The following is a 57671-nucleotide window of genomic DNA, read 5'->3' on the forward strand; positions in this document are numbered from 1 at the left end:
CTTTTTGTAATCAATATAGTTGTTGATGGCCGTCGTCGCCATGTCAAAGGACAATAGGGAGACGAACATAAGTAGGAAATGAACCGGCCGGAATTCATGGAATCGAAACAACGCGTACAATGTCCCAATAAAGAACGGAATCATGCTTGCGACCTTCGTTTGAATTTCGACCAGCTTCAGAAATTGTCCGACTTTCACGTTATGACATCCTTTACATGTCCCAATGGGTTGGTCTATGTACCGACAGAGTTCCCGATACTTCGTAAAATATATCAAAATCCTGCTTATTCGGGTAGTAGGGGAAATTGTAATTCCGCCAAATCCGGCGCAATTAAGAGGAAATGCAAGCAAGAAGGTCAATATTTCACTTAAAACTAGAATTATTTCCTAACAATCGATATGATTGGTTATTCTCCGCCTTCGAAATGCGGTTTATACAAAATGGAGTGAGCGTGCGCTAGAGCGAGAAATCGGGACCTGATTGTTACTGCAAGGCAAAATGCAGCGCTTGTTCAATTATGTACGATCGATCGCTTCCACTGTACACAAACCCTTAAAAATTGAGGAATAATGTGGGTTTTCAGGCTGTAATCGGCCTCTCAATTGTGACAGTATTGGTACACTTGATGGTCTTAGGGGCAATTATGAACAAATTTCAAAAACGGCGATTTTGGCGGAAATTCAATGATATTTATCACTTTTTCGGATTTTGGGCACATTTCAGGCAGGAAAACTAAACCCTAATTTGGATATCAATGTAAACAAAGGAGCACTATGTCATTTGTAATTCTGAGAGCTTCCTAATAAGATATAGCATGATTACAATATCCCGATTTCCTTCCATATATAAAGCCAACCAACAGAGAAAGGGGTACCTTGATGAAAAAGAAAGGGTTGTTATTCACCTTATTCGCAGCTCTTCTTGTCCTCTTGACCGGTTGTGATTCATTAGATGTTATGAATCCGAAAGGTCCGATGGCCAAGACGCAATCCGACGTCATTATTTTCTCCATGATTGTCATGGCGGGAATCTTGTTCGTCGTGTATGCACTTTATATTTTCATGTTAACGAAGTATCGCGCTTCCAAAGCAGCACCTGATTATGAGCCTCCTCACGAGGAAGGAAGCAAGTGGCTGGAGATTACATGGACGTTAATCCCGGTTATCATCGTAACTGTGCTGTCTGTCGTGACGATTCGCTCTACTGTAGCAGTTGAATCGCCGCCAGAAGGATATGACAATCAGAAGCCGCTCGTTATCTATGCCGCATCTTCCAACTTTAAATGGCATTTCAGCTATCCAGAAGAGGGCATTGAAACCGTAAACTATTTGAATATTCCGACGAATCGCCCAATCGAGTTCCGTCTCTATTCTTACGGACCGATTACAAGCTTCTGGGTACCGCAGCTTGGCGGTCAGAAGTACGCGATGAGCGACATGGTGACGACGCTTCACCTTGCAGCTGATCATGAGGGTTCATTCGATGGTAAAAACTCTAACTTCAGCGGTAAAGGCTTCGCGCACATGCAGTTCGAAGTGCTTGCCATGTCACCTGCCAAATACACAGAGTGGGTAAAAGAAGTGAAAGGTTCTGCTTCTGAATTGACGGAAGAGGAATTCAACTCCTTGCTGAAAACTGAATTTGTGGGACGGAAAACATATTCCTCCACACACCTGACATTTAGACCAGCACCAGAGGGTGAACACGGCGGCCACCACCATGGCGGATCGTCAAATGGCGACTCTCATAAGGAATCGGATAAAGAAATGGATCATTCGAAGATGGATCACTCCAATATGGATCACTCGAACATGAACCATTCCAACAATGAACACCAAGAGATGGAACATGCTCAACATGGCAACTAGAACGAACAAGAAAGGAGTAATTTGAGACTATGAAATGGGACGAATTTTTCGTTACCGGCGAACCGATGATTTATGGCGCTATGGCCAGCATCGTGCTCGTGACGATAGCCATCATCTTCTGCTTGACCTATTTCAAAAAGTGGGGCTATCTGTGGCGGGAATGGCTGACAACCGTTGACCATAAGAAAATCGGGATCATGTACATCTTGAGTGCCTTGATCATGCTGTTCCGCGGCGGTATGGATGCTCTGATGATGCGTACGCAGCTGGCTGCGCCTGATATGAAGTTCCTGGATGCCCAGCACTATAATGAAGTATTTACAACGCACGGCGTTATTATGATTCTCTTTATGGCAATGCCATTTATTATCGGCTTGATGAACGTAGTCGTTCCGCTCCAAATCGGGGCACGCGACGTTGCATTCCCTCGCCTGAACGCAGTCAGCTTCTGGCTGTTCTTCTGGGGAGCAATGCTGTTCAACATCTCGTTCGTTATCGGGGGCTCCCCGGACGCAGGCTGGACTTCTTACTTCCCGCTTGCAGGTCCTGAGCTCGCACCGAAGATCGGGAACAACTTCTATGCGATCGCTTTGCAGATTGCAGGTCTTGGTACTTTGATGACAGGTGTCAACTTCATCGTTACGATCTTGAGAATGCGCGCACCAGGCATGACTTTGATGAAAATGCCAATGTTCACGTGGTCGGTTCTGATCACGAACGTTATCATTTTGTTCGCATTCCCTGTACTGACTGTAGCGCTTGCGCTTATGACATTCGACCGCATGTTCGGCTCTCAGTTCTTCTCGATGGCCAACGGCGGTATGGATATGCTCTGGGCCAACCTGTTCTGGGTATGGGGACATCCTGAGGTATATATCGTTATCTTGCCGGCCTTCGGTATATATAGTGAAATTATCTCAACGTTCTCTCGCAAGAACTTGTACGGTTACAAATCGATGGTTGTCAGTATGGTTGCCATCTCGCTCTTGTCCTTCCTCGTGTGGGCGCATCACTTCTACACGATGGGTCATGGCGCAATGGTTAACGGATTCTTCTCCGTTAGTACGATGGCGATCTCGATTCCAACCGGGGTTAAGATATTTAACTGGCTGTTCACCCTCCATAAGGGTAAGATCCAGTTCACAACACCGATGCTGTACTCCTTAGCCTTCATTCCAATCTTCACGATTGGTGGCGTAACGGGCGTTATGCTGGCGATGGCAAGTGCTGACTATCAGTATCACAATACGATGTTCTTGGTTGCTCACTTCCACTACGTGTTGATTCCAGGTACCGTATTTGCGGTTATCGCAGGTATGTACTATTGGTTCCCTAAATTGTTCGGCTTCCGCCTGAACGAGCGTCTTGGTAAGATCAGCTTCTGGTTCATCGCTATCTTCTTCAACGTGACATTCCTTCCATTGTTCTTCTTGGGACTGAAAGGTATGACACGCCGTATGTACACGTACTCTGCAGAGACAGGCTTCGGCCCGCTCAACTTGCTTGCAACAATCGGCTCTGTCGGTTTGGCTATCGGTTTCGCGATTCTCGTGTACAACATTTACTGGAGCTTCCGCTACCAGCCAAGAGATACAACGAGCGATCCGTGGGATGCACGCTCGCTTGAATGGGCAACGCACAGTCCGGTGCCTGAATACAACTTTGCTATCGTTCCAAACGTGAAGAGCCTTGATGCCTTCTGGTTCTGGAAAAAGAACAAGCAACCATTGTTCGAAGGTGAGCTTGAAGAGATTCATATGCCGAACAATAACGGCCAGCCGTTCATTCTCGGTGTTATCTTCTTCTTCTGGGGATTCTTTATGGTATTTATGTGGTGGACACCTGCCATTATTACAAGCTTCCTCATTCTGATTATGCTTGCAGTGCGTTCCTTTGAACGGGATCATGGCCGCCATATCTCGGTGAAGGAAATCAGCAAGACGGAACAACAATTGCGGGGTGATAGAGCATGAAGATCGATAACACGCTGCCGCTAGAATATCAGACAGAGGAGAACCGCAACCGAATCTTCGGCTTCTGGTTGTTCCTCGGCGCGGAGATTGTACTCTTCGCGACCTTGTTCGCCGTTTACTTTACGTTGTGGACTCGCACGGGCAACGGCCCGTCTGCCAAGGAAATCTTTGAGATTAAGCCTGTATTGCTGGAGACATTCCTGCTCTTAACGAGTAGCTTCACTTGCGGACTTGCAATACACAGTATGCGCCTGAAACTGAAGAAGCCAGCCATGGTCTTCTTCGGAATCACGTTGCTGCTCGGCCTAGGCTTCCTGGGTGTTGAGATTTTTGAATTCGTCACTTACGTGCATGAAGGTGCAACGTTGCAAACTTCTGCCTTCCTGTCCAGCTTGTTCGTCTTGCTTGGAACACACGGTGCGCACGTAACAATGGGTCTCCTGTGGGGATCCGGATTGATGATGCAAATCAAGCGTGAAGGATTTACACATGATACAGCGAACAAGTCGTTCATCTTCTCGCTGTACTGGCACTTCCTTGATGTGGTATGGATCTTTATCTTCAGCTTCGTATACTTGAAAGGAATGATGTGATATGAAACAACTATTCCCGATACGTCATGTAATGGGTTATGTCTTCTCTCTCGTCCTTTCTGTTGTTGCGTTAGCCGTCATTGTATGGGATATGTCATTCACAACAGGACTTACAATCTTGATCATCTGCGCAGCTATCCAGGCTGCCGTGCAATTGTTCCTGTTCATGCATATCGATGAAGATAAGACAACGAAAACAGCCAACTATACGAATATTCTGTACGCGTTATTCGTAGCTCTCGTGACATTGTTCGGTACACTGTTCACGATGATCTGGGGCTACTTGTAAGAAGAACGAAGAGGCTATCCTTGAAGTCGCAAGACTTGGGATAGCCTCTTTTTTATTAAGCAACTCATTTCACCGATTTGATGTCGGTTTGGTCTTTTCCTATAAACTTCCCCTTTCCAGATTCGTCCTGTAATATAGGATATACATACATATTTGGAGGGAGATTTTTGAAGATTCTAAAGTGGTTGAACTATGTTTTAGCCGCAGCCGTATTGTTGACAGCCGCCGTCTTCCTCTTTCGTCCCACAATTGGCCCAGATCCAGATACCGATATCACCATCCGGATTAACTATGCAAAGGCAGAATTCAACGGTAAACCGATGCTTCAATCGGGACGGATATACGTGCCTATGTATTCACTTGGAGAACGTCTGTCCTTTTTTACCTGGATAGATAGCTCCAATGATACGATTCGGGTACTCGTTCCCGGTCAAGAGGCCATTATGAAGGTAGGGGAAACGCAAGTCTACACCTACGGAAAAACTGTAGAGCTCGAAGGATCCCCGATTTTGCATAACGGCGCGCTGTATGTTCCGCTTCAGCTATTCTCTTCCGTCTTACATGTACCGATGTCTTGGGAAAGCAGGACGGACACCGTGGATATTACGTATAACACGCCTTTTATATTCGCAAAAGAGAAAGGTGCCGCATTTTGGTTCCGCAAAAATACGGGTGAGCTGTATATGAGTACAGGGAATAAGCCCTTCCTACTCGAACATATAAACATGAAAACCTCAGATACCAGCAGATTAACTGCGTCCAGACTCAGTAATGACAGTTATATGCTGCAAATCGAAGATGACTCTGTTGCAGGCTATGTTATCTATAAAGCGATCATTCAACATCATAAAGTGGCGATTTCGTCCTTAGCCCAGTACAAGAGAAGCCGAAATAATCTTAGAAGTATTGATAGAGTCGGAGACTTATGGGTTATGATCGATGACAGCACCTTGAAGCTCGTTGCGTCGGACGGGACAGTCGAGGCTTCCTATCAGGCACAGGAGATATTCGGCGAAAAGGATACGTTTACTGTAGTAGGAGCCTTCGACAATTACTTGCTTATAACGTCTAGACAAAACATTTTGTATCTCTTCAATAGGAAGACGAAAGAATTAATAGCTCTATATAACCAGCTTCTGACTGACAAAGAAAAAGCATCGATCGACTCAGCAATAGCCAATGGGTTATACCATCTCGGCGACGGTCTTTACTTTGATAGGAAAGAGGGAGATGCGCTCTATTTTACTCGTCGAATCCCCGGCGTGAATCCGACCACCTATACGTACCGTTTGCAATGATATCAGTTACTAGTTGTACAAATCAGAGAGGATATTGAGGTCATACGACATCGATGTCCTCTCTTTACTTGGAGTCTCCTGAAACCATTTCCGTGCTAGTAGCATCTAAGGATTAAGCATACTCATAATTGGGAGGAGAAATACATGAAAAACACGAAGTCATTTAAGTTTTTCCTTGCTTTCACGCTTATGCTGTCGGCTACCGGCACTATACTTCAGCCCCAGGCAAACGCTAGCTCAAGCCCCCGCATTTCAATCACCATTAATAATATCGATGCAACGTTAAGTCATGATCCTATGAAACGTTCAGGAAGAGTTTACGTTCCCTTACGAGATCTTGGAGCGCTTCTCTCTCTGCACACAAGCTGGAATCCTAACACCAAATCGATCCAAGTGCTTGGCGTGGGACAAGAGATTTTACTGCGGTCTAATGATTCCAAGGCGATGGTGAACGGGAAGAGCATCAAGATCGACGCTCCACCTATCGTCAAGCAAGGCGTTACCTATGTGCCGCTTCAACTGTTCGCGTCCGTGCTAAAGGTGCCGCTGACTTGGAACGCCAAGACGAACACGGTTAGTGCCAATTACACTTCGCCATACCTATATACGAGTGTACAGGGCACTCCATTCTGGTTCCATAAGAAAGACGGCACACTGTACATGAGTACGGGCAGCAAGCCTTTAACAGTCGGGAAGACAAGTATGGACATTAAAGAAATCAGTACGTTTACCGCGGCCAAACTAGATGCCAAAAGTTATCTCCTGCAAATTCACGACAATTATGGCGAGCCTCACATCAACGATGTTGTATTTAGAGCCATCGTCCATAAGGAGAAACTGGCATTATCCTCCAAGGTTAGTTACTGGGGGCATCATAACCACGAAAGTATCGAGAAAGCTGGCGATCTTATCGTCATGATTGATGGAAAAACCCTGAAGCTCGCCGATGCAAAGGGAACCGTAAAGGCTTCCTATCAGGCCAAGGATCTATTTGGCGAAGAAGATAATTTCACCGTTGAAGGAGCTATTGACGGGTATCTCCTTGTTCGACCATACCAAAAGGGTACATTACAGTTGTTAAATACGAAAACGAAAGAATCCGTGCTTCTTTACAAAGAACTTTTGAGCGAACAAGATAAAGAGATAATCGACACGATGATCAAAGACGGGGCCACCGGAGATTCAGACTACGCTGGGGATAGATTATCTTTCGTGAAAAAAGAGGGCAAAACACTCTATTTCAATAGAAATGAAAACTCCCACACTTATCAGTTGAAGTAATGCGGCAAAGAGCCTTCGGGACTGCCCACATCCGGGTCGACCTGAAGGCTCTGCTATGCTGTCGCTGAATCTCGGTCATCAATTGACTTCAGTCGCACTGGGAAACCCCTGCTTTCAATATTTCAACTGCCTCACGAAAACGAAGAGAATGTACGATTTCCCGCTCCCGAAGGAAATTTAACGCATCCTTAAGATCCTCATCGTCCGTTAAATCGATAAGGGATTGATACATAGCGCGCCCCCTCTCTTCCAATGCAATATCCTCATTTAAGTTGGCAATTGGATCGCCGACTGCCTGAATATAGGACGCTGTCCACAGTACTCCCTGCGCATTTTGATAAAAAAGATCCCGCCCGTGTTCAGCGTAGTAACCGCCCAGTCCCGCCTCCACGAGCTGCTCAACGGTCGCATCTTTAGTTAACTTATATATCATCGTCGCTATCATCTCCAAATGTGCCAGCTCTTCTGTACCGATATCATTCAAAATGGCAATTACTTGCGGAGGCATTGTATATCGTTGATTCAAATAACAGAGCGCCTGTGACAGCGGCCCGTTCGGCCCCCCATAGGCTTCAAACAGAAATTTGGCCATTCTCACGTCACACTTGCTAACCCGTACGGGAAATTGCAAGGCTTTTTCATAGAACCACATCTATATCCCCCTTACACTTGCCACGGCCATGGCTGATCAACCCACTGCCAATGGCATCGCGGTGATTTGCTTAGCCCAAAGTTAAATAGGGGCCCGAATCTGCATTCGAACTTCCTTGCCACTTCCCTGCGCTGCTTCACGAGTTGATTGAATTGGTTGATTGCTGCCGCATCGTCAGGGTGATTGTCCAAATATAAGTTCAGTTCTACCAATGCAAATTGGATTTCCTGCAGCTGCGTGAGCAATTTATCAAAATCCGACTGATCCATTCGAGAGCTCCCTTCTATATCGATCTTCTGTGATAAGGACTGTAAAGATCCCGCCACAGCGTTCCCAACCTCATTGCTCGAGAAAGGGGAAACATAGGCAATCCGGATGGTTGAAATGGGATAAGGACGCTTGGAGGCAAGACATATGTTTTAACTCTTACAGGCATGCAGGGATCATGTGGAGAAATATGCGGGAAATAACGTCTTATTTGCGAGCGCATGAACGGTACCTCCTCTCTCATGTCGTTCACTCTATTCTATTAAGCCGCATACGAGAAGGAATCGTATACGCACACATTTTGAACCTTTATTTCGTACGTAATACACGATGGGTTTGACAAGAAAAACATTCCATCTTATAATTCACTTAAATACGTAATTACGTATTTCAATAATTTGTTTGGAGTGATGCATGATGGTATCTTCACGCAACGTGGAAGCTGAGTTGGATGTACTGAAAGCTCAATTAGAAGAAGTGCATCAGCTAGTCAGACGACTCGCATCAGACGGCGCTGTGCCGGGTCAGAGAGCATTCGAAATGCCCCTTACACAGTCCGTGCATCAAAGCTATGACAGAGAAGACCTCGGGGAATTGAATTACTCAGGTTCTTATTACAACAGCACGAATGAACTCTACCATTTGCCTCCTTGTCAACGACGAGTAAGCCAATTGCTTACCTTAGACAGTGATAAGGCCGCCAAGGTACTCGGCGCGCTCGGGCATAAACAGCGTCTTGAGATTCTGATCTCCCTACTGCAAGGGCCGCAAACTGGACCGCAGCTTGTAGAACGGCTTCATATGGGGACAACTGGTCAATTGTATCACCACACGAAGGCTTTGCTTGGTGCTGATCTGCTCGTTCAGGAAGAACGGGGCGGAGCCTATTCCGTTCCCAAGCACCGTATCATGCCGCTTCTGCTGCTCCTATCAGCCGCTGCCGACTTGAACGACGCCAGCGACTACATGGAGATGGCAGAGGCACGGAGCAATGCCGGTACGTACTTGGGGGCACCTGAAGATGAATATGACCCGCATCTATTGATACAGGCTATCCTAGAGAACTGTATCCAAGAACACCAGGCGGGGTATTGTACAGAAGTGAACCTGTTTGTACATCAGGATAGAAGCGTTACCGTTGCGGACAACGGCCGAGGCATCCCAGTGAACGTGCTTCCCGGTCACGATGTTACACAGGCACAATCCGTTCTAACGGATATGGGAAGGTTCTCAAGAAGCGCTTCGTTCACAGCTCCTGGAGGAGAACAGGGGATTAGCATGGCGGTCGTCAATGCGCTCTCATCCACGCTTTCCGTGGAGATTCGCCGTGAAGGAAGAGTATTCCGCCAAGATTATAAGCAGGGTATTCCGCAGGGAGGATTACGGACAATCGGTATTACTCGAGATACAGGTACGAGCATCACATTCCTGCCGGACAATAAGCTTTTCCGCTTGGCAATCGAAACCGACATACTAGCTGCACAAGTTACCATAATTAACGAAGCTCATCCCGAATTAAACATTCGAATTCATCGTGAATAGCTGCACGCTTTAGGCACGAGGCTGGCCAAGAATCCAATCACACATCTTATGTTGTCGCGGTCTATAAAGGGATCTTGGCCCCCTGTCAGGCTGCTTGTCAGCGATCCGGTTAATCGATCAGCTTCAAGCCGACCACGCAGCCAATGATCCCCAATATACATAACAGGCGAAATGGGCGCTTCGACTCCTGGTATATCAACATCCCCACCAATGCAGAACCAACCGTCCCGACACCTGTCCATACGGCATAAGCGGTGGACAACGGTATTGTCTGCATTGCACCAATAAGCAATTTAAAGCTAAGGAAGAAGGCGGCAATCATCATAATGTTATTCGGCCAATTGTTCTTCTCAGCAACCCGTTTAATTCCGATGACACCAATGACTTCAAGCAGTCCAGCCGCGATTAATGTTATCCACGCCATCTCAATGCCCCTCCTTCCCGCTCGTCAGCTTCAATCCGATAATAAAGAGCAGCAGCAGCAGAATGATTCCGATTTTGATCGGATTAAACTCATGAGACATAACCGCTTCTACCACGACCGTTCCAACTGTCCCAATACCTGCAAATACAGCATACGTTGTCCCGATCGGTATGACCTTAGCAGCACGGATAATGAGATCGAAACTGAGCAACAGCGCTACAAGAACGACAAGCGGTGGAATTTGCTCGTATTTGAAGCCGCTGGCCCACACGATCTCTAAGGATCCTCCTAACACGATGTACAGCCAAGCACGATTGACAGATATTCGCTTGCTTTTTTTAGCAGCAGCTTCCGACCCTGGAGGCTGCATTGGAGGTCTCTCATTCATTTCCACCTTCTCCCCTCTTAGTTATGGTATTTCACACCTTTGTACCTAATCATTGTAATGTCAGTTCCTAATTTTTACTATCCTATTTATAGTTCTCTACTACGATTATCTTGAATTTTAGTAACTAAATTTTCAATAAATACAGTGAAATATAGCCCGATCGAGTCTTGTCCGTTTTTTTGCATCCACATACAATGACTTAGTATCGCAACCTAGCCCCTGTTTTTAGAGGAGGAACATCATAGTATGAAAGCAAACAATAGACTCAGCCATATGTTTTGGCGGTGGCATTTCTATGCGGGGTTGTTCATTGCCCCCTTGCTAATTATGTTATCGCTTAGCGGAATTGGATACCTGTTCAAGTCGGAAATTGAGGATGTCGCATACAAATCACTCTACTTTGGACAGAGCAGCAACACCCACACGTTAACAACGAGTCAAGCGATTACGGCTGCAGAGCAAGCGTACCCAGGAGAACGCGTGACGAAAATCAGTTATTTCGATGATGAATCGCGCAACACAAGATTCTCCATGCGTGATGAAGCAGGTCGAGAAAGATATGTATTTGTAGATCGCAACAAGCAGATCGTCGGGAGCATGCTTGCCGATGACAGCTTCGGAAATATAATGCGAAATTTGCATAGTTCATTGCTCGTAGGTGGAACCGTCGTCAACTATACGGTGGAGCTTGCGGCATGTTGGGCAGTATTTCTGATCATCTCTGGCCTCTATATGAGTTGGAAAAAGAGGGCGTCGGCAGCTGGAACGAAGCGTGAGAAGGTGAAATCGAGGCATACCGTCATCGGTATCATATTCACCATACCGTTGCTAATTCTTATCGTTACAGGGCTGCCTTGGTCTGGTTTCATGGGCAACCAGATCTATCAACTGGCAGCAAGCAACGAATCACTCGGGTATCCGCAGCTTTATGTGAGCCCGCCGCAATCCGAAGCGAAGGAGCTGCCATGGGCTACTAGAAAGGAGAAGTCTCCGCAATCTTCATCCGGCTACCTGCCACTCTCTGCAGACGATATCGAGCATATGCTCCATCATTACGGTATGACCAAGCCTTTCGTCTTGAGCCTGCCAGCAGATGAAAAAGACGTCTACACGGCATCTAAATCCGCAGGATCAGGCATTACCGGAATGGATGTCATCAAGCCTAGCGAGGAAATAACAGCTTACTTCGATCAATATAGCGGCACACAGATTCATAAGATTGACTACCGCGATTACGGGCTTCTCGCCCAGTGGTTCACCTACGGAATTCCTTTGCATGAAGGGCATCTATTCGGTTGGCCGAACCAGATTCTATGCCTGCTGACGGTGGTTGCACTGCTTGCCATTGTATACTGGGGAGTTAAAATGTGGTGGATGCGCAGACCTCGCGGAAGACTTGCAGCACCACCAAGACAACCGCACACGAAATCGATGATCGGCTTCTATGCCATTTTAGTCATTCTCGGACTGCTCATGCCGCTGCTCGGTATGTCGCTGATTGTCATTGCAGTCGTTGAACTGATACGTTTCCTAGTGTTCCGAGGGAAATCAGCGAAGTCCGTAACTGGTTAATTATAAGGGTATTGAAATAGAAAAGGGGACAGGCCTCGGCCCTCCCCTTTTTTTGCTATCCCTTTATGGACAGCAAATCTAATTACGATATTTTATAAATCTCCTTAGCTGCCTCTTGTACTACACAATTCAGAAAGAAAATTTAAGGGAGTGCGCAGATCATCATCGCCTTATCCCTTCACACGCTTCCGCATCACCTGATGCAGCACTTCCGAGAAGATCAAGCCAATTGCAATTGCGCCGGAAATCATCGATGCCTTGAATGCAAGCTGAATCGCCTGATCATACTGATCTTCTACAATATTTCGCATTGCGTCGTATGCCATTCCGCCAGGTACGAGGGGAATAACCCCCGCGACATTGAATACAATTATCGGAGTGCGATACAGCTTGGCAAATAGATGACTCATCATGGCAATAACGAATGAAGCAGCCAAGCTCGCTGGAATTGGACCGATCTGATTATCTATGCAAATCATATATACGAACCAGCCTGCCATACCGACAAACCCACATTGAAGCATCAGCTTCGGCGGACTGTTGAACAATATTCCGAATGCAGCGGATGCTATGAAGCTTACAATGAGCTGCTCGATCATAACAAAATGCCTCCCTCATGCTCTACATCCAAAGTGGTCAACGAATTCGGAATCTGCTCCATTACCGTCCTAGGCGAAGGACAATACACAAGCAACCCCTGCTCCAATCGCGAAGGCAGTTAAAAATGCTTCCGCCCCCTTCGATATGCCGGATACTAAGTGACCCGCCATCAAATCCCGCACAGCATTGGTAATAAGCAGCCCCGGAACAAGCGGCATCACCGACCCGATAATGACCTTATCCAGATCACGACCCAGACCGTACCGAACACAGAAATAGGACACGGTTCCGACTACAATGGAAGCGAGGAATTCAGAAAAAAACTTAATGCGCGATAAACGATGGAAATACAGGAAGAGTGAAAATCCTAGTCCTCCTGCCAACAACGAAGGTACGAATTCCGGCCATCCGCCACGAAACATAATCGTAAAACAGCCGCTCGAGAGCATCGCTGCTGCAATCTGCAGCCATACCGGATAAGCCAAATTAGACACTTCGATTTTTTTCAGCAAGCGATAGGCCTCTGCATAAGACAAGGTTCCGCTGCTTATTTTGCGCGAAATGTCATTCACGAGCGTTACCTTCTTCAAATCCGTCGATCGCTCGGATATTCGGTACAACCGGGTAATTGGCGCTGACCCGTCGATCGCAAAAATAATGCCTGTCGGCGTCACGAAGCTGTGGCAGTTCTCGAACCCATACGAAGCGGCGATACGGATCATCGTATCCTCTACCCGATTCGTTTCCCCTCCGCTTTGCAGCATGATTTTTCCTGCCAATAGGCATAGCTGCGTAATTTCATAGCTTTCATTCGACTGTTCGCTCATCCGATGTCTCTCCTGTGAATGGCATGAATTTCCCATATTGTAACCGACAGAACAATCTTTAGTCTATGCCTGCTGATCATGCAAATATTCGCTAAACTCCTTACCCATGAACAGCATCTTAAAAAGGCTCACTGAGTCTTCAATGAGCCTTGCCATACAGTTGAGCCTAAGCAGTGTACTCAAGCCCCAACGCCCACCCTGTAAACGTTCCCGCATCTACTTGAAGTTGAATCTGGACAGAAGGCAATGAAGGAATTGCCCCGTCGCTCGATTGATCTTTCTAAACAGCAGGCAGTATCGTTTCGAATGTCGTTTGATACGGATTGCTGTATGCCGCGATTTGCCCTCCATGAACCTCGATAATACTTTTCGTAATCGCCAGTCCTAACCCTGTTCCGCCTGTCTCCTTGGAACGGGATTGCTCCACGCGATAGAATCGGTCGAAGATGAATGGTAAATCCCGCTCCGGTATCGGGTCGCCGTAATTGATAATGCGAATGACCGCCTGTTCGTCCAGCGACTGGATCTCGATGTCGATATATCGCCCCTTGCGACCATACTGAATCGCATTTGACAATAAATTTTCGTAAGCCCGAACGAGCCTGTCGCCGTCTGCTAGAACCTTGAGCGTTTCCTTTTCTACATTCAGTCTGCACTCCAAGCCTGCCTTTTCCAGAATCGGTACGAATTCTTCCACTAATTGACGGATAAAGCTCGTAATATGCAGTTCCTGTACTTGAAGCGGAAGTCCATTATTAATGCGTGTATACTCGAACAGATCGTCGATCAATTTTTTCAAGTCGAGCGCTTTTTCATAGGCTATGTTGACATAATAGCGAATCTCCACCTCGTCATGATAACGATCCTTCTCAATAAGCTCGAGGAAACCGAGTATAGATGTTAGCGGTGTGCGCAAATCATGCGATACCCCCGTAATGAGATCGCTCTTTGTTTTCTCCGCCTTCCGTTCTTCCTCAATCGATTGGCTTAACTGCCGACTCATTCGGTTAATGCTCTCCGCTACTTTGCCCAGCATTTGAACTGATCTTACCGGTATTTCATGCTGCAGCTCACCCGTGGCGATTTCGCCCAGCCCATGAGTGATCTCTTGCAGGTAGCTGTCTAATTCAGTCGCTACATCATTAATTCGATGTGCAATATCTCCTAGCTCGTCCGACGAATCGATCTGAATCTCCACATCGAAATTTCCGTTCGCCATCTCCTGAAGCCCATTTGAGATCTGTGTTATCTGACTCAATATAGGACGACTCAGTTGATAGTAGCTAAAAATAAATAATAGGCATCCTGATATGACATAGACGGGCCTTGAGCCGATATTGTTGATCACCCATGTCAATGCTATATTATACGGCTTGTGCTGCATCAAATAAGAAACCAGCAGCTGCCCAAGCAGCAAAATAATACCCGTAGCACCGATACTGGCAATAAACGTAATCAGGAATTTCCACCGAATCGAATTCAGCCATTTTGATGTCATGAATCGTCTCTTCATATCCGCTCCTATCCCAGTTTATAGCCGATTCCCCACACCGTCTTAATATATTGCGGGTTTTGGCGATCCTTCTCGATTTTTTCCCTTATCTTACGAATATGTACCATTACTGTGTTTTTAGATTCCATGAAGGGCTCGTTCCACACTTCCTCGTAAATCTTTTCCATGCTCAGCACGATCCCGCGATTCACCGCAAGCAGCTTTAATATGGCGAACTCCCGTGGTGTCAGCTTTACCGGAATATCATCTACCATCACCGTATAGTTCGCCGTATTGATCACCATATCGTCAATGAAGATTTCATGTTCATTGTGCTGAATTCCCTCTTGCCGGAATTGTTTCGTTCTCCGTAGCAGAGACTTAATCCGCGCCATCAGCACAAGCGGGTTAAACGGCTTCGTCTCATAGTCATCGGCGCCAATGCTAAGCCCTGTAATTTTATCTATATCCTGATCCTTCGCGGACAACATAATAATAGGGGTGTTGCGTTCCTCCCGAATCTTCATGCATGCTTGTATGCCATCCATATGAGGCATCATCACATCCAAAATAATCAGCTGCACATCATGCTTCTCCAGCAGCTCCAAAGCCTCTAATCCATTGGATGCCTGAAGCAAATCGTAACCTTCATTCTTCAAATAAATTTGCAAAAGTTCAATAATTTCCTTCTCATCATCAACGACAAGAACGGTTTCCTTGCCCATGTGACTATCTCCCTTTCCATGTATGCTAACAAAACGCTTCTGCTTGAAGGAGCGTCTTCCTTTGGTACATACTAATTCGACTTCCAGCTAATTACTCCTTTTCTTACAGCGGAATGAATACAACCCCCTTATGCCATTCCAGTTCTGCAGCTTACGTAAAAAGCGATATATATTATGACGTCCTGCTAGGGAAATTGTTCCTTACGTTAAGTGAATATTAAGGAATTCAGAATTTGATAAGGATTTGGCTCGAAGCCAGAGACAGCTAAATTGGCCATAAGGCCGCTTTGCTGCACCGTCCCGATAAGTCAGCAGGAAATATCATACCAGGAGCAACTTATCCCGCTACACTGGAACAAGAGATGACATTAGTGAAGGGAGATTTATTTATGCAGCAAATACAAGGCTATTTTTCTTCTATCGAGGGAACGCGTTATGAGGCGGGGTACCAGCAAGGGGAGTTTGCGAAGAAGCATCCTCACTTTTTACAAGGCATTTTATTGAACGAGCCGTTACCTGTTGATCAATGGAAAGAAGCAGTCGCACTGCTCGAACAATATTGTCCGGGAATAACGGAGGAAATTGACGGTTTCTGTGCGGCATTAGAAGTGCCGCCATCACTGATTTCTTATTACGCTAACTCTGCTCTTCATTCAGGATGCAGCCATTGTGCCATCCTGCCGGCTAAAACGGCGAATGGGCACACGTACATGCTCCGCAATTACGATCTTTCACCTAATGTTGATGATATGAGGTTATGTTCTACGTCGATCGAGAAGGCATATAAGCATACTGGATTTTCTGTATTTTTGTTCGGTAGAACGGAGGGCATGAATGAGTATGGATTATGTGTTACCTTCTCCGCCTGCGGGATGCCTGTAGGCAACGCGCCCGGTATGAGACTTCCTAGAGCTAGCGGCTTGCAATTCTGGGCCGTGGTACGAGCCGTCTTAGAGCAATGCCGCAATGTCAGTGAAGCGGTGCGACTTGTGAAAGAAATGCCGATTGCATCCAACATGAACCTCATCGTGTGCGATCCGCATGGCCATGCAGCGCTAATCGAAACCTTTGACGGGCACAAAGCAATTCGCGAGGTAGAAGAGGCGAGCCAAGCTCCTTATGTCGCAGCCACGAATCATCCGTTGTTTGCAGATATTGAGCGGCTTGAACCCGGCAAGCTGAACCATTCGGTCATCCGCCAACACATCCTGCAGCAATTCTTGGAGAAGCCTGCTTCTGTAACGATGGAGGATCTGCAGTCCTTGGTCTCAACCGAATACCCGCAAGGCTTGGCCGTTCATAATTACAATCAGTGGTTCGGCACATTGCGATCCATGCTGTTCGATTTGGATGACCGAATCATCAATATATGCTTTGGTTCTCCAATTGATAATCCATGGTATACTGTGCCCGTAGGCGGGAAAATGCCGGTAGATCGTGTACAGGTAACGATGCAGCACCATGATTATGCACCTGATTTTTGGCAAATGAAATAAGTGGTGATTAGTTATGCAAACATATAAGAAACAAATTGAACAAGCGACTCGATTCATCGAATCACATTTGACAGAGCGGCTGGATGCAGAGCGTGTAGCAGCCTCTGTCCATTTATCATACTATCATTTTCATCGTATCTTTGCTGCAATGACAGGGGAAACACTCGGCGACTACATTCGCAAGCGTAGATTAACCGAAGCAGCCGTAGCCTTACTTTCGAGCGAGCGTTCTATATTGGACATTGCCTTAGAATATCAATTCGAATCCCAAGAGGCCTTCTCCCGTTCCTTCAAGCAAGTATTCGGCGCAACGCCTGGCAGCTTCCGCAAGCGCAGCATGCGCCCTATATTCCTGGAGAAGGGCACATTGTTGGGCGATCGTCTGCAGCATCGGCTGGATACCATTAGCCTTGTCCCCAACATCGCAGAAATAGAGGATGATATTCATGTCGTAGGGGTTAGCGGAGCTGTCTCTCCCGATCACAATACGATACCGGAACTGTGGGAGGAACTACTCCAACGACGTCACGAGATTCAAGCTTTGACGCCGGAACTCACTGGCTACGGAATATGTCCGCCGCAGCACGATGTCGAGTTCAGGGACATCACAGAGCACTCGCCGTTTGGACACATGGCTGGATTCTCCGTGGAGCGTATTGCTGACATTCCCCATGGCATGCGTGCGTATACGATATTTGCGGGTGCCTATGCCGTCTTCAAGCATATAGGGACTACCCAGCAGCTTCGAAGCACGTATGATTACATCTGGGGAACATGGCTGAGCAACACATCGCTTCGCCTCGCCGATCGGGCAGACTTCGAGATATATGGATGTGACTTCTATGGTCCGCATCATCCACAGTCGACGATATGGATTTACATCCCCATTCAAAAATAGAAAAGGTTCATGAAGAAGGGGATGGCTCACTCCCTCGAATAACGTTCCAAAGAGACATTGCCACAAATAGGGTAAAGTCCTGCCATTCGTGGTAAGATGAAGAAAGTTTGATACGCTACTATTCAGAGGTGAATGTCGTGAAACAAGAACTAATTGAACGCTTTACATCCTATGTCAAAGTGAATACCCAATCCAACGACGACAGCGAAACTTGCCCTTCCACACCTGGACAGCTCGATTTGGCACGCCTGCTCGTTGATGAGCTGAAAGCGCTCGGCATGGAAGAAGTGACAATGGACGAGAACGGCTACGTCATGGCTGCGCTTCCTGCTAATACAGACAAGGACATTCCTACGATCGGATTTTTGTCCCATATAGACACCGCTACCGAGCTTTCTGGGGAGGGCGTGAACCCTCAACTGGTTGAAAATTACGATGGCAAGGACATTGTGCTCAATGAAGCTCAAGGCGTTGTTCTCTCGCCAAAAGACTTCCCTGAATTACATAATTACATCGGACATACGCTCGTTACGACTGATGGCACAACATTGCTTGGCGCAGACGACAAAGCCGGCATTGCCGAGATTATGACAGCGATGGCGTACTTGATCCGCAACCCAGAAATCAAGCACGGGAAGGTTCGCGTTGCCTTCACACCGGACGAGGAAATCGGCAGAGGCCCTCATCGCTTCGATGTAGAAGCATTAAATGCTCGATATGCTTACACCGTAGACGGAGGCCCGCTTGGCGAGCTGGAATATGAGAGCTTCAATGCTGCACAAGCTACACTAACCTTTAAGGGCAAGAACGTTCACCCAGGTACGGCTAAAAATAAAATGGTCAATGCAGCGAAAATCGCCATGGAATTCAACAGCCAGCTTCCCGTTGAGGAAGCGCCTGAATCGACAGAAGGCTATGAGGGCTTCTACCATCTATCTTCCATTAGCGGCGATGTAGAGCTGACAAAGCTCCGCTACATTATTCGTGATTTCGATAGAGATAACTTTAATGCTCGCAAGCAGAACATGGAGAACATCGTGAAGAGCTTGCAAGAGAAGTATGGAGCCGAACGCATCAGCCTTGAGCTGAAGGATCAATATTACAATATGCGTGAAAAAATCGAGCCCGTGAAGCACATTGTCGATATTGCCTATAAAGCGATGAAAAACATTGGCGTAGAGCCTGTAATTAAGCCAATCCGCGGCGGTACAGACGGTTCGCAATTGTCTTATATGGGGCTGCCTACACCGAACATTTTCACAGGCGGCGAAAACTATCATGGCCGCTATGAGTATGTGTCTGTAGACAATATGCAGAAGGCTACTGAGGTCATTGTTGAAATTGTAAAGTTGTTCGAACAGCAAGGCGCTGAATAAGGAAGACAGAAATGAAATTACCCGCTTAAGTAACCGAAGAATAGCAGGCTGTACCAGCAAGAACTTCCTTTCCTGTTGAACAGCCTGTTATTGTTTACAGTAGTGAGGCTATGCCTGCCGCATAATCACGATGCACGCGCTACACGATATCTTAGCAATGCATATGGGATTTCGCCTCAAGGAAATCGATCGTCTTTCCCTTGGAACAGGAATGGAAGATTGAAGACTATGATAAGTCTGAATACTACTCACCAATATGTCCGCAAACCATCAACACAACTAACCCCAACATCATCTCGCAGCTTACCGACTATTCTCATCACCGATATCAGGTAACCATATCCTACATTCATTCATAATCATTGTAGAATATTGAAATGTTTTGTCATATTGGAAATATATACTATGCATATATAATGCTATGTGATACTATGAAAATATGGAAAAATTTAAAAGAAAAGGAGCGTTACAAAACATGAAGATTGCCACAAATAACAAGTGGGTCAAGGGTTTAATTTCTTTGGTTGTATTCTCCATGTTTGTTACCTTTGGTCTTTCGTCAGGATCAGTTGCTACTGCAGCTGAAAGCCCAGATCCTGAGATGGAAAAATTCCAAAGCATTTCTCAGAATTCTTTTCAACGTATTCTAAATGACATTTATAACATTCCAGATGAAGTCTTACATTCAAATGATGCGTCGACTATTAATAATTACTTTATAAGTATAGGCAGCCAAGTAAGAGTTACAGATTCCGACGATTATGAAGAGTTGATCCAACCTGCTGGAGTTTGGGAATGTGGATTAGCTATTGCAGGTTTAGTTGTGACCACTGCCGTGCCAATCGCTAAGATTGTGAAAATAGGCAAATTAGTCAAAAGTTTGGGTGGCGCTGCCGAAGCGGCTAAAGTAATTTGGGGCGCTTCGTTTGCAAGTGAGAAATGGAAAGCTTTAGGATCGGCTGCTAAAGATTTGGTTGCTGAATTGGCAGGAATCACAGCTGTTAGCAAGGCTTGCTTTTGATTTGGGATAAATCGTTGGGGCAATAGGGTTTTCGAGTGGTGTTATCAGACTTCTTTATGGTCTGTGTCAGCTACGTGATACTGGGCCAATTAAGAGCACTTTGGACAAGCTGGGGAAATCCGTTTCCCCTCCCCTTGTTCCTCAAGTGCTCTATTCTTACTTAATTTTGAGGAAAATAGGGAGGAGCCTTATGGACAGCTCAATATATGTAATCATATTCTTGCTATTGGCACTTATTTTTTCTGTTATTACAAATTATTATAATTCTAAGAAGTTGAACTCATTAGAGGAAGCACTATATGAGTCATATAGAAATAACAGTGAAGTTAAATCATTTGTTGAAAAGGTTTTAGAGGGAGAATCAGACGAAGTAGAAGCAATAAAAAGAGTCAGAACTAAGTATGGTTTATCTATTGGAAATGCAAAAAAAATAATTGATTTATATAGAAGAAGCGAGTGAAAGCAGCCGAAGAATAACAGGCTATCCCAGCAAGGATTCCCTTTCCTATTGGACAGCCTGTTATTTATTTATTACGGTAGTGAAGCTATGCTTGCCGCATAATCACGATGCATGTGCTACACGAATATCTTAGCTATGCATATGAGATTCCGCCTCATCCCAGGAAACTCGATACGCCTGTCCCTTGGAACAGAATATCGAAGAAGAGGTATAGGCCGGATCTGCGTCCTTATCGTAGCCCTTGTGTGCGATCACTTCATCGGCATTATGGCAGATATCGTAGCCGCCGAACAGAATCTGAATCATCCCTTTGCCCTGTGTATTCGCTGCAAGCTCTGTGCTGTAGTTCATGAAGGTTGACACAGGCACCCGCCCGATAATGACCGCCTTGCTTCCAACAAAGTCCGGAGGCTCTAGTGTACCATGCGCTTTCTGCACATCTGCCATCACCTTGCCCATATCGTCTGCATCCACCGTAATTTTCACATTATAATACGGCTCCAGCAGCACATTGTCTGCCTGCTCCAACCCTTGACGCAGCGCACGGAAAGAGGCCTCACGGAAATCACCGCCGCTCGTATGCCGATTGTGAGCACGCCCTGTCAGCAGGGTAATGCGTACATCCGTTAGTGGCGATCCCGTAAGCAGGCCATGGTGATCCCGTTCCAGCAGATGCTGCATAATCAAGTTTTGATAATTGACGCCAAGCTCATCGGGATGGCATTCGTTGAATACCTGAATCCCGCTGTCTCGTTCTCCAGGCTCCAACCGCAAGCGTGCTTCCGCATAGTGTCCGAGCGGTTCGAAGTGTCCGCATCCATTCGCGACAGAACGTATCGTCTCCTTATATAGGATTTCTGGGACAGCAAACGATACGGTAATGCCAAAGCGCTCCTTCACAATTCGTTCCAGCACTTCCAGTTGAATCGTTCCCATGACATGAATATGAATCTCCTGTACATGCTCATCCCACTGCACGCGAAGAACAGGGTCTTCCGCATCCAACCGATGGAAACAGGCCAGCACCTCTTTCACATGCAAATCGGCAGGAAAGATAACCTTGGACTTTAACGTAGGTATGATATGATAAGCAGCCGGTTCCTCTAACATACCAAGCCCATCCCCTACAGATGCAGCCGTGAGCCCTGTTACTGCACACAGCTGCCCTGCTTCTGCACGATCAACCTGCTGTGCCTTCTGGCCGCTATAGATGTGTATAGATGTCACTTTCTCCATGAAGGCATCCGATCCTGCGCGATATCGAACTTCATCCCGGACGGACAGGGAGCCGCTCATAATCTTCATATGTGTCATTCGTGTACCCTGATCGTCATAGCGAATCTTATATACTCGTCCGGCAAAATCCCCTTCACTGACATAGTCGGTCTGTATAAACTGATGTATCAGCTCCAGGACTTGTTCAACACCAACATCCTGAAGTGCCGAACCACGTACGCACGGGAACCATTTTCGTTCAGCAAGCATATGCCGCATCGCTCGCAGCCATTCGGCCTGCTCATAGCTCCCCCCCAAGTAGAGCTCGAGCAACTTATCATTTCGCTCAGCCATAAATGTAATCACATCATCACCTAATTCCCCATCTGAACAATACGATGACATCTCCAGAATGTCGGCAGTCAGGTTCATTCGGATTTCCTCGATGACTCGCTCCACATCAGCGCCGATCCGATCTATTTTGTTAAGGAAGAATATCGTCGGCACACCTTGCTTCTGCAGCAGCCGCCATACCGTTTCCGTATGTCCCTGAATGCCCTCCACGCTGCTTACGACAATGATCGCAGCATCCATGACTTGAATCGCACGCTCCATTTCTGCGGAGAAATCGACATGCCCAGGAGTATCAATAAGTGTGTACGAATTCCCTTTATAGGTCATCACCGCCTGATCGGCGAATATCGTAATGCCGCGTTCCTTCTCTATCTCATGGCTGTCCAAAAAAGCGTCCTTATTATCTACCCGTCCCCGGCTTTGGATGCTTCGTGTATGATACAGGATCTGCTCGGCAAAGGTCGTCTTTCCTGCATCCACATGGGCGAATAGCCCTAATGTAATATTCATGGCGACACCTCATTGCTAATTCTGAAGTCTGCATTCTTCACCAATTCTTATTTTGGTTCTTCTATGCTATCTATGATAGCATAGACTTACCTACTTCAAGAGAGGCGGACAGAGATGATGAACGGAGAAAAGAATCAATTTATAGAACGGCAGCCTGCAAGGATCATTGAATTGGAAGGCGCCTGCAACGTACGGGATCTCGGCGGATATAAAGCGGCGAACGGACGCGAAATCCAGTGGGGGCGATTTTATCGCGGGGACGGTCAACATAAGCTGACTCAGCAGGATCAAGAGCTATTGCTTGAACGCGGTATCCATACGGTCATCGACCTGCGTTATGCACAAGAGCTGGCCGTTGCCAAGGATGCATTCGCCGATTCGGATCAGGTTGCTTACTACAATGTTGATCTTATCAATCCAGCAACGACGAACAAGCCGCACGTTACTAGCCTTGGTGAACTGTATGTCAGCATGCTGGACAATAGCCAAGCGGCTTTTCTTCGTGTGTTCGAGCTTCTGACTGACCATTCAGGGGAGGCTGTACTCTTCCACTGCACGGCAGGCAAGGATCGGACAGGAATGGTAGCGGCCCTGCTGCTGGATCTGGCGGGTGTACCTCATGCAACAATTATTGAAGACTATGCCATGACTGCTGAATGCCTGATTCCGATTATGAATGACCTGCGCGCCAGCCGACCGAAAGGAATGCCCGTCGACTTGTACGAGCGCTTCCTTGGCTGTGATCCGAGCAATATGGAGATGATGCTTCAACATCTTCATGCCAAGTATGGCGGCAGCGAGCGTTATTTGGCGGCAATTGGACTGCCCGAGGGGAAAGTACAAGCATTGAGACAAAAATTGTTGGAAGCATAACCCTGATACACAATAAAAATACAATACAAAAAGGACTAGCCTTCATTGGTTAGTCCTTTTGAGCATTCTTTTGCAGCTGTTCAAGCAGCATCGCATCATACATGCTTCTTTTTTCCTCAGCAATCTTTCTGACGGATTCAAGCTGTTTAATCTGCGCGTCAAGCCGCGCAAGATGACGATCAAGCATGCCTATTCGTTTATGCAAAGTGTCCTCTATATCATGCGGCAAGCGATTCCCAGACAACAGGCATCCGTCCTCTGTAAACGCCGCTATGTCCTCTAGCTTCATACCTGTTTGCTTCAATCCATAAATGAATTGGATAAACCTTACATCCTGCTCGTCGTACTGCCGAACGCCATCCGGCTTCCCTCCCAAACGCTGTGGGCTGTGGAGAAGACCGATTTGTTCATAGTATCGAAGCGTGTAGGCAGATATTCCGGTTAGTCGCGCCGCTTCTCCAATGGAATACATCCCCTTGCTCCTTCCCGCTGTCTCGATTGCTCCTCTGTCACAAGGACGATTTTACCGATCGAATGAGATCCTGTCAGCAATTGCTGTGCCTGGGCTGCTTCCTGCAGCGGAATTCGATGGGAGATGAGCGGGTGAATCTCCCCCGCTACCAGCAGGGACATGACGGATTGCACATCCTCACGGAACCAATCCAATCGATCCTTTTTCAGCGCTGTAATACTATACATATACACAGAGTTCCCGCTTTCCGTTGTCCCGCGTGCGGCCGTCCCTGTCCAATCCTTCACCCAATCGTTAGCATGATGATCCTTCTCCAGCACGGATGTGTAGCCATAACCGACAAAGCGCCCCTTCGAACTTAACGTCCGCATGGAGCGTTTCCAGTTAGAGCCGCCAATTGGATCGAACACGGCATCCATGCCCTCAGGAGCTGCTTGAGCAAGCACTTCAACAAAATCCTCTGCTCTATAGTTTATCGGCATCGCACCGTATGCTGCAACGACCTGATGCTTCGCAGCCGAGGCTGTTCCGTACATCTTCAGCTTTGCCAATCGCCCCAAATCCAACAATGCTGTCCCTACACCGCCGCTCGCGCCATGGATAAGAATTCGCTCACCCTCCGCCACCTTTGCGATGCGATGCAGCATCTGATACGCCGTCACATAATTCAATATACTCGCTGCTGCTTCGGCCGCATCGATTTGTGCAGGAATCGGAACAAGCTCATCTACTCTTGCATACACATGTGAAGCGTAACTTCCTGTCCCATTGAAAAATACGGCTACGCGATCCCCTGCCACATAATCGTCCACAGCATCTCCTACTTCTTCGACAATCCCAACCGCATCATAACCAGGAACAAACGGCACTTTAGGCGACATCGGATATAATCCTTCCCTGCGCATAATATCCGCAAGCGCTACGCCCACACTCTGCACCCTTACGCGCACCTCATCTACTTCAGGTGTACAAATCGGTTCTTGAATGGCCTTCAACACCTCCGGCCCCCCATATTCAGTTACAGTCATCTTGGTGTTCCACACAAGCCATCTCTCCTTTAGCGATTTTTCGTAGATGGCTGTATTGTAGTCCTTCGAGTTCACTCGAAGTCAACACGAATCAAAAAAGCACAGGATCCCATATCCTGTGCTTCATCTTAACATATGCATGTCTTTCGCTTAGCGCCGAGCTTGCCTGCAGCCTTCACTTTGCGGATATAGGCCGCCGCTTCCGGTACTTTGCAAGCTGTCTCGCCCATATTGACCTGCACCTTGCCAATGGCTTCTGCCACTCGCATTGCCTCATCATGCAAGGCCAGTACATACGAACCCACTACAATGACAAATTGATTCATAACGTACCTCACCCGATTGCGTTCCTGATGAACCGTCGACTCGACGAGCGCGAGCATTCTCCTCAACTCTTCGATATCCAGCTTCTCATCCGAAGTAATCGAGATATAGTGCAGATAGGTGCTCCAGCCGCATGTCGCAATCAGCTCTTCACTGGATGCCATCCATTCGCGCGCTAATTCGAGGGCATACGGACTTTCCGCAGCCACACCAGCTACCGTACATTCTACAATCATATGCCATGAAGCCTTTTGGGCCCATGATTGCAGAAGCTCCTTGGTCATTACAGATGGATCGACCGTCAGCCCTGCCAAATACATCGCATCGCTATTCCCTGTATCGAACAGCGCACGCGCAAGCTGCTGATCCTTCTTAACTTCCTTGACCAGCTTCTTCAGATCGCCGATCTTTACACCAAACAGCGGCTCTGGTGCCCCATGTCGGAGGAACGTTTTCTTCGTTTGCTCTGTGCCCATCGCTTCCAGCTTCGCCATGACTTCATCCAGTGTCATTTGCAGCCCCCTGACCCCACTATATATAATCCAACTTATCCGAGTTCAAAATGATATATACCTAGTGAGTACGAATCAGGGCTATAACTTTGAAATTCTCCCTAACTTACTAAGGAAGCCAACCATTAATATCAAATAGCATATTCCTAAACCAAAATAGATTCCCCATAATCCTGCATGTAGAGATAAAATCCAGATGATCACTATGGATATGCCATAGATAATTGTAGAGAAATACATTACCCATTTTTCATAATCTATGCTTTGTAAAGTATATTTCATGATTTGTTGGGCAGCATTGATGAAGGAAATCAATAAAGCAATCATCAGGTAATCTTTTATCTGTGAAATTACTTCAACTTTATCTGTAATGAACCCACTTATGTAAGAAGAATAATTCACTATAACTATACTAAGAGGAATAATAATTAGGAATGATGATAAAAATGCGATCTTAACATATGTGAAATAGTCTCTATTTTTACTGTAGGCTTGAGCGGTTAATGTCATGCTGCAACCTGCATATGCGTAAGCAGGAAGCATCAAAAACTCCAATAAGGTTGTTATTACATTATAGGAAGCTATAGATGTCACATGGAGTCTTGACACAATCATAGTTAAAAAGATCATAAACAAAGAAGATTCAACCAAATCCTGTAGGGAAAGAGGAATATATAATTTTACAAGCTCTTTCAAGTGACTTCTATTGAACCTAAATTTAAAAATGTGAAAGCTATGCTTTTTGTAAGCTATGATGCAGATTAATACGCTTGAAAGCAAACCAACTACAGACCCTATTGCAGCACCGGTAGTACCTAATTGCGGGAAACCTAACTTGCCGAAAACCAGTACATAATCCAATGATATATTTACAATACTAGCGACTATGGTACTTATAAAAAATATTTTAGTTTTTCGCAAGTTTTTAAAATAAGCGGAAAATATAAATAATACAAGGTTAATACCTATGCCTATGCCACTAATATAAAGGTAATTTTCGGAATACTTCAACGTTAATGAATCAAGCCCATACAAATACACAAGTACCCATTTACCGCCAATTAAAATTAGACATTCGCAAATAACCCCTAATACGACTGCAAGCGTGATACTTGAATTAAATATATCGCCGAATGATTTTTTATCATCATTCCCAAGATACTTTGCACCAATAATATTGAATGCCACGCCAAGAAGTCCAATTGAGCCTGTTATAAAATAAATAAACGATCCTACAATACCAACAGCAGCAAATTCATGAATGGATAGCCTGCCAACAATAGCTTGATCCCCTATTTGGAATAATAATTGCATGAGATGCGCTGAAAGCATAGGTAAAACCATACTATTTATAAGAATAAAATCTGATTTATATTTTTTCCATATGCTTTTCACTGATTATATCCTTTATTTCAGTCTGGGTTATTTCTACAACAGAATTAAGCTGCCGCAAGAAATCTACAATATCGGAATATACTTCTTCATTACTTACTTCATATTCTTGAGCTATAATATTGGAAATTTCAGTCGCGTAATCAGTATATAACCAGTACCTTTGCCAATATGTGAACATAATCACATATAAATAACGGAAGAAAGGGAAGACTTACTTTACTTTTCTATACGACTTATATGATCCAACTTATCCGGGTTAAATATAACATAAACGTTGCTTATGCGATCTTGCTCAGCCGTTAGCTCACAGCAGCATACCGCCTTCACAACTCCTTGCTCCCGGTACACCATATTCAAACTCGTATTTACCATAGTGAAGGATAGATCCCAACTTCGCAGCGCCACGAACGCTTTAGGAGAAGTGAGCAGCCTCAGTACACGGCTTCTGCCTATAATAGGCCGCATAGCAGCATGGACTCTGCCTCCTCCATCGGTAGTCAGTCGTACATCCTCTGACAGCAAGGACAACAATGCCTCCATATCATATTGCTGAAAGGCGGTAACGAACTTAGAGACAAGCGTACGTCTGGCTTCCGTATCTTGACTGGCAGAGGGGGAATATTCTCGCGCGTGCTCCTTGGCGCGGCTCAATATTTTACGACAGTTGGAAGTCGACTTGCCTACCGCATCTGCGATTTCCTCATACTCATATTCGAATACTTCTCTCAGCAGAAATACGGCTCTCTCCATCGGAGTCATCCGTTCCAGCATAACCATATACGCATAGGACAACGAATCTGCACGCTCCGCCACTTGATCGGGCTGCTCCCCTTGTTCAACGATAGGCTCTGGAAGCCACTCCCCGAAATACGTCTCCCTTGTTCGACGAGAAGATTGCAGCACATTCAGACATCGGTTCGTCATCCACTTGGCGATATACGGCTTGATATGCCTGACATCGTCCAAATTCCTGCCAACCATACCCGCAAATAAATCCTGCACGGCATCCTCCGCATCAGACACCGTGCCCAGCATCCGATATGCAATTGAAAATGCTAAAGGCCGATAGCTGCGATACAATTGTTCAACAGGATCAGCCTCCTGTGTATGAACCGAATGAAGCTCTTTTACATCCATGTTCCCCCTCCTTTGCCCCTCATTCTACCATTCCAAGGCTATACTGATCCATGGAGCAAATAAGAAAAGAGGAGCACAAGGCTCCCCTCTACTTATCGAAGCATCCCGGATGCATTCCTGTCGAAATGGCAATGCGATTCCAGCAATTAATCGTCGCAATCGCGAGAATCAAATCTGCATATTCCTTCTCATTAAAATGCTCGCGTACCTTTTCATATACCGACTGTGGTACACCCGCATCCGCTATTTCTGTCACACATTCTGTTAATTCCAGAACAGCCTTTTCTTTGTCAGTGAATACTGGTGCTTCCCTCCACACACTAAGCAGCATGATGCGCTTCGTATGATCGCCCATCTTCATCAGATCTGCTGCGTGCATATCGATACAGAAGGCGCAACCATTGATTTGAGAAGCCCGTATCTTAATGAGTTCAAGCAGCACCGGATCAAGTGTACCGCTGACGAATTTGTCCAAAGCTAGCATGGCTTGATAAGCAGGGGCATTTGCCGTTCGGTAATTAAAGCGCAATTTCATTTCATTCACCTCATCTTGGATTTGGTTACATAAGCTAAGACAGATAAGGTACTCATTTTGTGACACGTCATAATCGATTTTTTGAATTTCCATTTGAGGTAAAAAAGTATCACCCCCGAATTCCCCCGCTAGTAAGCAGTTTGTAGTAAAATGGAGAATGGTTTTATTTGCATCTCATCTCTTGTTCGGATGTGAATTGCCGCATACAAACAAATCATAGTTCGATCGTGTTCGCACTTTTAGCTATGAGGGATTGAAGGGGTAAGGGAAAAGATGAAAGATTCGTTACGCAAGCTATTCACCAACTACTGGAGCCCTTACGTTGCGATCGGCATCGCAGGCGTACTCAGCGCGCTGTACTTCGGCATTACCAACACGGTATGGGCCGTCACCGGCGAGTTTACGCGCTTTGGAGGACATATCCTCCAACTGTTCGGCGTCGATATTTCCGATTGGGCTTACTTCAAATTGATACAAATGAAGGGCTCGACATTCGAGCGTACGGACGGCTGGATCGTGTGGGGCATGTTCATTGGCGCGCTCATCATGATCCTGTTCAGCAACAATTTCAAAATTCGCATGCCGAAGCAGAAGCGCCGCTTGGTACAGGGCCTGATCGGCGGCATTATCGCAGGTGCGGGCGCACGGCTCGCGCTTGGCTGCAACTTGGCTGCCTTCTTCACAGGCGTGCCGCAATTCTCGTTCCATGCCTGGATCTTCATGGTCGCGACTGCCATAGGAACCTATGCCGGGGTAAAGATCGTAGGCACTAAATGGTGGAAAGGCAAGCCGATCCTGCAAAAAGGGAATGCCGCGCCTACCATTCAACAAACAAGAAAAGTTCAGCCTTATATCGGCGGGCTTGTGGCACTGGCTTATATAGGACTTATCGTATACTTCTTCCTAGCAGGCAAGACGATGCTCGGCGTAGCCGCCATCTTCGGGGCTGCCTTCGGCATCTTGATCGAAAGAGGACAGATCTGCTTCACCTCCGCTTTCCGCGATCTGTGGATTAGCGGACGCGCAACGATGACCAAGGCTATTATCGGCGGGATGGCGATCAGCTCTGTCCTAACGCTCATCGTTATTCTCGTGAACGGCGTCGAGCCGATTACGAAAATGGCAGCACCAAGCACATTCCTCGGCGGCATCCTGTTCGGCATTGGTATCGTCCTTGCAGGCGGCTGCGAGACAGGGATGATGTACCGCCTCATGGAAGGACAAGTCATCTTCCTGCCTGTTTTCATCGGCAACATTATTGGCGCTACTGCGCTTGCGTACGCTTGGGATCATCTTGGCGTATTCGACCTGCTCGTGAAGAGTGGCGCGAAGATTAATCTGATTTCTGTGATGGGTCCAGCTTGGGCGATCATTGTCACACTTGTATTGCTTGCAATCGGTTATGCTGTAGCTAGCTACTGGCAAAAAAATTACCGCTTCGGCGTTGGATTCAAAAAAGGAGATGCAAAACAATGACGATTGATTTCACATTGGATCTTAGAGGAGAACCTTGCCCATATCCCGTTATCTACACGTTAGAGACATTGCAGGATATGGAGAAAGGACAAGTATTGCAAGTAATTGCCGACTGTCCAGCCGCCTTCAAGAACGTACCGGAAGAAGTGGTGAAGCACGGCTATACGCTCGCGCAAGACCCTGTTAAGAATGGACAGGAACTTATTTTCTATATTCAAAAATAGTAAAGACATGACAAAGGAGCTGCTCTGCAAGTAGTTAACTACTTCGCCTAAGCAGCTCCTTTTGATTTCTTATTTACTATCAGTTTCATCTTGCATGAATTCAGCATAATTCAGCCAGCTTGCCGCAGCAACTGTACCTAGGCCGGAATAACAAAAAAACCACTCTGTACTGCCGCTTCACGGATGACAGAGTGGTTCTATAGAATGCAGCAATCTCCAATATTACGCCTTGGACGGAGTCCACATATTCTCGATTTCCTCCAGCGATTTCCCCTTTGTTTCGGGTACAACACGCCAAGTAAAGAAGACGGTGAACAGCGCCAATATGCCGAATATCCAGAACGTAATGGCCGGCCCCGCAGAGCTAAGCATCGGCGGGAACGACTGGGATACGAGATAATCCGCCGCCCACAGCATCATAGACGCAATCGCCGTAGCCTTGCCGCGAATATGGTTCGGGAATATCTCGGACATGATCACCCATACAACCGGGCCAAGCGATATGGCAAAGGCTGCTACGTATACCAGAATGCAGACTAACACCAGCCAGCCGGATGAGTGCCCGGTCTGGAATGCAAGGCCGATAACGAACAAGCATATCGTCATTAAGGCAGATCCGACGAGGAGCAGCGCTTTGCGGCCGACTTTGTCAATCAACCACAGTGCCAAAATCGTGAACACGAAGTTGATGAACCCGACAAGAATCGTCTGTATGAGCGCTCCGTTCGTTCCTGCACCTGCTTGTTTGAAAATTTCAGGTGCGTAATACATGACCGCGTTAATGCCCGTTACCTGCTGAAGCACTGCCAACACGACGCCTACGATCAATGCCAGACGAAGCCCCGGCTTGAACAGATCCTTGATAGAACCTTTTTCCTGTTTGAATGATTCTTTAATATCCAACACTTCTTGGCGAGCCAATTCGTCGCCGTGAATTTTGCACAGAATTGGCAAGGATTCCGCTGCCCTGCCCTGCGTAATCAACCATCTAGGACTCTCTGGCACGAAGAACAACAGTACTAGGAACAGTACGCCTGGCACGGCTCCTACGCCGAACATCCAACGCCATGCATGTTCCACACCCCAAGCATGATCGCCTGCGCCAGCAATACCCATATTGACGAAATAGACGACAAAAATACCCGTTACGACTGCCAACTGATTCAAGGCAACCAGACGCCCGCGGAACTTCGCCGGCGCAATCTCCGCATTATAGAGCGGGCAGAGCGTAGAAGTAATCCCAATTCCGAGACCGCCGACAATACGCGCTGCGATATAGCCTGAGAACGTTGCTGGAATCGCTGAACCCACTGTGCCGACAATAAACAGAAGCGCAGCTGCAAGAAGTACCTTTTTACGGCCGAACTTGTCCGCCAAAATACCTGTACTTGCTGCCCCGATAATACATCCCACAATTAAGCTGGAAACTGCCCAGCCAACCTGGAATTCGGACAGGCCGAACTTTTCTTTCATGAAACCGATTGCACCAGAGACAACGGCAGTGTCGAAACCGAACAGCAAACCACCGAGTGCGGCTACAATCGATACAAGCGTAACATACTTCATATTTATTTGATTGTGTTCGTCTTGTTGCGTACTCATAACCTTATACCCCTTTGAGTAGAATCAATGATGACTGGAGCTTCATTATAACATCCAGCCTGTCCGATCATGACAGTCAAACCCTTCACTTCCTTGCGGATCATCAGCATAATATCGTTCCCCATCAGAACGAATTCCAAACATTGCCCGCGAACTAGCACATTCTTGTCTGAAAGACAAAAAAGTCCATGCCAACATACGGGCATGAACTTAATTCTCTGTACTGCGATATTCAGTTGGCGTTACGCCTGTTACCTTCTTAAATACACGACTGAAGTAATTCGGGTCTTTATAGCCTACCATATAGCACACTTCCTTCAGACTGTATTGTCCGTCCAAAATAAGCGCCTTGGCCTTGTCAATCCGCAGTCTTGTGACGTAGTCAATAAAGGTTTCACCCGTCTGCTGCTTAAAGACTTTGCTAAAATAATGCGGATTCAAGTGGACATGCTCTGCTACCTCCTCCAAGGAAAGCTCTTCATCGTACCGATCAAGAATATAGGCCGCAGCTCGATCCACGACATTCCCTGTCTGTTGTTCCCGCTCCTCGCGAATCCGCTTGATTGCATGCTCCACATAAGCTCCTTCGGCAGCAGTTCCACGTTCGTACCTATCATCGGGCTGCCAAGAGGCATTGTCCGCAGCCAATTGCAAATCTTCAAATCGGCATAGACTTCCCCAAGAGTTTGGACAAGTCGAGGCAAACACCGCTTCATAATAAGAACGCCGTATCCCCTCGATATGATGCTGAATGGTTCCAACACCGATCATAACGTCCAACCCGCACTGTCTGCGCAGGGAATTTATAATCTCGGTTCCAATGCCGGACACATCCTCCTGCATTGGTTCTCCCTGTATTGTTTCTTTATCCAAGATAAAAATAGCCATATGCTCATGGATAATTGGGCTTGCAATCCAATTGAATCGATCCTTTATCTGCTCCTTTACTGCACTCTTCACAGCATCGACCGCTAGCTGCCAATTCTCTGCTAATTGCAGCCCTGAAGCCGACTTCATATCCTTTATAGCAACGACAATTGCATATCCCCGATCAAGCGAAAGCTCCAAAATATCCGCTAGCTGCAAGGCATCTGCCATATAAGCCTGATCAGCCATTAAGGCAAGAGAGAGCTCGGTTTCGGCTAATGGGAGCAGCTGAAAGAATTTATCCCGAATGGCAAGCTGCTCATCCCGCTTTCTACGCTCATCCTTGATCTCATCAACGAGCCGCTGAAGAATTGACACAATTTGCTCCCGCTTGGCAGGCTTGACCAAGTATTCCTTCACCCCAAGGGAAAGAGCCTGCTTGGCATAGTCAAAATATTCATAGGCCGTAATCAGCACCATTTTCACGAGTGGATTGCGTTCCTTAATCTCCTTCAAGGCATCCAAGCCCTGAATACCGGGCATCCGCACATCCATCAGCACAATATGCGGACGATGCTCATCCGCCTTCTGGATGGCAACACGGCCATTATCCGCATGGATAATCTCGAAGGTGTCGGGCATCATCCTCGTAATAATCCACTCTAGGCCTTCTCGTTCCAATGCCTCATCGTCGGCAATCAGCAAACGATACATCTTCCCCCTCCTTTCTCATCACGACAACTCTCACCGGTCTTTTTCGGATTGCACCACGATGTTCGGAATTCGTATCATTACCGTCGTACCTTGGCCCGGCTCGCTATAAATATCGACCAGATCCGCTCTGCCATAGTACAGCTCCAGTCGCCGAAACACATTATATGTCCCTATCCCTGTAGATTGCCCGCCTCCACCGGAACGAGAATCAGTTGCTCCCTCATCCATTTGGAGTAAGGAATTGCGCGTCTCCTCCGACATTCCCATGCCATTGTCCGCGATCGATACCCGCACCCCATCCCGCACATGTTCGATAGTCAAGGTTACGACCGCTCCCGCCTCCATTCCCTCAATGCCATGCACAAATACATTTTCGAGAATCGGCTGCAGGGTGAGCACCGGAACAAGCACATCCAAGGCTGTCTCATCGATTTGCGTTACAAATTGGATGCGGTCACGGAACCGAGCCTGCTGAATCGTAAAGTATTCCTTCGCCTGCTCAACCTCGTCCCGAAGCGGCACGGGTTGATCGAGTTTGCGCAGATTATACCGGAGCAAATTGGACATAGACACTGTCAAATCGCTTGTACGTTCAGCGCCCTCCAGCAAAGCAAGCTTTGCAAGCACATTAAGCGAATTGAACAGGAAGTGCGGGTTCATTTGATTTTGCAGCGCCTTGAGCTCCAGCTCCTTCACAAGTCGATCCTTCTCTAAGCTCGCTTTATCTTTCTCGATCATTTGCAGAAGATCAGCCTGCATACGTCCGAAGGCTTCTGCAAGCGTGCGAAGCTCGTTGTTGCCCTCCACCTGCGGGGGCTTGCTCTGCAAATTACCGCGGGATATCGCTCTCGCCACATTTACCAGCCGCTTGATAGGCTCGGTAATACCTAGAGAAAGCCAATAAGCAAGTGCGATGCTGAGCAGCGTATTAAAGATAAAAATGCCGATTCCCCATTGATTCATCGCTTCTGTATGAGTGAAAATTTGCCGGTAGAACGGCTGATAAAAGCGCAGCTCTTCATCAATGAGCTGATGTCCCTCTTCCCGAATAAAGCCGGCTGTTGCCTCCAACTCCTCATAAAGAGGAACATAACGCAAGGAACTAGGCTCCTCTCGCGCTTGAAGCACAGCGGCCTCCTCCTCGATATAAGTGTCCAACAGATTCCGATAATTGCGGACTGCCGCTCCTGAGGATGGAAGGTTAGAAACCTGCTCTGTTAATTTTGATCGGAGCACAATCAGCCTATCTCGTTCCCGAAGGTATTCCTTGCGCGCACTGTCGCTTTGATCAAGCAGGTATATATTTAAGGCACGCAGGTTGTTATCGGCTTGGCCTGCAATCTGTTTGTACATCAATACCCGTTCCAGCATCACATTATAGCTGTGCTGTACGGTTGTCCCGCTTTGGAAAATAAAAAAGGAAACGCCATTGCTCATAATGAGCAGTGCTGGAATGAAGATCAATAACTTTTTCCGTATATTCATCGTTTGTCTAATACCTTAGTACCTGTATAGTGTGTGTTCGGATATGGATTATGCTCAAAAATACGGTGCAGGACAGATACAGCTTCGAATCCAATGTCTTTCGGCTGCTGCACAAGGGATGCAGCGATATCGCCACGCGCAATTGCACGCTGGGTTGCCTCCACATCATCGAAGCCAAATACAGTGACCCCGCTCTTATGCAGGGCTTGAAGGCCTTCGACAATGCCAACTGCGTCCCATGCACTGAATCCAATCATCGTTCGAATATCAGGATGTTCACTTAGCATGAGCTCGGCTTGTCTCGCGGCTTCGATTCGCGAAATATTCGATGACTGTACCGCTACTATTTCAAAGCCTGGAGTTTGCTCGATAATCGTTCGAAATCCCTCCAGCCGCATCTTCTGATTGTCGGCATGCTCGCTGCCTAGAATAATGCCAATCTTCCCTTGGTGGGCTGAATCACGAACGACCAACTGTCCCATTTGCACCCCTGCCGCTCGATTATCAGTCCCGATATAGGCTAATCTCTTACTGCTCGGGGCGTCTGAATCGACGGTTACAATGGGAATGCCCTGCTCGATTGCTTTGCTCACCAGCTCGTTATATTGTGGTTCGTCGATCCCTTGTGTCAGAATCGCGTCCGGCTTGGATGCAATCGCTTTAGACAGCAGCTTCATCTGTTCGGATGGATTAATGCGTATTGGGCCGGCGTATTCGATATTCATGCCGAACTGTGCGGCCGCCTCCTTTGCCCCCTGCTCCACCGTGCGCCAGAAGGGATTATCCAGCTCCTGAGCAATAAGCACGATATGTTTGAGCGATTGATGCCGTTCCGTATCCTGACCCGATTCAAGCTGCTGCACCAAGCGTTCAACCGCAAATGTGGAGGACAAAAATCGAACAGCTACATAACCGAATATAGCGAATAGGACGATCAGGCCTATCATCCACTTTCGTTTCGCCATGATGCCCCCCTTAATTCTTTTCTGAAATATAGGCTTTATTATACTAATCTGATCGCGAAAATGAAAACTAAGACCATTATGGCATTATTTGTTGTCCTTCGTTTGGCTTTCAGCAATTATTCAGCTAACGCTCAGTTCATGCTCAGTGAGCTTTAATGGATCATTCATCTAAGACAAGTACCCTATGTTTATCGGGAACATCGAATGAGGTGCAGTCCCCTAGAACCGGTAAAGGTGGATTAGAATGATGAGGAAATGGGTGTATGTGACAGCGATATTAATTGCAGCAGGCGCGGCCATCGCAATATATCTGACCCGGCAGCCGGCAGAGCAGACTTCTGCTTCAAATCCGGCAGCTCGAACCGTACAGGCGGTCAAGGGAAATATCGAAACCAAAGTATCTGGTTCCGGACTTGTTGGCGTAGCAGAAGTGACCAACGTCAAGGCAGGCTATAAAGGAACCATCAGCAAAATCAACTTCAAGGTCGGCGATCAAGTAAAAAAAGGACAGACGCTCGTTGCGTTTAAGAAGACAGACAATTCCGAGCGAATCAAGCAGACGGAGTTGTCTATCAAGAAGCAGCAGCTGCAAATGCAGCAGTTCCAGAAGCAATACAAAGAAGCGCCTGAGGAAAACCGGGATTCCATTCAGATAAACATGGAATCACTCACCTTAGAAATCGAGCAAAATGAGTCCACGCTTGCAAGTCTACAGGCAGAGGAAGCGGAAAATCATGATGTAGTCGCTCCAGCTTCAGGAACTATTAAGGAAAGCCAGATCGAAGATGGGAATGATGTGAACGAAAATACGGTGGTAGCTGTCATTGCAAACTATGAGAACTTGAAATTTGTAATGTCGGCTGACGAATTAGATATCCCATCCATTAAAACTGGACAGACAGCCAAAGTGACGCTTAATGCCTTCCCGAATAAAGAATTTACCGGAAAGATCACTTCGATTGGAAAAGAAGGCAATAGCTCAAATGGCGTAGCGACTTACGATGTAAATATCGGATTAACCAAGGCAGAAGGGGTGCTTGCGGGCATGTCGGGTCAAGCTGATATCGTTACGCAAGCGAAGCAGGATGTCGTGCTTGTACCGGTCGATGCAGTCATTACCATGGGCAGTAAACATTATGTGCGTGTACCTGATGAAGATGGGAGTGCTACTTCCCCAGAGAGTGATGCTAAGGAGACCGATAACCAACCAGCCAATGCAAGCAGCTCGTCACAGCAGGACGGCAATGAAACCCCTCGCCTAAATGGAGACAATGAACGCTCTAGTAAAGGATGGTCCAAAGCCAACCGCAGCGGATCTGGCGCCGCTGCTGGTGATGCAGGGCAAGGATATACGAGAAATGGGGGATACCTCGGACAGGCAGCAGGCACAGGAGGTGGTGGTAAGCTCATGGAGGTCGCCATCGGTATCAGCAATGATACGTATGCCGAAATTACGTCAGGCCTCCAAGCTGGAGATTCTGTCTTAGTGGCTATCCCGCAAGGCAAAGTTGGTGGAAGCAGCGGTACAGAGCAGAGACAACGCCAGGGCGGCATAAGCTTCGGCGGCGGATTCCCTGGAGGGTCTAGCTTCCCTAACGGGTCTTCAGGAGGTAGAGGTGGTCGCCAATGAAGCAGAATGTATCAGGCAATTCTTGCATCATTACTATATGCGATGTGAAAAAGTCATATCAAATGGGGCCTGAGGAGGTTCAAATCCTCAAAGGGGTTCATCTCGATATTCAACAAGGGGATTTTGTAGCTATTATCGGCCCTTCGGGTTCCGGTAAGTCCACTCTGATGAATGTCATCGGCTGTCTGGATACGCCAAGCTCCGGCAGCTATATGCTGGATGGAGTGGAAGTGAGCCGATTGAGCGACAACAAGCTGGCGGATATTCGCAATCGCAAGATCGGATTTATCTTTCAAAGTTTCCACCTGCTCCCCAAGCTTACCGCCATTGAAAATGTAGAGCTTCCGCTTATCTATCGCGGATTAGGAGCAAAAGATAGACAGGAAATGGCTGTACAGGCACTGCGTCAGGTCGGATTGGAGGACAGGATGGGACACCGGCCAAGCGAATTATCAGGCGGGCAGCAGCAGCGGGTAGCCATTGCCCGGGCACTGGCTGCGCATCCTCCAATCCTGCTTGCTGACGAGCCTACCGGTGCCTTAGATACGAGAACAGGACAAGAAGTAATGGAACTAATCAAGAAACTCAATCACGAGAGGCATACGATCATCCTTATCACCCATGACATGGAGGTGGCCGCCCACGCAAAACGAGTCGTCTTCATGAACGACGGCGTCCTGACAGAGGAAAGGGGGAATGGACGTGAAGCTGTCGCAAGGATTCAAAATGTCATGGCACAGTATACGCTCCAATAAACTGCGAACCTTCCTTTCGATGCTCGGCATCTTAATTGGAGTCGCTACGGTTATTTCCTTGATGGCCATGGGTCAAGGTTCCTCCAATGCAGTTGAGCAATCGCTGCAAAGCCTTGGCACGAATCAGCTGTCTGTCAATATTATGGGACGGGGCAGCCAAACGACACTAACGTTGGACGATGCGGTTCATTTGGCTGACGATATTCCGGATATCGAGGGACTGGCCCCCACAGTATCCGGAAATGCGACCGTTAAAAATGGCACGACTGAAGCCTCATCCGTATCTGTGGAAGGCATTACGCCAGACTATGAACGGGTCAAGGATTTCAAAAACCAAAGCGGCCGCTATATCGTACCCCTCGATATTACAGGTTATTCCCGAGTTGCCCTGCTTGGCGTAGATACAGCAGCTGAATTATTCAAGGGAGCAGATCCAACCGGACAAACGATATTGCTGAACGGTGTACGGTTTAAAGTAATCGGCTTGCTGGAGCCGAAAGGCAGCTCGCTCGGCGGATCGAATGACGAGAAAGTTCTCATCCCTATCACAACAGCACAGCGCTTGTTCCAGTCGGCTGGCGTGCGCTCTGTTGGCGTTAAGGTCGCACAAGAGGAGAAAATGGGCGATGTCTCGGCACAACTGGAAGCGAAGCTGACGAACTTGTTCCGTGGCAATACGGACAGCTTCAACATTTTCAACCAGCAAGATGTAAAGGATACGATGAGCTCAATCACGAAGACGCTGTCCACGATGATGGCGGGCGTCGCTTGCATCTCCCTAATTATTGGGGGAATCGGAATTATGAATATTATGCTGGTGTCCGTTACGGAGCGGACACGGGAAATCGGCATCCGCAAATCGCTGGGCGCCAAGAAACGCGATATTCTGTTGCAATTTCTGATTGAGTCCGTCGTTTTAAGCGGAATGGGCGGCTTGGCCGGTATCGGATTGGCTTATGCCGCCTGCTATGCCATGACTCATTTCATGTCCGTCGCAACCGCCATCCAAATAGATATTGTCATATATTCGTTTGCCTTTTCAGCCGTAATTGGAATTGTATTCGGGATATTTCCTGCCAACAAAGCAGCTTCTCTGAAGCCGGTAGATGCACTGCGTCATGATTAGAGAAGGCTTCCTTTCGCAATTGATAAGTAAAAACAGCCTGATTATCCGTTATCGGATATCAGGCTGTTTTTATGTTGATGCTATTTAAGAGAAATTCAAACCGAATAATATCATGCCTCTTAGCATGTCCATTCGCAGGAGCAGCGTTTCCGATTGACATCCGACTTGCCCTGCCGCTTGTTCCAAAGCATTTGCTTGTCCGCAATGTCCACCAGTTCATTCAAGCTCCGGCCTTGATTTGGGAAAGTTGAGCATCCGACGGAAATCGTCAAAGGGGTCTGTTCATCAATGGCTGGAAGCTGTATATGAGATAACAACGCATGCTGCACAACATGTGCTTCCTGATCGTTCGCGCATGGCACCATAATGACGAATTCATCGCCTCCCCAGCGCGCAACCTGCTTGTCTCGAATCTTGAGCTGCAGTAGCTGGCTGCTTATTTTCTTCAGCATCGTGTCTCCGACATGATGACCGTAATTATCGTTAACCGTCTTGAAGTTGTCCACATCAACAAAATAGACTGCCAACTTGCGGTTGGCGCTGGCAGCTCTTTTAGAGAGCTTACGGAAGATGCGCTGGGCCGCGCGACGAGTATAGGCCTTTGTTAGCGGATCCGTATCTCGCTCATATCGCAGCTTATCAATATATTTGCCAACTTGCCACGAAACCACAATAGCAAATGTTGACATAATCATAATAAACAAATGGTTTACGTCATGAATGGATAAATACACATGCAGTGATCCAATTGGAATCAATGACATAATAAACAGCAGTGCCCTGCCCTTACATTTCTTCATGCTCCACCTCGGAATATCGTTAATCAACATTATATTCCAACTCACTGAACATTTACTGAAACCAAGCCTACTACATTTTCTTTCTAAATAAAAGACCATCCACATAGGGTGAATGGTCATCGCGAAGCGTTAACTGCCGCAAAACCTTAGCAGCTTTTATACATCGTACTCCATCTGTCTTCTAGCTTGCGATATGAATTCCAACGGTGTGGGTACCGTCTCAGGAGAATATTCCAAAGCACCTACGATAAGACTCAACTCGATTTTGTACTTACCCGCAAATTCTACATTATTAAAGGAAGCAACCTTCTCCTTCAACCTCTCGATAACGACATTGGCTCCGTCACGGTCGGTGAACAGCAGCAGGCCCCATGTCGGATTCTCTGTATTCAGCATGTATAGCGAGTCGTTCATACGTATGCTTGTCTCACTCAGCTTAGACACATCATAGATCATTTTTGACATTTGTTCTTCACTAACCATTCGCTTCAGTTCGTCCCAATATCTCACCTGTACGACAAGCAGTGTCAGCGGAATATGATATCGCGTGGACAAAGCCATGAACACTTTGGCATCTTTTTGGAATGAGCGGCTATTTTTCAAGTCTGTGCTTTCATCCATCGTCGCCAGAGATGCATTTTTACGTTCCAATTGTTCGTTATCCGCTTGCAATTTTCGATTTCCATGGGTAAGCATAGCACTAACCACGGTAAAGGCCGGCGTCATGATAAGCCAGAAATAATTGTGGGCTCCAACGACTCCTCCCTCCACGACAGTCTGATACAATGTAAACGTCCCATATCCGAATAGAAACACAATATTTAGGACTAACCCTGTCGTCACACTCGTGAAGTACGTAACGATGGCGATGAGGAAGGCTACATTAAGCAGGATCATGTTCATGATGTAGCGGCTCGGCTCACCCACCGTAAATGCAATGCATACAAAGCTCAGCAAAAACCATAGCAAGAAGGCACCATCTGACAGAAGACTACTTTGATTTCGTTTCATCGTCAGCCCCCCGTTTTTTGCGGTATTTGCGAATGATGAAAATGAGAGATACGATCACGAGCAAACCGATAAGCATAGTAGCTACCATAAAGCCCAGAACGTCTCCACGCTGCAGTACCTGATCCATAATCGAGGTAGCTTGCTGCTCTGCCTGCTTCTTGAAGCGGAAGGCGTGGATGTCGCCGTCCTTGTTCGTGGCTACGCCATCTCCGTATATTCTCCACTTCGCATTATCACTGGCCAGCAGCTTGGAGGCCAAATAATCATATTCGGTGCTCGGGCCACTAATAGCCAGCAAGCCTCGGCCTTCCTCATACGGAGACTCGATCAATTGAAGCGTGCCTAATCGCTTGCCGTAATCCGCGTCCACGCTCATCTTCTCGTTGGAGACAAACCCTTCGCCATTCGCTCCGTATTTAAAATACAATTTATCATTGTTATCCCGGATAATTTTATTATTGTTATAGCTGCCAATTGCAATCACATTATGTGCCTTCAGGTCGGAAGCAGATGCTTGATCCGCGAAGAAGCGAACTTCTCCTGCATTGCCTTCGGCATATTGGCCAAGAAGATTGAATACATTCCCCAACGACTGGTACGTATACATATCTGGATTTTTCGGCATCACAACCGCAACTTGATTGAAGCTGCCGTCACGAAGGAATGGATTCGGATAACTGTCGAACAACAGCTCTGTCTTATCCTTCGTTTTCAACTGCAGTACTGAATCCTTCGTAATAAATGCCCAAGGCATCTCATCCTGAGGTTCCATGCACACGACATTTTGAAGCTCCAAGTCAAATGCAACCGTGATCGTAAAGCTACCTGTTACATCTAAATTGTTTGGAATCGGCAAAGTTAATGTATCCTTGTTGGCTAGATCCATACTCAGTTTCTTGCTGCCGATCGGCGTGTTGTTAATGAGCACCGTAACCATGGAGCGATCAAAATCGAGATTAGTCGCATATCGCATATCCAGATGGATTTTGCTCGCCTCGGCAATCGTGCGGTTGGCTGGAAGCGAAATGAAGTATGATTTCTCTTGATGCATCCAGCCTTTCAGCTTGTCGCCATTGTCGGTAAGCTTCATGTCCCTGCTAATGCTGACTTCAGGCGTCGCAACATCCGTATCCCCCGATACAATTTTCGTATCCCCGTCCAACTGCTTGACCAGTTCTTGATTTGCCAGCAATCGTCCTGCCTTCACCAGCATAGCAGGATCCTGAGAAGTAACGACAAGAGTCGGCTGTGTATCGGTTCGAATCACACGGATCACCGCAGCTTGTGCGACATCTACTTTGCCCAGTTCACTCTTCCAAGCCGCTGGCAGCTGATTGTACAAGGCCACAGCCACAACTGCTTTTTTCCCCTTTAAGGCGTCAGTGTCGAATGCATACATCGGAATTTGTTTTTGCTTCAGCCTATTTTGCTTCGCAAAGCCTGTAAGTGCATATACGGCCGACTCCAGCTCAGCAGAGCTGCTGTTCCTAGGTATCGCAATCGCGCTAAGCCCTGTGCTGATCGTATCCATGCCCGTAAAATGGCGGCTAAAATCGCGAATGCTTGGCTTAATCGCCTCACTCGTATATCGAATGGAAGCGCCTGACGTCGCAAACAGCTGCAGCCAGTTGTCACGCTTCTCCGACGGCATACAAATTTGATTTGCGTCAGTAGTAACAATATAGCCTTCGATCGTTAATGTATTATTTCCTTTTACCAGCAGTTCCTTCGGGACGGATACCGTAAGCCGACGTTTTGGATCATCGCTGACTTCGGGACGGAAGGAATGAAACTTCTTTCCATTCAATGCCAGCGTTACGCTGGATCGTTCTCTTTTCGTCAAAGGCGATGCCTTATAATCGACATGGATCTTAACTTCGTCAACCTTCCAATACTCTTCAGTTTGAAAGTTGAACTGTCTAGAGGACATAATTCCGGACAAAGAGGTGTCCGCACTTGAAAATGTCTCTTCATACGTATTCAGTTGAGCAGAGCCCATTGTGGGAGCCACAGCTGCCGAGGCCTGTCCAAGCTGTCCCAATAACAAGGACAAGCAAGTCATGCCGACTACGATCCACCGTTTATTCACAAGCTTCTCTCTCCTGTCTTTTCTTCATATAATGAGTATTCCGTCATCGAACGAGTTCCTTATACATGCGGGTCAAAATGGTCAACATGCTGCGTGATCAAAAGAGTTACTTCCTAAAATACTACGTGTTCAAAATCAACTTTCTAAAAGCGTTCTGTTTTGTACCACTTGACCTCCCGCTTGAATAATAAGTCCTTCACATAGTTATAGAGCCCATAAGCGGCTACGACCATCCACATCTGGCAATACGATACATACATCAGCATAATGATCCACAGATTGGAGAGCACCATCTCCCCCTTTTCCGTGATTAGCGTAATATAAGTCCCTAAGATGAACAACGTGATGGCCAGCAGCCATAAGAAGGAGCTAAAGCCGGCTATCGTCGTATGCACGTAACCTAAGGCATGCAGAATGAGCAAAATATCGGACATGACTAATGAGGTAAGCAGCAAAAAGTAAATCGATAAAAAATAGAGAATGTCGAAGCGAATATTTCGTGCCTTTCGGTCAAAAAGCAGTGGAATGTTTTTGATAATGACGTAAATATTGCCCTTTGCCCAGCGCGTTCGCTGTTTGAACCACACCTTTACCGTCTGTGGCTCCTGTTCCCATGTTACAGACTTCGGCTGAAACTTAATTCGATACCCCATCATGTAAATGCGAAAGCTAATTTCCGTATCCTCAGCAATCGCCTTTACATCCCAGCCGCCTATGCTTTCCACGATACTGCGCCGCATAATGAAGTTCGTCCCCGGAATCGTACACAGCTTGAATAGTTTCCATCGCCCAGCCTGAGCCATCCATTGGAACGACAGCGTCTCGATGTTAATAAAGCGCGTAAGCAGGTTCGTGTTGCGGTTGCGGGTACGGAACTTGCCGATTACCGCACCAAGCGTATCGTCATTCGTAATCTCTGCTACCAGATAGCGAAGAGCTGTCTTCTCCGGCGTATTGTCTGCGTCATAGATAGCAATCAGTTCGCCTCGACTCCGCTTGAATCCGATATTGAGCGCGTTGGACTTGCCTTTGCCCCCCGTCACCGCATCCGTGTTAATGACTATCAGATTGCGACCCTCATGCTTGTGCTGCAAATTGCCCAGCAGTTCGCTGCTGTTATCTGATGAATTATCATTGATAACAATAATCTCGTATCGATCATGAGGATAATCCAGCGCCAATAGTGACTCCACCGTCTTCGTGATGACCTTTCCTTCATTATGGGCAGGCACCATGATAGAGACGAATGGAGCCTCACCCTTAATTTCCGGCACTTCCTCGTTCTCGATTTTGATGTAGTACAAGTAACCTGCAATGATAAGAACGACGTTGACAAGCAAGAGCGACCAAATACAGATAACCGCTATGAGCATTAAAATATCTGCAGTCGTCATGGCTATCTCCTTATTTGTAATATTTGCGCTTGTACAGCCGCTTCCCCACGATGAGGAACCCTGTGAACGCAATAAGCGTCAGAATAATAATGACAATAAAAATTTTGTTCTGTACATTAAACAAGGTCTCGAAGCTCTTCACTTCTTTTTCCTTATATGCAAAATCCGAGCTTACCTTCTTGATCACGACATCTAAGTTTACACCCTGTCCGTTAATGGTCACACTGCCGCCTCGGGACATAATGATGCTGTTAGGCGTACGAACGGTATGTGGGGCTTGTTTATAATCAGAAAACGATATCCAACTGCTCTCCAATTGCTCTACGATGTCGTTCATCTTCTCCTCTGTATTGGGAAGATCAAAGGTTAATGCTGTATTCATAGGCATCGCAGGCACTAAAGTCCCGGAATGACCGAATTGCTTCAAAAATTCAGGCTGCATGCTGTATGCGGAGAACGAAAACGCCTTAGACTCATTCGTCTTGACTCTGTACTTCAACGTCTTATTTGGAAACAACACGACCGAGTCCGTAAAGCTCATGCCCTCTTCTGCGTACCTTTGGTCATATGTCCAGTAGAAATCTGCTCCAAGTCCCAAAGGTGCAACACCATAGTCTGCAAGCACATCAACGAACCCTTCCATCTTTCCCTTCAATGTCGTATCGCGTAGGTTGACCGTCGAGGCTACGACTGGGGCATTCGCAATAATGCTTCCCTTGCGGGATTGGACATACTTCAGCGTCTCCATATATCGCTTCATGGCCGGATAGTCGGTATTCATGAACACAGGCTGCACACTTGCGATGAACGGGATTCCCGCCTCATACATCCGGTCGGCAAGCCGCTCCAGCAGCCGCAAGTCTGAGAACGGATAGATTTCCTTAAAAATAACGTAGCTGCGAGCCTCTCCTGCAATGCCCAGCCAGTCCCGCAACAAGTGCGACATTGCCAGCTCACTGATGTTGCCCCCCTCGAAGTAAGCGGCATAGCCGTAGCGGCCGTTTCGCACACCATAAGGGTGTTCGGACGGGGCGCCTGCTGAGCTGAGGCTCCCGTAATGAGTGCCCGCAGCATGCTCGATAATGCTCACTTGCTCGGTACGGATTGCGTCTTGTACAAAGCGGTTAATCGTGATTCGAATTGGGCCAGGGACTCCGCTGCGGACGCGAAGCTCCAAGCTTGCAGTTACCACTTCCGGGACTCTCGCACCGATATGCAAATATTTACCTCGATACTGTTCGACATCTTGAAGAAAATCCTGACTTGATTCCTTCAAATCAGTTAAGTTATGAATCCCTATCACTTTTGCATAAGCGTCCATCTGCCCCCGCTGATAATGGTCAGAACGAACAAGCGTAACTTGGATGCCATAGGAAGCCAGCAGGCGCTGCATTGCCTCGACATTCCCCTCTCGCGTTGTTCCTTTGTCCAAGCTGTCGTAGATGAGCAGCACCTTGGAGGCAGCTTGCTCTGCCGCTCGGATAGGCAATGGCATCCCACACCCAAGCATCACTACAAGCATCCATATTATGAATTTTTTTTGGATCACGCGTTACATCACCACCTTGGCTCCCTCATGAACATGAGTGCCGGTATCAGAAGTAAGCAGTGCAGAATCTTCATCCTGTCTGCTCCATAAGCGTCTGCGTATCGCGTCAGACACCGTTACAAACGTGACAAGGTCAAAAACCGCCGTAAAGACAAATTCATGCTTCGCTAAATCGGCATCCCCTGCACCAATAATGGATACTGCGATTCCCGACAACCCCATCAAAATCATAATAAAAATGAAGGTAAATCGGATCATGCGCCGTATTTGCTTGGCCCTTATCGCAGCGATAAAGGAAGGCATATACAGTCCAGTGACAAGCACAATCCATAAAGTAACGAAACCGAATGTTTTCGGCGCCATCTTGGCCTTCAGAATGCTGTAGCCAGAAAAAAACGACGTCTGAGCGCGAAATGGCTTTCCAACTGATAGCTCGTAATTGCCCATTGCAGGAGGACGAATCTTGAATGCACTCTTGGCGGCCAAATCCAGCATATCGATAGCTTTAGAAGGATGGGTAAGGTAATAGCCAAGTATCGATACAAATCCGTATTTGCTGTAGAATTGATTTTCTAAAATTTCAGAATCTACATCTACAGTTGTGTAAAGCTCGTAATAAATACTTTTGTTCAGTATGGCGTACTGCTTGTCCATATTGAATTTTTCCAATGTCGATTCCGGATCATCGGAACCCATCAATATTCCCCGCGTCATCGCGTGGTATTGGTTAATGTTCACGAACTCCTTCGGTATGAGCGTGTAGGTGCCGATGCCGGCCAAAAGCAGAAGTACGAGCGTTGAAGACATCAATGCCCGGTATGTTCTTTTTTTCCGAATAAAGATAAGGAAGATGCCAAATATGCCGAGAATGATGCCAAGTGGCGCGTTCTGTTGTTTACTTGTTGTCAACAGCAATCCGCTGGCCAACAGTACCCCCATCATGACATAGTCATTGTATCGATTCCGATAGATGAGCAGCCCTGAGGCAAACACAAATATCAGCATAATGAAAACAACGCTCTCCCCAAAGAAGGAGTTGAAGTAAGCGGTATATGCGGTATCACCGAATAAAAATATCGCGATAATGGATATCGGATATGCGTACTTGGAAGCAACCTTCCACGTTAAGCTCTCCACAAGCAAATATACGGCAATGGTATACAACACCAGAAAAATAGCCGCTTGGAAGCGGATATCGAATATCTCATGGCTGTACAATAATTGATTAAGCCAAATCGCTGCTTTAATAAATACCGATTGAGAAGAGAACAATGTTGCCGCATTCTCGTTGTAGTATTGGAATATTCCATATTGCTTAATAAAATATCCAAAATACTGGCTGTCATAATCAGGCGCATTAAAGTATAGGCCATTGCTGTATAGGATGCGGAAATAGTCGCCGTTATCTGCCATGCCGATATAGGGGGGAACAAATAATGCCATGCAGGTAATTATAAATACTCCCGCGGCAGCTAGCAGTGCTGGCGTGACATAGCGGCGCAGGGACTCCAGTCTCTGCTCAATTTTCATTTTGGACCATATGCCCGCCATCGGGTCGGCCTCCTTTCCCTATCTATAACGCCCCATAATATGAGACGTTGGTCTTATTTTTAACACCCTGGAATCAGTCTGAAAGAAGTATAATCGCTATTACATTCGACGAATTCCTGTATGATCCTTGGAGAATCAAGGAAAATTTTTGTATTTTCTGAAAACTCCCTTTCATTGCAGATCCTATTATACATGCCTGCATACATCCTGTCAGTGGTTTCAACTTTCCAGTTATGGCTCCACTGAGCTCATGCGGGTAACAAGCCTATACGATTTACTTTGACTCCCATCTTACCAATCGGCACTGAATATATTCTTAATTTCGACTATAATCACGTAGTCCCAAAGTCCTATTGTTTCTTTTTAATTGCTTTCTGTTATCATATAGCTATCGACACACACGAACATGCGTTCACTATATATCTCGTCTCACATACAGAAAGGAGAATCGTTACTATGAATATGGAATCGGGGGATGATCAGCTAGCCCAGCGAATACTCGGTTTATTTGACGATACTCCGCTCAAATCAAGCCGCGTCCGCCCCTTATTCGACACCAGGCTGCCGCTGGAATTAGAAATCACTTGCTTCCCGGTTTCATCAGGCAGCGAGCAAGCCTTTTTGGCCGTTGAAATGAGAGTCGGGCCGCAGCGACTGTATATCGTCAAGCATATTCGGGAACTGCTGCGCTGTATCGATCGTGGGGAATGCTATGTTTTTTCAAGACACTTCTCCTATGACCCCGCACTGCACTGCTTTCATCCCGAGCATTTTGCCGTTATCCAGCAGTTGATCTCGATATACCGCAACGAAAATGTATATCGGCACATGCCGCATTCCGCCGTTCTTGCCAAGCAGGGCAACGATGAACGAATGCTGCTCATTCCCCCTTACTCGTGGGATGCCCTGCTTCCTGTTCTTCAACAGGCTCCATCTGTACTTCTGTCGCATGATGGAGCGATTTTTGAGGGACTGTCTGTTATAGATGAGCCCCTCCCGATACAATTCAGGCTGGATGAGGCGGATAAGGAGTCGTTCTGCATTGATGTACATGGATTAGAGCAAGTGACAGTGCTGGAAAGCTACGGAGCAGTCATTGCTAATGGAGCCTTTATTCCGACCCCGATTGAGCAATGCAAGCGGCTCGTCGACCTCAAGAAGACGTTGGGCAGTGGTCGCCAGCAACGGATTCTTATATCGCCTAATCAGATTGGGCCAATCATGGACAAAGTAATCCCGGGACTGCAGAAGCTCGGCAATGTTCGCATTGCGCAAGCAATAGCCGATCGCGTCGTACAGCCGGAACTGCAAGCGAAGCTGTATCTCGATCGCATACGGGATCGCCTGCTTGCAGGGCTGGAATTTCACTACGGCGATGTCTCCATTAATCCGCTGGAACCAAATCGGCAAAAGCACACAGAGAACCGAATTCTGATGCGAAATACGGAGAAAGAGCAGCGGATACTGGAAATTATGGAGCAGTCGCCGTTTGTGAAGACGGAAGGCGGATATTTCTTGGAAGACGAGGATGCAGAATATGAATTCATGTATCACGTTGTTCCCCAGTTGCAGCGAATCCTGCACATCTATGCGACTTCTGCCGTGAAGGAAAGGCTGTTCATTCCAAATTCTCCTCCCAAAATCTCAGTCAATGTGGACGAACGTACCGATTGGCTTGAATTCAAGTTCGAACTGGATGGAATATCAGAGGCAGAGATCCGCAAGCTGCTAAAGGCAATTGAAGAAAAAAGACGCTACTATCGAATGGCAAACGGCTCGCTCATGCCGCTTGAAAGCGAACAGTTCCAAGAGATCATTCGCTTCATGAACGAGGTGGGCCTACGTCAGGGAGAGGCTTCAGGAGCAGAATTCCGGATCCCTGTCATACGAGGACTGCATCTTGTCGATTCCCAAGGAGAACGGCAGGTTGTACGGTTTGGCAAAACCTTGCGCAAGCTGTTGGAGAATTTGCGCAACCCGGATCATTTGGAATTTCCCGTACCGGACAGTCTCGTTCCTGTGCTGCGGGAATATCAAGCATACGGGTTCCAGTGGCTGAAGACGCTGGCGCACTATCACTTCGGCGGCATATTGGCGGACGATATGGGTCTCGGCAAGACATTGCAAAGCATTGCCTTCATCATGTCTGTTCTGCCGGACATTCAGAAAAAGGAGCTCCCTGCGCTCGTCGTCTGTCCAGCGTCGCTCATGTACAATTGGCGCAACGAATTCATGCGCTTCGCTCCTTCGGTTCGCACTGTCATTGCTGACGGGAACAAGACGGAACGCATCCGCAAGCTGAATCATCTTGAGCAAGCCGATGTTATCATCACATCCTATCCGCTGCTGCGCAGAGATATTGAATGGTATGCCAAGCGCTCATTCCACTCGCTCATTCTGGATGAAGCGCAAGCGTTCAAAAATTACACGACTCAAACGGCACAGGCTGTGAAGGCACTTCAAGCTATGTACCGTTTCGCGCTTACCGGAACACCAGTAGAGAATTCGCTAGATGAGCTGTGGTCGATTTACGATGCTGTATTTCCGGGCTTGTTCCCAGAGAGAAAGGAGTTCAGCGACCTTCCGCGCGACGTTGTAGCGAAGCGCTCCCGTCCGTTCCTGCTGCGAAGATTAAAAACAGATGTATTGCAGGAGCTGCCGGAGAAAATCGAATCCCTGCAAGCATCAGAATTGCTGCCTGAGCAGAAGAAGCTGTATCTTGCTTACTTAGCCAAGTTGCAGAAGGATACTCTAAAGCATCTGGATGAGGACGGGTTCCAGAAGAGTCGTATTAAGATACTCGCTGGCATTACAAGGCTGCGCCAACTCTGCTGCCATCCTGCCCTGTTCGTCGAGGATTACGCGGGAAGCTCCGCGAAGTTCGAACAGCTGCTGGAGATAATCGCAGAAGCAAGAGAGGCTGGCCGAAGACCGCTCATTTTCTCACAGTTCACGGAAATGCTCGCCATTATAAAGCGAGAGCTGGCGGAACAAGGCGTGTCCTACTTCTACTTGGACGGTCAGACGCCAAGCGCTGAGCGAGTGGAGCTGTGCAGCCGATTCAATGCGGGTGAGCGCGAGCTGTTCTTAGCCTCCTTGAAGGCAGGCGGAACGGGGTTGAATTTGACCGGGGCGGATACGGTCATTCTGTATGACCTATGGTGGAACCCTGCTGTGGAACAGCAAGCGGCTGATCGCGCACACCGAATCGGGCAGAAAAATGTCGTACAAGTGTTGCGCCTCGTTGCACAAGGCACTGTCGAGGACAAAATGTACGATATTCAACAAAGAAAGAAACATTTAATTGAAGAAGTAATTCAGCCCGGAGAGGATGCTCTTGCTTCTCTTTCTGAACAAGATATACGTGACATTTTGAGTTTATAAGCCCCGTACAGGTGCCAACTACAAAAAACCCCCAGCCGTTTGGCCGCTGGGGGTTTCGGTTTTCTGCATCTTTTATAAGAGAGTCCCTATTGACATTGCTTATCCACGAACACAGCCATTGTGTCTCGCATGAATGCTGCTAAGCCTTCACCGAACTTATCTATATTTTTTGTGAATCGCTCGTCATCCACATACATTTGGCCCAGGCCCTTGAATGCTTCAGGGGTGTATTTCCCCATCGAATTCAAGAAATCGAACCATTCTTTGATTCCCGCTTGCGCCTCTTCCGACTCTGGTGCGCTATTGCGCAGTGCTGCCAAGCGAGTGTAAATCGCATTCATCTTCTCCGACAAGGAAGATTGCTGCTCCATCGTCATGCTACTGATCTTCGCATTCGCTTCATCCACTGCCTTGCTGCCCCATCTTTCACGGGCCTCCTGCTCATAGGGATTGTGACTGAAGTCGAAACCTTGGAACTTCTCTTTATTTGTCATTTCGATTTCTCCTTTCATATGCCGAATCGTTCTATCTAATGTTTCCAGCATGACATCAAGCTGCCTGCGCTTCTCCAGCAGCATGCTGCGATGCAGCTCAAGCGCCTCTGCCTGATTGAAGTTCGGACTATAAATAATCTCTTTAATTTGTTTCAAAGGGAAATCCAGCTCTCGGAAAAATAAAATTTGCTGCAGCAAAGCGAGATCGTCTTCTGAATACTGTCGGTAACCCGCTTCGGTAATATGGGCTGGCGTCAACAACCCAATCTCATCATAATGATGCAGCGTGCGCACACTAATGCCAGTGATATCTGCCACTTCTTTGACTCTCATAGACTCCATGCGACCTCCCTTCGACATTTACTATAAAGTATCACGTAACGTGAGAGTCAATTTACATTTATTATTATTCCAGCTTAATTTCCTCTTTTTTGCCATTCCAACCTATTGTTGCTGTTAAAGGAACTTCTATTTTTTTTTGACCGATGAATCTTATATTTGTTTCATAAATAAACGGAATTGAATTTGTTTTCGATAAAGTACCTGATGAATTAAGATTCAGGCTCTCAAATCGATAAGAAAAGGACTCTATAGACTGCTCAACTCCCAAATACTTAAATCGATATTGCACTTGCTCCAAATTACCTTTCTGCATAACTTCGACTTCCCAGTTTTCAGTTGCCCCTTTAAATTTCGTACTTTCAGTGCATCCCACCAGGAAAAATATTGTAAGAATAATAAACAACGCACTAAGAATTAATTTTTTCATAGACATTGTAGCTCCTTTTCTTTTGATCCTAAGTTTAATTTATCCACATTCCCCAAATTAATCCTATCACAAATTCAAATAATGATCATGTACAATCAAGATAGAAGCGTCCTTATATGATGCCGCCTTTCTATTGGATTAGTTTTCACTCAAAAATTAAAACTATAATACTTGACTGGGAAATTCAATATGATATTATTACATCAAATACCAATTAAGGGGGTTAGTGTAAAATTGAAATCTTCGAAATTGCTTTTATCTTTCGTTATGACCCTGTTACTTCTGTCTACTTACTCCACTCATTCATTCGCAAAAGGACTTGACTCAGACTCACCACCTACAGTTCCTGCTGGGTACGAAATCATAAAAAAATACGATAACTCCACAAACACATTCAATCTCTTTAAGAAACCAGACTTTAGAATTGTTGATCTCTCAATTAAAGAGGAAGATAGTGCCACGACAAAAGTTGTAAGTCAGAGAACATATCCCATTCAAGACTTAAGAAATATACTCACCAACGAAACAATAACCCAATATGCCACTGATTTTGAAATAGTCGGTTCAGTTCCCAACAGTAACAGTAAAAATGATACTGATAAATCTGGAAAAGTTCATACATTCCTCACAGTATTTTATTATGAATATAGTGATGGTGGTATGTACATTGGAATGGACAAGGTTAGTTGGAGAATAGAGCATAAGGATGACAATATCAGAGCTATTCTAGCCAGAAAATACTTATTTCAAGATGGGCCTACCTTAAATGGATCTGGGAAATTTCAAAACAAAGAAATCCCCGAATTTGGCTCTACCGATCCTAAAGATGTCCCAAAAATTTTGAGTGGCACCATATTGGTTAGAGACTGGAATTGGGCTCCTGTATTGAGAGGTGGACTCGCTACTAGAGTAGGAATCGTCGTTGAACATACAATTGCATCAAAAAATAATATTTTTGAAAAATGGAGCTGGAAGTTTGGAGTGCTTGAAGAGGGTACATATCCAAAATGGCCAGATTAAGGTACATGCACTTTCCTTTAGCCACACAAAAAAAGTAATTAAAAAAGGATACTTCCCCTATCATATACTAAAATAATGACCTATAATACGAAAGGTCGAGTCAGGACTCCTCTTTTTGTCCTCAACTCGACCTTCTTGCTTTATGCCATCTCTTTTAGTTCACTGAAAGAAGCGGCATCGTAGAACTCCCCGTTATTGTTCGTCGATGTCTCCGGTTATTTTTTACGTACCGTAATCGTCCATGATGCATCATCGATTTGTTCATAGTTCGTTATCGTATGCCCGGCTTCGGCGGCCCAACGAGGAATGCTCTCTGTAGCTTGCGTGCAGTCGAAGTCAATGACCAGCTCATCGCCGCTGCTTAATGACTGGATCGCCTCCTTCGCCTCGATTAACGGAAACGGGCATACCATGCCAAGTACGGCTAATTTCGTTTTCATGTCATTTTCCTCCTATACGGTCTTTGCATGATAAGAAGCACCTAGCTTGCGACTTGCCTTGGTACGCGGCCGTACATATACGAAATACGAAGCCGTCCATGTACCTAAAATCATGAAAATGAGTGACACCCATCCTTGCCACGTCATCATGGCCGTCATAACGAGCCCATTGCCAATCGAACACCCTCCTGCCCAACTCGCTCCGAAGCCCATGAGAAGCCCCCCGCCGAAGCTGGATACAGCTGTCTTTGCATCCGGTGCCCGAAAGCGGAATTCGCGGCTTCCCTTCGCTGCCAGGAAGGAGCCTGCAAAGATGCCAAGCACCAAGAAAACGCCCCAGTTCACATACTTGGTACTATCGCCCGTCACCAAGTACTGCAGGAGATTGGCTGACGGCGTTGTAATGCCAAGACCGGACATCCGACCTGTCGCTTCGCTCAGCGGCCATGCGAGCAGCGCAATGATTCCTACAAGAGCAGCTGTAGCAAACGGATGCCAGCGCTTTTCGAACAATAGATGGTTGAGTCCTTTCCGTTTTGCCGGCAAAGCTGGAATCGCGACGGCTGGTTTGCGCAGTTGCTTGCTAACAAGCCATAATGTCACGAGCGCGAGCACGACGATGAACGGCCATACGGACAATCCGAATGTATCCGGGATGGAATTATTCGGAGCTGCATACGCCTTCAGGCCGTGGTTGACAGGCAGCAACGCGCCTGACTTCATAATGGCGCTCATCGCCATATATCCGAATAAGGCAATCCAACTTCCAATCAAGCCTTCCCCGGCACGATACCATGTCCCTGTCGCACAACCTCCCGCCAAAATAATGCCGATTCCAAATATGAAAGAGCCTACGATCGTGCTCAGCCATTGAAACGAGCCTGCCGTGAACTCCACCAATCCGAGCTGAATGAGTGCAAATACGCCGATGCTTTGAACCGTGATGGCGATAAGCAGCGCATAGAACATCCGATTATCCTTTGCCAAATACATATCACGGAATCCACCAGTCAGGCAGAATCGGCCGCGCTGCATGACAAACCCGAGCAGTATCCCACATAACAATCCAGTAATGATCATTTGTGCCAAATCGTATATCCCCCTCATTTATACCTAGTAATACAATAGGATTTATAAGTGATAATGATTCTATCATAATGTATGGCAGAGTCAATACCAAATATGACACAGACGCAAAAAAGAGAGGTATTTTCTCCTCTCTTATCTAAAAGCAATATGCGATTCTTGGCTATTTTCCTACATTTCGCCCCAGTATATTTCAGTTTCGTAATCAAAGGATACAACGCCATTCTGCTGATTGCGTTCGAATACACGGGCGAGCTCAGCCATCATGGGCTCATGATTCGGATGGCCCTTCTCAGGCGCGTACGAGGAGGAAAGCAATCTCCCACCAAGTTCCTCTTTTTTAAGCAATTGCCGCATCGTGAATGTAGCCACCGTCATCTTGTTAGGGGAGAAAAAGGCTGCTAATGCTTCCTCTGATATATTTTTATGGCGCAGCTTCTCATAATCCGTTCCATACTGCCGGAGCAGTTGCTCATATTCCTCCAGAAACGGGGTTCCGTGAAGCTTTCGCGCATTCCATATGAGGACTACTTTCCCTCCCGGCTTCAGGATGCGATGAAATTCTGCACGGGCTACTGTGCGATCGAACCAGTGAAATGCCTGCGCACATACGATATGATCGACGGAGTGATCGGGCAGCCCTGTCGCCTCTGCCGCTCCTGAAATGGCGCGATAATTCGGATTGCCCCCAAGTTCTCGCTCAGCCGCCTCCCGCATGGGCTGATTAGGTTCTACCGCGGTAACGCGGCTTCCTTTGCCAAGGAGAAGCTTCGAGAATTTCCCGGTTCCCGCGCCTATATCGGCAATTATATCCTCGGGACGCAAACCTACGACATCGTACAAATACGCCAGTGCCTCTGTCGGATAACTCGGTCGATATTTCACGTACGCATCCACCCGACTTGAAAATCGTTCTTTACTATCCACAACATTCACGCTCCCATCGTATGAAGAATAATACATACACCGACCTTTAGTCACCGAACACTATCGTTCCACTCAATGGAACCACGTTCCATTTTATTCACATTTTCATTATAGCGCAACAGCTTGATGCATGCACTCCTATTTTTACTTTTTATTTCAACAAAAAAGGAGCCTCTTCCGGACAGCTCCTCGCTCATCTACCTTACTTTTTCGGCAAATAATTGCTTATCAGCCGCACCTTACGCAGCCTGCTTCACTTGCTTCTGCTTTTTCATTCTGCCCAATGCCAACACAGCGACGATGATGACAACGATAAGGCACCACTTTAGAACCGGGTTCGCTGTAAAGAACCCCTTCACCAGCGGCTCATCTACAATCATCTTTGCCGCCGTCCAAGCCAGGACACCCGCACCAATATAGATAATGACCGGGAAGCGCTCTACCCACTTAATAATAAGCGTGCTGCCCCATACCACGATAGGTACACTAATTAGCAAGCCGAGTACAACGAGTATAAAATCACCATGCGCCGCCCCTGCTACCGCAAGCACGTTATCGAGCCCCATGACCGTATCCGCGATAATGATCGTCTTGATCGCCGCCCACAGGCTAGCAGCAGATCCAACATCATGGCCCTTCTCTTCTACAAGCAGCTTATACGCAATCCATACGAGCAGTACGCCGCCAATGAGCAGCAAGCCCGGAATTTTCAACAGCCATACTACAGCAAGCGTCAACAAGGAACGAAGCGCAATAGCACCAAATGTGCCCCAGAATATGACTTTCTTCTGCTGCTCCTTAGGCAGGTTGCGCGCTGTCAAACCGATTACTATTGCATTGTCTCCCGCCAAGACTAAATCAATGACTACGATTGCCATTAGCGCGGACCAGAACTCTGCTGTAAAGAAATCCATA

At 46.9% G+C, this 57671-nt stretch carries 55 protein-coding genes (1 of these 55 only partly in view); 21 read left to right on the top strand and 34 right to left on the bottom strand.

Annotation, left to right across the window (positions count from 1 at the left end):
* Positions 1–198: the 5' end (the start) of a prenyltransferase gene (locus ACQ5BJ_RS18200; protein WP_430111822.1), read on the bottom strand. 750 nt of this gene lie to the left of the window's left edge; the window shows 198 of its 948 coding nt (coding positions 1–198); its start codon is at positions 196–198; its stop codon lies off the left edge, out of view.
* Between the two features lie 681 nt (positions 199–879).
* Between ACQ5BJ_RS18200 and qoxA the strand changes: the two genes are divergently transcribed.
* The 6 genes from qoxA to ACQ5BJ_RS18230 all read left to right on the top strand — a co-directional run bounded on the left by qoxA (position 880) and on the right by ACQ5BJ_RS18230 (position 7303).
* Positions 880–1869 carry a cytochrome aa3 quinol oxidase subunit II gene (qoxA, locus tag ACQ5BJ_RS18205; protein WP_262866496.1) on the top strand — a complete coding sequence of 330 codons (990 nt, stop codon included), beginning with the start codon at positions 880–882 and terminating at the stop codon, positions 1867–1869.
* A 29-nt stretch (positions 1870–1898) separates the two neighbouring features.
* Complete coding sequence (gene qoxB / locus ACQ5BJ_RS18210; protein ID WP_005545122.1) at positions 1899–3842, top strand: cytochrome aa3 quinol oxidase subunit I; 1944 nt, start codon at positions 1899–1901, stop codon at positions 3840–3842.
* The gene (gene qoxC, locus ACQ5BJ_RS18215; protein WP_005545123.1) at positions 3839–4435 is read left to right on the top strand and encodes a cytochrome aa3 quinol oxidase subunit III; all 597 of its coding nucleotides are present in this window, start codon (positions 3839–3841) and stop codon (positions 4433–4435) included. The genes qoxB and qoxC overlap by 4 nt, the downstream gene beginning before the upstream one ends.
* 1 nt (position 4436) lies before the next feature.
* Complete coding sequence (qoxD, locus tag ACQ5BJ_RS18220) at positions 4437–4724, top strand: cytochrome aa3 quinol oxidase subunit IV (RefSeq protein ID WP_005545125.1); 288 nt, start codon at positions 4437–4439, stop codon at positions 4722–4724.
* Between the two features lie 167 nt (positions 4725–4891).
* Complete coding sequence (locus ACQ5BJ_RS18225; protein WP_268620326.1) at positions 4892–6022, top strand: copper amine oxidase N-terminal domain-containing protein; 1131 nt, start codon at positions 4892–4894, stop codon at positions 6020–6022.
* Between the two features lie 144 nt (positions 6023–6166).
* Positions 6167–7303 (top strand): copper amine oxidase N-terminal domain-containing protein, encoded by a 1137-nt coding sequence (locus ACQ5BJ_RS18230; protein ID WP_430111826.1) that lies wholly within the window; start codon positions 6167–6169, stop codon positions 7301–7303.
* Between the two features lie 88 nt (positions 7304–7391).
* Here ACQ5BJ_RS18230 and ACQ5BJ_RS18235 read toward each other — a convergent pair whose 3' ends face one another.
* Genes ACQ5BJ_RS18235 through ACQ5BJ_RS18245 form a run of 3 tightly spaced genes read right to left on the bottom strand, consistent with a single transcriptional unit; the run spans position 7392 to position 8466 of the window.
* The gene (locus ACQ5BJ_RS18235) at positions 7392–7955 is read right to left on the bottom strand and encodes a manganese catalase family protein (RefSeq protein ID WP_430111828.1); all 564 of its coding nucleotides are present in this window, start codon (positions 7953–7955) and stop codon (positions 7392–7394) included.
* An 11-nt stretch (positions 7956–7966) separates the two neighbouring features.
* Complete coding sequence (locus ACQ5BJ_RS18240; RefSeq protein ID WP_005545135.1) at positions 7967–8224, bottom strand: spore coat protein CotJB; 258 nt, start codon at positions 8222–8224, stop codon at positions 7967–7969.
* Positions 8225–8238: 14 nt separating this feature from the next.
* Entirely contained in the window at positions 8239–8466 is a 228-nt protein-coding gene (locus ACQ5BJ_RS18245; RefSeq protein WP_306416454.1) for a spore coat associated protein CotJA, read from the bottom strand.
* Between the two features lie 170 nt (positions 8467–8636).
* Between ACQ5BJ_RS18245 and ACQ5BJ_RS18250 the strand changes: the two genes are divergently transcribed.
* Positions 8637–9764 carry an ATP-binding protein gene (locus ACQ5BJ_RS18250; protein WP_430111830.1) on the top strand — a complete coding sequence of 376 codons (1128 nt, stop codon included), beginning with the start codon at positions 8637–8639 and terminating at the stop codon, positions 9762–9764.
* A 109-nt stretch (positions 9765–9873) separates the two neighbouring features.
* Here the strand turns inward: ACQ5BJ_RS18250 and ACQ5BJ_RS18255 are convergent, their stop codons facing one another.
* Both ACQ5BJ_RS18255 and ACQ5BJ_RS18260 read right to left on the bottom strand, forming a co-directional pair.
* The gene (locus ACQ5BJ_RS18255) at positions 9874–10188 is read right to left on the bottom strand and encodes a DMT family transporter (RefSeq protein ID WP_268620323.1); all 315 of its coding nucleotides are present in this window, start codon (positions 10186–10188) and stop codon (positions 9874–9876) included.
* A 1-nt stretch (position 10189) separates the two neighbouring features.
* Positions 10190–10576, bottom strand: coding sequence for a DMT family transporter (locus ACQ5BJ_RS18260; protein WP_262866497.1), 387 nt, complete (start codon positions 10574–10576; stop codon positions 10190–10192).
* A gap of 246 nt (positions 10577–10822) precedes the next feature.
* Here ACQ5BJ_RS18260 and ACQ5BJ_RS18265 point away from each other — a divergent pair, with 246 nt between their 5' ends.
* The gene (locus tag ACQ5BJ_RS18265) at positions 10823–12148 is read left to right on the top strand and encodes a PepSY-associated TM helix domain-containing protein (protein WP_430111832.1); all 1326 of its coding nucleotides are present in this window, start codon (positions 10823–10825) and stop codon (positions 12146–12148) included.
* 170 nt (positions 12149–12318) lie between these two features.
* On the opposite strand, the gene ACQ5BJ_RS18270 is transcribed toward ACQ5BJ_RS18265, so the two are convergent.
* The 4 genes from ACQ5BJ_RS18270 to ACQ5BJ_RS18285 all read right to left on the bottom strand — a co-directional run bounded on the left by ACQ5BJ_RS18270 (position 12319) and on the right by ACQ5BJ_RS18285 (position 15792).
* The gene (locus ACQ5BJ_RS18270; RefSeq protein ID WP_005545145.1) at positions 12319–12747 is read right to left on the bottom strand and encodes a threonine/serine exporter family protein; all 429 of its coding nucleotides are present in this window, start codon (positions 12745–12747) and stop codon (positions 12319–12321) included.
* A gap of 69 nt (positions 12748–12816) precedes the next feature.
* Entirely contained in the window at positions 12817–13575 is a 759-nt protein-coding gene (locus tag ACQ5BJ_RS18275) for a threonine/serine exporter family protein (RefSeq protein ID WP_262866498.1), read from the bottom strand.
* A 280-nt stretch (positions 13576–13855) separates the two neighbouring features.
* Positions 13856–15073, bottom strand: coding sequence for a sensor histidine kinase (locus tag ACQ5BJ_RS18280; protein ID WP_040735622.1), 1218 nt, complete (start codon positions 15071–15073; stop codon positions 13856–13858).
* Positions 15074–15096: 23 nt separating this feature from the next.
* On the bottom strand, positions 15097–15792 hold the full coding sequence (locus ACQ5BJ_RS18285; RefSeq protein WP_163977654.1) for a response regulator transcription factor: 696 nt from the start codon (positions 15790–15792) through the stop codon (positions 15097–15099).
* A 389-nt stretch (positions 15793–16181) separates the two neighbouring features.
* Here ACQ5BJ_RS18285 and ACQ5BJ_RS18290 point away from each other — a divergent pair, with 389 nt between their 5' ends.
* From ACQ5BJ_RS18290 to ACQ5BJ_RS18310, 5 genes are all read left to right on the top strand, one after another.
* Positions 16182–17288 (top strand): C45 family autoproteolytic acyltransferase/hydolase, encoded by a 1107-nt coding sequence (locus ACQ5BJ_RS18290; RefSeq protein WP_430111835.1) that lies wholly within the window; start codon positions 16182–16184, stop codon positions 17286–17288.
* A gap of 13 nt (positions 17289–17301) precedes the next feature.
* Positions 17302–18186, top strand: coding sequence for an AraC family transcriptional regulator (locus ACQ5BJ_RS18295; RefSeq protein ID WP_268620319.1), 885 nt, complete (start codon positions 17302–17304; stop codon positions 18184–18186).
* Positions 18187–18323: 137 nt separating this feature from the next.
* The gene (pepT, locus tag ACQ5BJ_RS18300; RefSeq protein WP_430111837.1) at positions 18324–19562 is read left to right on the top strand and encodes a peptidase T; all 1239 of its coding nucleotides are present in this window, start codon (positions 18324–18326) and stop codon (positions 19560–19562) included.
* Positions 19563–20037: 475 nt separating this feature from the next.
* A complete protein-coding gene (locus ACQ5BJ_RS18305) occupies positions 20038–20583 on the top strand; it encodes a hypothetical protein (protein ID WP_163977709.1) in 546 nt (181 codons plus the stop codon).
* A gap of 190 nt (positions 20584–20773) precedes the next feature.
* Entirely contained in the window at positions 20774–21043 is a 270-nt protein-coding gene (locus tag ACQ5BJ_RS18310; protein ID WP_430111839.1) for a hypothetical protein, read from the top strand.
* A gap of 129 nt (positions 21044–21172) precedes the next feature.
* On the opposite strand, the gene ACQ5BJ_RS18315 is transcribed toward ACQ5BJ_RS18310, so the two are convergent.
* Entirely contained in the window at positions 21173–23122 is a 1950-nt protein-coding gene (locus tag ACQ5BJ_RS18315; RefSeq protein WP_430111841.1) for a GTP-binding protein, read from the bottom strand.
* A 114-nt stretch (positions 23123–23236) separates the two neighbouring features.
* Here ACQ5BJ_RS18315 and ACQ5BJ_RS18320 point away from each other — a divergent pair, with 114 nt between their 5' ends.
* Entirely contained in the window at positions 23237–23995 is a 759-nt protein-coding gene (locus ACQ5BJ_RS18320; protein ID WP_430111842.1) for a tyrosine-protein phosphatase, read from the top strand.
* 49 nt (positions 23996–24044) lie between these two features.
* Here the strand turns inward: ACQ5BJ_RS18320 and ACQ5BJ_RS18325 are convergent, their stop codons facing one another.
* The 7 genes from ACQ5BJ_RS18325 to ACQ5BJ_RS18355 all read right to left on the bottom strand — a co-directional run bounded on the left by ACQ5BJ_RS18325 (position 24045) and on the right by ACQ5BJ_RS18355 (position 29398).
* Entirely contained in the window at positions 24045–24467 is a 423-nt protein-coding gene (locus ACQ5BJ_RS18325; protein WP_005545163.1) for a MerR family transcriptional regulator, read from the bottom strand.
* Positions 24437–25510: a medium chain dehydrogenase/reductase family protein gene (locus tag ACQ5BJ_RS18330; RefSeq protein WP_430111844.1), complete on the bottom strand. Its 1074-nt coding sequence runs from the start codon at positions 25508–25510 to the stop codon at positions 24437–24439. Before ACQ5BJ_RS18330 ends, ACQ5BJ_RS18325 begins: the two co-directional genes overlap by 31 nt.
* Before the next feature lie 113 nt (positions 25511–25623).
* Positions 25624–26331, bottom strand: coding sequence for a DNA alkylation repair protein (locus ACQ5BJ_RS18335; protein ID WP_005545166.1), 708 nt, complete (start codon positions 26329–26331; stop codon positions 25624–25626).
* 81 nt (positions 26332–26412) lie between these two features.
* Positions 26413–27726, bottom strand: coding sequence for an MATE family efflux transporter (locus ACQ5BJ_RS18340; protein WP_430111846.1), 1314 nt, complete (start codon positions 27724–27726; stop codon positions 26413–26415).
* A complete protein-coding gene (locus ACQ5BJ_RS18345; protein ID WP_412071005.1) occupies positions 27701–27904 on the bottom strand; it encodes a PqqD family peptide modification chaperone in 204 nt (67 codons plus the stop codon). The genes ACQ5BJ_RS18340 and ACQ5BJ_RS18345 overlap by 26 nt, the downstream gene beginning before the upstream one ends.
* Positions 27905–27942: 38 nt before the next feature.
* Entirely contained in the window at positions 27943–28863 is a 921-nt protein-coding gene (locus ACQ5BJ_RS18350) for an RNA polymerase sigma-70 factor (RefSeq protein WP_268620312.1), read from the bottom strand.
* An 88-nt stretch (positions 28864–28951) separates the two neighbouring features.
* On the bottom strand, positions 28952–29398 hold the full coding sequence (locus ACQ5BJ_RS18355) for a carboxymuconolactone decarboxylase family protein (protein ID WP_268620311.1): 447 nt from the start codon (positions 29396–29398) through the stop codon (positions 28952–28954).
* A 273-nt stretch (positions 29399–29671) separates the two neighbouring features.
* Between ACQ5BJ_RS18355 and yedE the strand changes: the two genes are divergently transcribed.
* Positions 29672–30874, top strand: a complete 1203-nt coding sequence (yedE, locus tag ACQ5BJ_RS18360; RefSeq protein WP_430111849.1) for a selenium metabolism membrane protein YedE/FdhT — start codon at positions 29672–29674, stop codon at positions 30872–30874.
* On the top strand, positions 30871–31098 hold the full coding sequence (gene yedF / locus ACQ5BJ_RS18365) for a sulfurtransferase-like selenium metabolism protein YedF (RefSeq protein WP_021260862.1): 228 nt from the start codon (positions 30871–30873) through the stop codon (positions 31096–31098). Before yedE ends, yedF begins: the two co-directional genes overlap by 4 nt.
* Positions 31099–31320: 222 nt before the next feature.
* Here yedF and ACQ5BJ_RS18370 read toward each other — a convergent pair whose 3' ends face one another.
* The 4 genes from ACQ5BJ_RS18370 to ACQ5BJ_RS18385 form a co-directional block, all read right to left on the bottom strand.
* Positions 31321–32700: a sugar porter family MFS transporter gene (locus tag ACQ5BJ_RS18370; protein ID WP_268620310.1), complete on the bottom strand. Its 1380-nt coding sequence runs from the start codon at positions 32698–32700 to the stop codon at positions 31321–31323.
* A 210-nt stretch (positions 32701–32910) separates the two neighbouring features.
* The gene (locus tag ACQ5BJ_RS18375; protein ID WP_005545183.1) at positions 32911–34281 is read right to left on the bottom strand and encodes an AraC family transcriptional regulator; all 1371 of its coding nucleotides are present in this window, start codon (positions 34279–34281) and stop codon (positions 32911–32913) included.
* 30 nt (positions 34282–34311) lie between these two features.
* Positions 34312–35766, bottom strand: coding sequence for a sensor histidine kinase (locus ACQ5BJ_RS18380; protein WP_430111851.1), 1455 nt, complete (start codon positions 35764–35766; stop codon positions 34312–34314).
* Positions 35763–36731: a sugar-binding protein gene (locus ACQ5BJ_RS18385; protein ID WP_430111853.1), complete on the bottom strand. Its 969-nt coding sequence runs from the start codon at positions 36729–36731 to the stop codon at positions 35763–35765. The genes ACQ5BJ_RS18380 and ACQ5BJ_RS18385 overlap by 4 nt, the downstream gene beginning before the upstream one ends.
* Positions 36732–36975: 244 nt before the next feature.
* Here ACQ5BJ_RS18385 and ACQ5BJ_RS18390 point away from each other — a divergent pair, with 244 nt between their 5' ends.
* Genes ACQ5BJ_RS18390 through ACQ5BJ_RS18400 form a run of 3 tightly spaced genes read left to right on the top strand, consistent with a single transcriptional unit; the run spans position 36976 to position 40242 of the window.
* A complete protein-coding gene (locus tag ACQ5BJ_RS18390) occupies positions 36976–38361 on the top strand; it encodes an efflux RND transporter periplasmic adaptor subunit (protein ID WP_430111855.1) in 1386 nt (461 codons plus the stop codon).
* Positions 38358–39116: an ABC transporter ATP-binding protein gene (locus ACQ5BJ_RS18395; protein WP_430111857.1), complete on the top strand. Its 759-nt coding sequence runs from the start codon at positions 38358–38360 to the stop codon at positions 39114–39116. The genes ACQ5BJ_RS18390 and ACQ5BJ_RS18395 overlap by 4 nt, the downstream gene beginning before the upstream one ends.
* Positions 39058–40242, top strand: coding sequence for an ABC transporter permease (locus ACQ5BJ_RS18400; RefSeq protein WP_005545192.1), 1185 nt, complete (start codon positions 39058–39060; stop codon positions 40240–40242). The genes ACQ5BJ_RS18395 and ACQ5BJ_RS18400 overlap by 59 nt, the downstream gene beginning before the upstream one ends.
* 119 nt (positions 40243–40361) lie before the next feature.
* Here the strand turns inward: ACQ5BJ_RS18400 and ACQ5BJ_RS18405 are convergent, their stop codons facing one another.
* From ACQ5BJ_RS18405 to ACQ5BJ_RS18430, 6 genes are all read right to left on the bottom strand, one after another.
* Entirely contained in the window at positions 40362–41042 is a 681-nt protein-coding gene (locus tag ACQ5BJ_RS18405; RefSeq protein ID WP_430111860.1) for a GGDEF domain-containing protein, read from the bottom strand.
* A 156-nt stretch (positions 41043–41198) separates the two neighbouring features.
* Positions 41199–42053, bottom strand: coding sequence for a diguanylate cyclase domain-containing protein (locus ACQ5BJ_RS18410; protein WP_171417442.1), 855 nt, complete (start codon positions 42051–42053; stop codon positions 41199–41201).
* On the bottom strand, positions 42034–44142 hold the full coding sequence (locus tag ACQ5BJ_RS18415; RefSeq protein ID WP_005545195.1) for a cellulose biosynthesis cyclic di-GMP-binding regulatory protein BcsB: 2109 nt from the start codon (positions 44140–44142) through the stop codon (positions 42034–42036). Before ACQ5BJ_RS18415 ends, ACQ5BJ_RS18410 begins: the two co-directional genes overlap by 20 nt.
* Before the next feature lie 143 nt (positions 44143–44285).
* Positions 44286–45536 carry a glycosyltransferase family 2 protein gene (locus ACQ5BJ_RS18420; protein WP_005545196.1) on the bottom strand — a complete coding sequence of 417 codons (1251 nt, stop codon included), beginning with the start codon at positions 45534–45536 and terminating at the stop codon, positions 44286–44288.
* Positions 45537–45546: 10 nt separating this feature from the next.
* The gene (locus ACQ5BJ_RS18425) at positions 45547–47085 is read right to left on the bottom strand and encodes a hypothetical protein (protein ID WP_268599222.1); all 1539 of its coding nucleotides are present in this window, start codon (positions 47083–47085) and stop codon (positions 45547–45549) included.
* A 3-nt stretch (positions 47086–47088) separates the two neighbouring features.
* Positions 47089–48636 (bottom strand): hypothetical protein, encoded by a 1548-nt coding sequence (locus tag ACQ5BJ_RS18430; protein WP_268599221.1) that lies wholly within the window; start codon positions 48634–48636, stop codon positions 47089–47091.
* A 456-nt stretch (positions 48637–49092) separates the two neighbouring features.
* Between ACQ5BJ_RS18430 and ACQ5BJ_RS18435 the strand changes: the two genes are divergently transcribed.
* Complete coding sequence (locus ACQ5BJ_RS18435) at positions 49093–52020, top strand: DEAD/DEAH box helicase (protein WP_430111863.1); 2928 nt, start codon at positions 49093–49095, stop codon at positions 52018–52020.
* 86 nt (positions 52021–52106) lie between these two features.
* Here the strand turns inward: ACQ5BJ_RS18435 and ACQ5BJ_RS18440 are convergent, their stop codons facing one another.
* Together ACQ5BJ_RS18440 and ACQ5BJ_RS18445 are read right to left on the bottom strand one after the other, a co-directional pair.
* On the bottom strand, positions 52107–52856 hold the full coding sequence (locus tag ACQ5BJ_RS18440; RefSeq protein ID WP_005545201.1) for a MerR family transcriptional regulator: 750 nt from the start codon (positions 52854–52856) through the stop codon (positions 52107–52109).
* Positions 52857–52920: 64 nt separating this feature from the next.
* A complete protein-coding gene (locus ACQ5BJ_RS18445; RefSeq protein ID WP_262866504.1) occupies positions 52921–53283 on the bottom strand; it encodes a hypothetical protein in 363 nt (120 codons plus the stop codon).
* A 234-nt stretch (positions 53284–53517) separates the two neighbouring features.
* Between ACQ5BJ_RS18445 and ACQ5BJ_RS18450 the strand changes: the two genes are divergently transcribed.
* Complete coding sequence (locus ACQ5BJ_RS18450; RefSeq protein ID WP_262866505.1) at positions 53518–54303, top strand: hypothetical protein; 786 nt, start codon at positions 53518–53520, stop codon at positions 54301–54303.
* A 215-nt stretch (positions 54304–54518) separates the two neighbouring features.
* Here the strand turns inward: ACQ5BJ_RS18450 and ACQ5BJ_RS18455 are convergent, their stop codons facing one another.
* The 4 genes from ACQ5BJ_RS18455 to ACQ5BJ_RS18470 all read right to left on the bottom strand — a co-directional run bounded on the left by ACQ5BJ_RS18455 (position 54519) and on the right by ACQ5BJ_RS18470 (position 57670).
* Positions 54519–54743: a sulfurtransferase TusA family protein gene (locus ACQ5BJ_RS18455; RefSeq protein ID WP_430111866.1), complete on the bottom strand. Its 225-nt coding sequence runs from the start codon at positions 54741–54743 to the stop codon at positions 54519–54521.
* A 12-nt stretch (positions 54744–54755) separates the two neighbouring features.
* Positions 54756–55823, bottom strand: coding sequence for a YeeE/YedE family protein (locus ACQ5BJ_RS18460; RefSeq protein WP_040735730.1), 1068 nt, complete (start codon positions 55821–55823; stop codon positions 54756–54758).
* A 177-nt stretch (positions 55824–56000) separates the two neighbouring features.
* Entirely contained in the window at positions 56001–56792 is a 792-nt protein-coding gene (locus tag ACQ5BJ_RS18465; RefSeq protein WP_430111867.1) for a class I SAM-dependent methyltransferase, read from the bottom strand.
* A gap of 203 nt (positions 56793–56995) precedes the next feature.
* Positions 56996–57670 (bottom strand): TerC family protein, encoded by a 675-nt coding sequence (locus ACQ5BJ_RS18470; protein ID WP_171417460.1) that lies wholly within the window; start codon positions 57668–57670, stop codon positions 56996–56998.
* Position 57671 lies beyond the last annotated feature (1 nt).

The sequence above is a fragment of the Paenibacillus sp. B1-35 genome (assembly GCF_050474385.1).
In the GTDB taxonomy this organism is placed as follows: Bacteria; Bacillota; Bacilli; order Paenibacillales; family Paenibacillaceae; genus Paenibacillus_B; species Paenibacillus_B alvei.

Coding starts and splice junctions, on each gene's coding strand:
- qoxA (WP_262866496.1), top strand. CDS start 880: ATGAAAAAGAAAGGGTTGTTATTCACCTTATTCGCAGCTCTTCTTGTC.
- qoxB (WP_005545122.1), top strand. CDS start 1,899: ATGAAATGGGACGAATTTTTCGTTACCGGCGAACCGATGATTTATGGC.
- qoxC (WP_005545123.1), top strand. CDS start 3,839: ATGAAGATCGATAACACGCTGCCGCTAGAATATCAGACAGAGGAGAAC.
- qoxD (WP_005545125.1), top strand. CDS start 4,437: ATGAAACAACTATTCCCGATACGTCATGTAATGGGTTATGTCTTCTCT.
- ACQ5BJ_RS18230 (WP_430111826.1), top strand. CDS start 6,167: ATGAAAAACACGAAGTCATTTAAGTTTTTCCTTGCTTTCACGCTTATG.
- ACQ5BJ_RS18235 (WP_430111828.1), bottom strand. CDS start 7,955: ATGTGGTTCTATGAAAAAGCCTTGCAATTTCCCGTACGGGTTAGCAAG.
- ACQ5BJ_RS18240 (WP_005545135.1), bottom strand. CDS start 8,224: ATGGATCAGTCGGATTTTGATAAATTGCTCACGCAGCTGCAGGAAATC.
- ACQ5BJ_RS18245 (WP_306416454.1), bottom strand. CDS start 8,466: ATGAGAGAGGAGGTACCGTTCATGCGCTCGCAAATAAGACGTTATTTC.
- ACQ5BJ_RS18250 (WP_430111830.1), top strand. CDS start 8,637: ATGATGGTATCTTCACGCAACGTGGAAGCTGAGTTGGATGTACTGAAA.
- ACQ5BJ_RS18255 (WP_268620323.1), bottom strand. CDS start 10,188: ATGGCGTGGATAACATTAATCGCGGCTGGACTGCTTGAAGTCATTGGT.
- ACQ5BJ_RS18260 (WP_262866497.1), bottom strand. CDS start 10,576: ATGAATGAGAGACCTCCAATGCAGCCTCCAGGGTCGGAAGCTGCTGCT.
- ACQ5BJ_RS18265 (WP_430111832.1), top strand. CDS start 10,823: ATGAAAGCAAACAATAGACTCAGCCATATGTTTTGGCGGTGGCATTTC.
- ACQ5BJ_RS18270 (WP_005545145.1), bottom strand. CDS start 12,747: ATGATCGAGCAGCTCATTGTAAGCTTCATAGCATCCGCTGCATTCGGA.
- ACQ5BJ_RS18275 (WP_262866498.1), bottom strand. CDS start 13,575: ATGAGCGAACAGTCGAATGAAAGCTATGAAATTACGCAGCTATGCCTA.
- ACQ5BJ_RS18280 (WP_040735622.1), bottom strand. CDS start 15,073: ATGACATCAAAATGGCTGAATTCGATTCGGTGGAAATTCCTGATTACG.
- ACQ5BJ_RS18285 (WP_163977654.1), bottom strand. CDS start 15,792: ATGGGCAAGGAAACCGTTCTTGTCGTTGATGATGAGAAGGAAATTATT.
- ACQ5BJ_RS18290 (WP_430111835.1), top strand. CDS start 16,182: ATGCAGCAAATACAAGGCTATTTTTCTTCTATCGAGGGAACGCGTTAT.
- ACQ5BJ_RS18295 (WP_268620319.1), top strand. CDS start 17,302: ATGCAAACATATAAGAAACAAATTGAACAAGCGACTCGATTCATCGAA.
- ACQ5BJ_RS18305 (WP_163977709.1), top strand. CDS start 20,038: ATGAAGATTGCCACAAATAACAAGTGGGTCAAGGGTTTAATTTCTTTG.
- ACQ5BJ_RS18310 (WP_430111839.1), top strand. CDS start 20,774: ATGGACAGCTCAATATATGTAATCATATTCTTGCTATTGGCACTTATT.
- ACQ5BJ_RS18315 (WP_430111841.1), bottom strand. CDS start 23,122: ATGAATATTACATTAGGGCTATTCGCCCATGTGGATGCAGGAAAGACG.
- ACQ5BJ_RS18320 (WP_430111842.1), top strand. CDS start 23,237: ATGATGAACGGAGAAAAGAATCAATTTATAGAACGGCAGCCTGCAAGG.
- ACQ5BJ_RS18325 (WP_005545163.1), bottom strand. CDS start 24,467: ATGTATTCCATTGGAGAAGCGGCGCGACTAACCGGAATATCTGCCTAC.
- ACQ5BJ_RS18335 (WP_005545166.1), bottom strand. CDS start 26,331: ATGACACTGGATGAAGTCATGGCGAAGCTGGAAGCGATGGGCACAGAG.
- ACQ5BJ_RS18345 (WP_412071005.1), bottom strand. CDS start 27,904: ATGTTCACATATTGGCAAAGGTACTGGTTATATACTGATTACGCGACT.
- ACQ5BJ_RS18350 (WP_268620312.1), bottom strand. CDS start 28,863: ATGGATGTAAAAGAGCTTCATTCGGTTCATACACAGGAGGCTGATCCT.
- ACQ5BJ_RS18355 (WP_268620311.1), bottom strand. CDS start 29,398: ATGAAATTGCGCTTTAATTACCGAACGGCAAATGCCCCTGCTTATCAA.
- yedE (WP_430111849.1), top strand. CDS start 29,672: ATGAAAGATTCGTTACGCAAGCTATTCACCAACTACTGGAGCCCTTAC.
- yedF (WP_021260862.1), top strand. CDS start 30,871: ATGACGATTGATTTCACATTGGATCTTAGAGGAGAACCTTGCCCATAT.
- ACQ5BJ_RS18370 (WP_268620310.1), bottom strand. CDS start 32,700: ATGAGTACGCAACAAGACGAACACAATCAAATAAATATGAAGTATGTT.
- ACQ5BJ_RS18375 (WP_005545183.1), bottom strand. CDS start 34,281: ATGTATCGTTTGCTGATTGCCGACGATGAGGCATTGGAACGAGAAGGC.
- ACQ5BJ_RS18380 (WP_430111851.1), bottom strand. CDS start 35,766: ATGAATATACGGAAAAAGTTATTGATCTTCATTCCAGCACTGCTCATT.
- ACQ5BJ_RS18385 (WP_430111853.1), bottom strand. CDS start 36,731: ATGGCGAAACGAAAGTGGATGATAGGCCTGATCGTCCTATTCGCTATA.
- ACQ5BJ_RS18390 (WP_430111855.1), top strand. CDS start 36,976: ATGATGAGGAAATGGGTGTATGTGACAGCGATATTAATTGCAGCAGGC.
- ACQ5BJ_RS18395 (WP_430111857.1), top strand. CDS start 38,358: ATGAAGCAGAATGTATCAGGCAATTCTTGCATCATTACTATATGCGAT.
- ACQ5BJ_RS18400 (WP_005545192.1), top strand. CDS start 39,058: ATGGACGTGAAGCTGTCGCAAGGATTCAAAATGTCATGGCACAGTATA.
- ACQ5BJ_RS18405 (WP_430111860.1), bottom strand. CDS start 41,042: ATGAAGAAATGTAAGGGCAGGGCACTGCTGTTTATTATGTCATTGATT.
- ACQ5BJ_RS18410 (WP_171417442.1), bottom strand. CDS start 42,053: ATGAAACGAAATCAAAGTAGTCTTCTGTCAGATGGTGCCTTCTTGCTA.
- ACQ5BJ_RS18420 (WP_005545196.1), bottom strand. CDS start 45,536: ATGACGACTGCAGATATTTTAATGCTCATAGCGGTTATCTGTATTTGG.
- ACQ5BJ_RS18430 (WP_268599221.1), bottom strand. CDS start 48,636: ATGGCGGGCATATGGTCCAAAATGAAAATTGAGCAGAGACTGGAGTCC.
- ACQ5BJ_RS18435 (WP_430111863.1), top strand. CDS start 49,093: ATGAATATGGAATCGGGGGATGATCAGCTAGCCCAGCGAATACTCGGT.
- ACQ5BJ_RS18440 (WP_005545201.1), bottom strand. CDS start 52,856: ATGGAGTCTATGAGAGTCAAAGAAGTGGCAGATATCACTGGCATTAGT.
- ACQ5BJ_RS18445 (WP_262866504.1), bottom strand. CDS start 53,283: ATGAAAAAATTAATTCTTAGTGCGTTGTTTATTATTCTTACAATATTT.
- ACQ5BJ_RS18455 (WP_430111866.1), bottom strand. CDS start 54,743: ATGAAAACGAAATTAGCCGTACTTGGCATGGTATGCCCGTTTCCGTTA.
- ACQ5BJ_RS18460 (WP_040735730.1), bottom strand. CDS start 55,823: ATGATCATTACTGGATTGTTATGTGGGATACTGCTCGGGTTTGTCATG.
- ACQ5BJ_RS18465 (WP_430111867.1), bottom strand. CDS start 56,792: ATGTATTATTCTTCATACGATGGGAGCGTGAATGTTGTGGATAGTAAA.
- ACQ5BJ_RS18470 (WP_171417460.1), bottom strand. CDS start 57,670: ATGGATTTCTTTACAGCAGAGTTCTGGTCCGCGCTAATGGCAATCGTA.